General features: G+C 59.3%; 46 protein-coding genes and 2 pseudogenes (2 of these 48 running past the window's edge). 28 read left to right on the top strand and 20 right to left on the bottom strand.

Annotation, left to right across the window (positions count from 1 at the left end):
- The 13 genes from GH657_RS17605 to GH657_RS17545 form a co-directional block, all read right to left on the bottom strand.
- Positions 1 to 452 carry the 5' portion of a lytic transglycosylase domain-containing protein gene (locus GH657_RS17605; protein WP_246174214.1) on the bottom strand. It extends 358 nt beyond the left edge of the window, so only the first 452 of its 810 coding nucleotides appear in the window; it begins with the start codon at positions 450 to 452; its stop codon lies beyond the left edge, outside the window.
- Positions 449 to 1255, bottom strand: a complete 807-nt coding sequence (locus tag GH657_RS17600) for a TadE/TadG family type IV pilus assembly protein (protein WP_343031293.1) — start codon at positions 1253 to 1255, stop codon at positions 449 to 451. Before GH657_RS17600 ends, GH657_RS17605 begins: the two co-directional genes overlap by 4 nt.
- Positions 1252 to 1554 carry a DUF192 domain-containing protein gene (locus GH657_RS17595; RefSeq protein WP_281349421.1) on the bottom strand — a complete coding sequence of 101 codons (303 nt, stop codon included), beginning with the start codon at positions 1552 to 1554 and terminating at the stop codon, positions 1252 to 1254. Before GH657_RS17595 ends, GH657_RS17600 begins: the two co-directional genes overlap by 4 nt.
- A 44-nt stretch (positions 1555 to 1598) precedes the next feature.
- Positions 1599 to 2480 carry a type II secretion system F family protein gene (locus GH657_RS17590; RefSeq protein WP_153102299.1) on the bottom strand — a complete coding sequence of 294 codons (882 nt, stop codon included), beginning with the start codon at positions 2478 to 2480 and terminating at the stop codon, positions 1599 to 1601.
- A gap of 2 nt (positions 2481 to 2482) precedes the next feature.
- Complete coding sequence (locus GH657_RS17585; RefSeq protein WP_153102298.1) at positions 2483 to 3331, bottom strand: type II secretion system F family protein; 849 nt, start codon at positions 3329 to 3331, stop codon at positions 2483 to 2485.
- A 10-nt stretch (positions 3332 to 3341) separates the two neighbouring features.
- Positions 3342 to 5234: a TadA family conjugal transfer-associated ATPase gene (locus GH657_RS17580; protein ID WP_153102297.1), complete on the bottom strand. Its 1893-nt coding sequence runs from the start codon at positions 5232 to 5234 to the stop codon at positions 3342 to 3344.
- A gap of 22 nt (positions 5235 to 5256) precedes the next feature.
- Entirely contained in the window at positions 5257 to 7002 is a 1746-nt protein-coding gene (locus GH657_RS17575; protein WP_153102296.1) for a type II and III secretion system protein family protein, read from the bottom strand.
- Positions 7003 to 7025: 23 nt separating this feature from the next.
- Positions 7026 to 8108 carry a Flp pilus assembly protein CpaB gene (gene cpaB, locus GH657_RS17570; protein WP_153102295.1) on the bottom strand — a complete coding sequence of 361 codons (1083 nt, stop codon included), beginning with the start codon at positions 8106 to 8108 and terminating at the stop codon, positions 7026 to 7028.
- Between the two features lie 20 nt (positions 8109 to 8128).
- On the bottom strand, positions 8129 to 8326 hold the full coding sequence (locus GH657_RS17565; RefSeq protein WP_153102294.1) for a hypothetical protein: 198 nt from the start codon (positions 8324 to 8326) through the stop codon (positions 8129 to 8131).
- Between the two features lie 3 nt (positions 8327 to 8329).
- On the bottom strand, positions 8330 to 9052 hold the full coding sequence (locus GH657_RS17560) for a hypothetical protein (RefSeq protein ID WP_153102293.1): 723 nt from the start codon (positions 9050 to 9052) through the stop codon (positions 8330 to 8332).
- Positions 9049 to 9858: a hypothetical protein gene (locus GH657_RS17555; protein ID WP_153102292.1), complete on the bottom strand. Its 810-nt coding sequence runs from the start codon at positions 9856 to 9858 to the stop codon at positions 9049 to 9051. The genes GH657_RS17560 and GH657_RS17555 overlap by 4 nt, the downstream gene beginning before the upstream one ends.
- Before the next feature lie 95 nt (positions 9859 to 9953).
- Positions 9954 to 11504: a pilus assembly protein TadG-related protein gene (locus GH657_RS17550; RefSeq protein WP_153102291.1), complete on the bottom strand. Its 1551-nt coding sequence runs from the start codon at positions 11502 to 11504 to the stop codon at positions 9954 to 9956.
- Between the two features lie 24 nt (positions 11505 to 11528).
- On the bottom strand, positions 11529 to 11822 hold the full coding sequence (locus tag GH657_RS17545; protein WP_153102290.1) for a Flp family type IVb pilin: 294 nt from the start codon (positions 11820 to 11822) through the stop codon (positions 11529 to 11531).
- Positions 11823 to 12458: 636 nt separating this feature from the next.
- Between GH657_RS17545 and GH657_RS17540 the strand changes: the two genes are divergently transcribed.
- The 4 genes from GH657_RS17540 (at position 12459) to GH657_RS17525 (ending at position 22899) form a co-directional block, all read left to right on the top strand.
- On the top strand, positions 12459 to 19808 hold the full coding sequence (locus GH657_RS17540; protein WP_153102289.1) for an ESPR-type extended signal peptide-containing protein: 7350 nt from the start codon (positions 12459 to 12461) through the stop codon (positions 19806 to 19808).
- A 96-nt stretch (positions 19809 to 19904) separates the two neighbouring features.
- Entirely contained in the window at positions 19905 to 21041 is a 1137-nt protein-coding gene (locus GH657_RS17535; RefSeq protein WP_153102288.1) for an OmpA family protein, read from the top strand.
- A gap of 390 nt (positions 21042 to 21431) precedes the next feature.
- Entirely contained in the window at positions 21432 to 22058 is a 627-nt protein-coding gene (locus GH657_RS17530) for a response regulator transcription factor (protein WP_153102287.1), read from the top strand.
- Between the two features lie 25 nt (positions 22059 to 22083).
- Positions 22084 to 22899, top strand: coding sequence for a response regulator (locus tag GH657_RS17525; protein WP_174770018.1), 816 nt, complete (start codon positions 22084 to 22086; stop codon positions 22897 to 22899).
- A 930-nt stretch (positions 22900 to 23829) separates the two neighbouring features.
- Here the strand turns inward: GH657_RS17525 and acnA are convergent.
- From acnA to GH657_RS17490, 7 genes are all read right to left on the bottom strand, one after another.
- Entirely contained in the window at positions 23830 to 26547 is a 2718-nt protein-coding gene (acnA, locus tag GH657_RS17520; protein ID WP_153102285.1) for an aconitate hydratase AcnA, read from the bottom strand.
- Positions 26548 to 26607: 60 nt separating this feature from the next.
- Complete coding sequence (locus GH657_RS17515; RefSeq protein WP_153102284.1) at positions 26608 to 28059, bottom strand: bifunctional 2-methylcitrate dehydratase/aconitate hydratase; 1452 nt, start codon at positions 28057 to 28059, stop codon at positions 26608 to 26610.
- Positions 28060 to 28090: 31 nt separating this feature from the next.
- The gene (locus GH657_RS17510) at positions 28091 to 28609 is read right to left on the bottom strand and encodes a hypothetical protein (RefSeq protein WP_153102283.1); all 519 of its coding nucleotides are present in this window, start codon (positions 28607 to 28609) and stop codon (positions 28091 to 28093) included.
- 103 nt (positions 28610 to 28712) lie between these two features.
- Positions 28713 to 29927 (bottom strand): bifunctional 2-methylcitrate synthase/citrate synthase, encoded by a 1215-nt coding sequence (gene prpC, locus GH657_RS17505; protein ID WP_153102282.1) that lies wholly within the window; start codon positions 29925 to 29927, stop codon positions 28713 to 28715.
- Positions 29924 to 30838, bottom strand: coding sequence for a methylisocitrate lyase (gene prpB, locus GH657_RS17500; RefSeq protein ID WP_153102449.1), 915 nt, complete (start codon positions 30836 to 30838; stop codon positions 29924 to 29926). Before prpB ends, prpC begins: the two co-directional genes overlap by 4 nt.
- Positions 30839 to 30843: 5 nt before the next feature.
- Positions 30844 to 31899: an HpcH/HpaI aldolase/citrate lyase family protein gene (locus GH657_RS17495; protein WP_153102281.1), complete on the bottom strand. Its 1056-nt coding sequence runs from the start codon at positions 31897 to 31899 to the stop codon at positions 30844 to 30846.
- Positions 31900 to 32164: 265 nt separating this feature from the next.
- Positions 32165 to 33148: a malate dehydrogenase gene (locus tag GH657_RS17490; protein WP_153102280.1), complete on the bottom strand. Its 984-nt coding sequence runs from the start codon at positions 33146 to 33148 to the stop codon at positions 32165 to 32167.
- Positions 33149 to 33641: 493 nt separating this feature from the next.
- Between GH657_RS17490 and GH657_RS17485 the strand changes: the two genes are divergently transcribed.
- The 24 genes and pseudogenes from GH657_RS17485 to purF form a co-directional block, all read left to right on the top strand.
- Complete coding sequence (locus GH657_RS17485; RefSeq protein WP_153102279.1) at positions 33642 to 34442, top strand: GntR family transcriptional regulator; 801 nt, start codon at positions 33642 to 33644, stop codon at positions 34440 to 34442.
- 191 nt (positions 34443 to 34633) lie between these two features.
- Positions 34634 to 35047 (top strand): succinate dehydrogenase, cytochrome b556 subunit, encoded by a 414-nt coding sequence (gene sdhC / locus GH657_RS17480; protein WP_153102278.1) that lies wholly within the window; start codon positions 34634 to 34636, stop codon positions 35045 to 35047.
- A gap of 3 nt (positions 35048 to 35050) precedes the next feature.
- Positions 35051 to 35419, top strand: a complete 369-nt coding sequence (gene sdhD, locus GH657_RS17475; RefSeq protein WP_153102277.1) for a succinate dehydrogenase, hydrophobic membrane anchor protein — start codon at positions 35051 to 35053, stop codon at positions 35417 to 35419.
- 4 nt (positions 35420 to 35423) lie between these two features.
- Positions 35424 to 37199, top strand: a complete 1776-nt coding sequence (sdhA, locus tag GH657_RS17470) for a succinate dehydrogenase flavoprotein subunit (RefSeq protein ID WP_153102276.1) — start codon at positions 35424 to 35426, stop codon at positions 37197 to 37199.
- A gap of 23 nt (positions 37200 to 37222) precedes the next feature.
- Positions 37223 to 37927, top strand: coding sequence for a succinate dehydrogenase iron-sulfur subunit (locus tag GH657_RS17465; RefSeq protein WP_153102275.1), 705 nt, complete (start codon positions 37223 to 37225; stop codon positions 37925 to 37927).
- Between the two features lies 1 nt (position 37928).
- Positions 37929 to 38204 carry an FAD assembly factor SdhE gene (locus GH657_RS17460; protein ID WP_153102274.1) on the top strand — a complete coding sequence of 92 codons (276 nt, stop codon included), beginning with the start codon at positions 37929 to 37931 and terminating at the stop codon, positions 38202 to 38204.
- Positions 38205 to 38294: 90 nt separating this feature from the next.
- Positions 38295 to 39596, top strand: a complete 1302-nt coding sequence (gene gltA, locus GH657_RS17455) for a citrate synthase (RefSeq protein WP_153102273.1) — start codon at positions 38295 to 38297, stop codon at positions 39594 to 39596.
- A gap of 349 nt (positions 39597 to 39945) precedes the next feature.
- Positions 39946 to 40220 (top strand): annotated as a pseudogene (locus GH657_RS18585) (Imm8 family immunity protein).
- 237 nt (positions 40221 to 40457) lie between these two features.
- Positions 40458 to 41867, top strand: a complete 1410-nt coding sequence (gene leuC, locus GH657_RS17440) for a 3-isopropylmalate dehydratase large subunit (protein ID WP_153102270.1) — start codon at positions 40458 to 40460, stop codon at positions 41865 to 41867.
- Between the two features lie 6 nt (positions 41868 to 41873).
- Complete coding sequence (locus tag GH657_RS17435; RefSeq protein ID WP_425495765.1) at positions 41874 to 42041, top strand: entericidin A/B family lipoprotein; 168 nt, start codon at positions 41874 to 41876, stop codon at positions 42039 to 42041.
- Between the two features lie 82 nt (positions 42042 to 42123).
- Entirely contained in the window at positions 42124 to 42777 is a 654-nt protein-coding gene (gene leuD / locus GH657_RS17430) for a 3-isopropylmalate dehydratase small subunit (protein ID WP_153102269.1), read from the top strand.
- Positions 42778 to 42833: 56 nt separating this feature from the next.
- Positions 42834 to 43901 (top strand): 3-isopropylmalate dehydrogenase, encoded by a 1068-nt coding sequence (gene leuB / locus GH657_RS17425; RefSeq protein WP_153102268.1) that lies wholly within the window; start codon positions 42834 to 42836, stop codon positions 43899 to 43901.
- A 336-nt stretch (positions 43902 to 44237) separates the two neighbouring features.
- Entirely contained in the window at positions 44238 to 45359 is a 1122-nt protein-coding gene (asd, locus tag GH657_RS17420; RefSeq protein WP_153102267.1) for an aspartate-semialdehyde dehydrogenase, read from the top strand.
- Positions 45360 to 45591: 232 nt separating this feature from the next.
- Positions 45592 to 47649 (top strand): FimV/HubP family polar landmark protein, encoded by a 2058-nt coding sequence (locus GH657_RS17415; protein ID WP_174770017.1) that lies wholly within the window; start codon positions 45592 to 45594, stop codon positions 47647 to 47649.
- Positions 47649 to 48461: a tRNA pseudouridine(38-40) synthase TruA gene (truA, locus tag GH657_RS17410; protein WP_153102265.1), complete on the top strand. Its 813-nt coding sequence runs from the start codon at positions 47649 to 47651 to the stop codon at positions 48459 to 48461. Before GH657_RS17415 ends, truA begins: the two co-directional genes overlap by 1 nt.
- Positions 48461 to 49149: pseudogene (locus GH657_RS17405) on the top strand (phosphoribosylanthranilate isomerase). The gene truA and the pseudogene GH657_RS17405 overlap by 1 nt, the downstream one beginning before the upstream one ends.
- Before the next feature lie 45 nt (positions 49150 to 49194).
- Complete coding sequence (trpB, locus tag GH657_RS17400; RefSeq protein WP_153102264.1) at positions 49195 to 50388, top strand: tryptophan synthase subunit beta; 1194 nt, start codon at positions 49195 to 49197, stop codon at positions 50386 to 50388.
- An 11-nt stretch (positions 50389 to 50399) separates the two neighbouring features.
- Positions 50400 to 51266 carry a DNA-methyltransferase gene (locus GH657_RS17395; protein ID WP_153102263.1) on the top strand — a complete coding sequence of 289 codons (867 nt, stop codon included), beginning with the start codon at positions 50400 to 50402 and terminating at the stop codon, positions 51264 to 51266.
- A 70-nt stretch (positions 51267 to 51336) separates the two neighbouring features.
- Positions 51337 to 52152, top strand: coding sequence for a tryptophan synthase subunit alpha (trpA, locus tag GH657_RS17390; RefSeq protein WP_153102262.1), 816 nt, complete (start codon positions 51337 to 51339; stop codon positions 52150 to 52152).
- Between the two features lie 73 nt (positions 52153 to 52225).
- On the top strand, positions 52226 to 53098 hold the full coding sequence (gene accD, locus GH657_RS17385; protein ID WP_153102261.1) for an acetyl-CoA carboxylase, carboxyltransferase subunit beta: 873 nt from the start codon (positions 52226 to 52228) through the stop codon (positions 53096 to 53098).
- Entirely contained in the window at positions 53098 to 54447 is a 1350-nt protein-coding gene (gene folC, locus GH657_RS17380) for a bifunctional tetrahydrofolate synthase/dihydrofolate synthase (protein WP_153102260.1), read from the top strand. The genes accD and folC overlap by 1 nt, the downstream gene beginning before the upstream one ends.
- Before the next feature lie 106 nt (positions 54448 to 54553).
- Positions 54554 to 55492 (top strand): SPOR domain-containing protein, encoded by a 939-nt coding sequence (locus GH657_RS17375; protein WP_153102259.1) that lies wholly within the window; start codon positions 54554 to 54556, stop codon positions 55490 to 55492.
- 7 nt (positions 55493 to 55499) lie between these two features.
- Positions 55500 to 55994, top strand: coding sequence for a CvpA family protein (locus tag GH657_RS17370; RefSeq protein WP_153102258.1), 495 nt, complete (start codon positions 55500 to 55502; stop codon positions 55992 to 55994).
- A gap of 137 nt (positions 55995 to 56131) precedes the next feature.
- On the top strand, positions 56132 to 57671 hold the 5' portion of the coding sequence (gene purF, locus GH657_RS17365; protein ID WP_153102257.1) for an amidophosphoribosyltransferase. It continues 8 nt past the right edge of the window; only the first 1540 of its 1548 coding nucleotides appear in the window; it begins with the start codon at positions 56132 to 56134; its stop codon lies off the right edge, out of view.

Below are 57671 nucleotides of genomic sequence, written 5' to 3'. Positions count from 1 at the left end.
CCTTTGGGCGAAATTGCCTGCGGATTACCGCCGGATTCGACATCGATCACGGCCATGAGCAGTGCGCTGTCAATCTGCGCGGCATGTGCGACGTCGGCGATCAGCGGGGTGAGCGCTGTCACGCGCGATGACACCGAACCGGACGGCGCACTGGCGAACAGCGCGCCTGGCGAGAAGGTGGACAAGCTCGGGCCCGATGCGCTGTATGACGTGACCACCGACATTTTGCGTTCAGGTTGCGCGATCTCCACGGTGCTGGCCGGGACGCTTTTCTGGGCTATAGCACTCGCATGCTTTGCGTTTTTTACGCCACCGATCATCATCACGACCGACGAGGCATGCGCATGGGCCGCCACACACAGCAGTCCGGCCAGCACGGCCTTTGACCCGCGCCGTGCCTGATTGACACGGATAGCACGAATAGAGGGGAGGCCCGGAATGAACTGCATCATGGCTTTTCGTCCGGCTTCAAGCCATCCGCCGCGGCGGATGGCCGGAAAGACGACTGCATGCGCACGATCATTTCTGATTCAAGCCCAATGGGCCAGCGGCCCGACGTCACGCCATCCTGCAGATAGATATTGCACTGGTTATCCGGATTGCCCGGATTGCCCTGACTGCCGGTGCCGACAGAGTTGTCGGACAGAATCCCGCTCGGGCCGGGGTTGCCAATCATGTTGGTCGCGTAGTAAATCACCTTGTTCACTAACGGCACATACATCGGATAGCAGTAGTGAACGCGGATTTTCAACAGGTTGGCATCCTGGATGCTGACAGTGCCTGGCGCTGGCGTTGAGTTGCGATAGGCCAGTGAATCATTCGGAATCTGGGTATAGGTGATACCCGTTGCCATATCGCGCTGGGGCACGGCATATGCCTGAATGGCTTCGGGCGTGGGGTTGACGATGGTAATGACAGCCGCATGGATCGACGCGAGTGAGGCGAGTCTTGCCGCACCTGCAACGCCTTCCGCGCTCGCGGTTCGCGCATAAAGCGGCATCAGCCCGCGTGCCAGACCCCTTTGCATCGCCCGCATCGAGCCGTGATTGACCGCACCTTCGCGGGCGGCTTCCAGCACAGCGACGTCGAGTGTCGCTTTCGCCTGATACATCAGCGCGAACTGCACGATGGCGAGGCAGAAAAACAGCAACAGCGGCGCAATGATGATGAATTCGGTCATCGACTGGCCCGCCTGGCCTGACCTGCGACGGATGCGGCTCATCGATGATGCGGGCTTGCAACGTAGGGGGTTCACGACAGCGCCTCGAAAACCAGTAGGTCGCCCACACGGATACCGTGCGCATAGGCGGCACCGGCTCGCATTTCGAGCGTTTGAGTCGCGCACAGGTTCAGGCGCATCCGGTTGCGTGGCACTTCAGGATGAATCGCCACCACACGTTGATGGCGGTCGAGAAACAGCACGTCAATGGCAAAGCGCATGCCGAAGGTATGGATCGAACGGCAGGGCTTGAGCAGCAGCGCTTCGTTATCGGCCAGTTGATCGCGGCCGAGCAGGCCACGCATACGTTCCTTTGCCGTTTGCGTGGTAGCCACCCGAACCCCAATGTCACGTTGATGAAGGGTGAGACGGGTAAAGATCACAGCAGGCCGTCCTGAACGAATTTCATGACGATAGGAAAGCCCAGCACGATGAAGGTGACCGGGAAGATAAACAGGAGCAGTGGAAACACCAGCTTGACGGGGGCTTCCATGGCCTGTTTTTCAGCACGCTGGAAGCGCTCCGAGCGGCGCTGTTCAGACTGGAAGCGCAGTGTTTTCGCCAGGCCTGATCCCATCCGTTCAGCCTGAATGGCCGCGCCGACCAGGTTCGAAATTTCCTTGATGTTTTGCCGTCCATCGAAGCGGCGCAGCGCTTCGGTGCGGCTCAAGCCGGATTTCAAATCGCGCAGCACGTGTTCGAATTCGCGCCGCAGCGGGCCGTCCGGGCCTTTTTCGACGGCTTTCTGAATCGCGCCGTTGATGTTGAGCCCCGCTTCGACCGCGAGCGTCAGGAAGTCCAGATAGATTGGCAATTGGCGCTGGATGGCCGCGACGTGGCGGCGTCTTACGTCACGGGTCCAGAGGATGGGGTAGTAGTAGGCGAGCAGTGTGACGCCCAGCAGGATCGGCAGAGAGAATATGTGCAGCAGGTACATCAGTCCCAGCGTGACGAACATGGTGAGTATCGAAACGATCAGCGACATCGACAGAAACTGCCGCGCGCTCATCAGAAAGAGCAGCGAGGTAAGACGCAGGCGCTCTTCGATTTTGGCAATTTGTCTGGCGCTGTATAGCGAACCGAAGTGGTGATCGACAAAGTTCACCAGCGGCCAGATCAGGCGCAATCCTTTTGGGAGTGGATCGAGATAGGTACGGTTTTCAAGCGGCACATCGCCTGTTAGCTGACCCACTGACTTGAAGGCGATGAAGGCGAACAGCATGACGCCTGCCGTGGTGAGAAGCGAGAGAAAGAGCAGCATGGTTACACGTTGATGTTGGTGATCTTGGTGATCGATTTGTAGCCAAGGAACTCCATGACCGCGATCACGCCAAGCGTGGCCCAGCCAACCGGTTCGCTAAAAAGCGGTGCCATTGCCGTGGGTTCCATCCAGCGCAATATCAGCATCAGGAAGATCGGCAGGCCTGTCATGACGATGCCTTGCATCCGGCCTTGCGAGGTGAGCGCCTTGATTTTTCCTTCCATTTGCAGTTTTGCGCGCAGCGTGCTGGCGACGGATTCAAGCGCTTCGGCCAGGTTGCCGCCGACCTCGCGCGCGATGGTCACGGCTGCGGTCACCATCATGAAGTCGGGTACCGGGATGCGTTTTTCGACATTGCGCATGGCCATGTCGAGATCCACGCCGAGGCGGATTTCACGCATCAGCAAATCGAACTCTTGCGAGATGGGCGGCGCGGATTCCTGCACCACGCTTTCGAGCGCGATCGGGAAACTGGCGCCGGCACGCAATGCGCCAGCCATCATCAGCAGCGCGTCGGGCAACTGCTTTTCAAGGGCCGCGACGCGTTTTTGCCGCATGGACGCGAGCACGCGCTTGGGCAGCATCAATGCGAGCGGCGTCGTGGCGAGGGCGAGCAGGATGTTCTTGCTGAGCAGGAACGCGATGAGCGGCAACGCGAACATGGCGATCATGGTCCATGTAGCGACCTTTTGCCGGTTCACGAACACAAAGGCTTCCGCTAGCGAAGCTTCCACTTCGTTCGCCATATGGCGCGAACGGGTGGATAGCGCCGTTTTGCCCAGCCGCATAAAAAACCAGATGGCAACAAGGACGCAGCAGAAAAACGGTACGAGCATAAAAAGAGGATTCATGACGGTAGCCTTATTCTGCTGATTCGCGCGTGAAAATCTCGGTATTCACAGGAATGTGGCGGCGGATCAGGTCCTGGTAAAAATCAGGAATGTAGGCGGTTGGCACGAATGTGCCCGAGATCTTGCCGTCGCTGTTGTAACCCTCCTGGCGGAATACAAACACGTCTTGCAACTGGATGATGCCGGACTCCATGCCGCCGACTTCGGTGATGTGCGTGACCCGGCGTGAGCCGCATGAAAAGCGGGTCTGTTGCACGATGATGTCCACCGCCGAGCAGATCTGTTCGCGGATTGCCTGCACGGGCAGATCAAGACCCGCCATCAGTGTCATCACTTCAAGACGTGCGATACAGTCGCGCGGCGCGTTGGCGTGGGCCGTGGTGAGTGAGCCGTCATGGCCGGTGTTCATGGCCTGCAGCATGTCGAGCGCTTCACCGCCACGACACTCTCCGATCACGATGCGGTCAGGGCGCATCCGCAGACAGTTCTTCACGAGGTCCCGGATATGCACGGCACCCTTGCCCTCCATATTGGCTGGCCGGGCTTCCAGCGAGACGAGGTTGGGTTGCGACAGTTGCAGTTCGGCCGCGTCTTCGACGGTGACGATCCGCTCGTTGTCCGGGATGTAGCTCGATAGCACGTTGAGCAAGGTTGTTTTGCCCGAGCCCGTCCCGCCCGAGATGATGATGTTGGCGCGCTGTTCGACGGCGGTATTCAGGAACTCGAGCATCTCAGGCGACATCGAGCCGAAATTCACCAGATCCTCACCCGCCAGTTTGGTTTTGGAGAATTTCCGGATGGTGATGCTTGGGCCCTTGAGCGCGAGTGGCGGAATCACCGCGTTGACACGTGAGCCGTCTGCCAGCCGCGCATCAACCATCGGCGAGCTTTCATCGATACGGCGGCCGATGGGTGCGACGATGCGTTCGATGGCGCCTGATACGGCGCGGTCGTCGGTGAAGATCACCGACGAGCGCTTGAGCTGTCCTGCTTGCTCGATGAAAATTTCATCGTGGCAGTTGACCATGATTTCGGTAATCGACGGATCGGCCAGCAATTCTTCGAGTGGGCCGAGCCCAATGATTTCGTCGAACACGGCCTTTTTCAGCGCATCGAGCGGCACTTTCGTGTTGCGGAAGCTGGGATCGTTTTTCAGAATCTCGTCCAGCGTGCTGTTGACGGTATGACGCAGTTCGTCGTCTTCCATGCGCGCGACGTTCAGGCGGCGCAAATCGAGTGCGGCGATCACACGCATGTGGGCCATCTTGCGCAACTCGATGCCCGACGGGCTATTGATTGGCGCTAACGCTGCGACTTCAGCCGCTGTTTTCCTGACGCGTGCCGGCATCAGGCGCAGTGGCGCCTGGGCTTTTTGTTCCCTGGGTGCGGCAGGCATGGCAGCAGCGGGTTTGGCCTGGGGGGGCAGTGCGAATAACGCCGCGTTGGGCGACGTGTTCGGCGCCTGGGCGGGCGATGCGTGAGCCATGCCATGCCCCTGGTTTTCCTGGCTGGAGAGGCCATGATTGCCGTTGGCCTGAGGCGCCATCTGTTGCATGGCGGGCGCGGAGATTGGCGCATGGGGTGACAAGGCGGCCATGGCGTGATCTTGCACTGACGTGCTATCGAGCACCTTGAGCGTGGTGGTCCCGATTTCAATCGTATCCGCGCTTGTGAGCGGGCCGTAGCGCGTGACAGGCTCACCGTTGACCAGAGTCGCGGTAATGCCGCCCTGATCTTCGATGTAATACGCGTTTTGCTGATTGATGATGCGCGCGTGAAGCTTGCCGACCAGCATGCCCTTGATCACGATGTCGCAGCTTTCAGCTTTGCCGATGGTGCAATCGTGATCCACCGTGAACGTCTGGGGCGCCGTATTGCGCGCCTGTATCTGTAAGTTAAGCATGGTGCGTCTCCATCAATGCTGGTTAGTTGCCTGAGCCCAGCGTGCCGACTTGCTGTGCGGGAGTTTTACCGCCAGGCGCGCCCGCTGGGGTTGCACTGCGTGGCGCGGCTCCGGTTGATGCGTTCAGCGTGCGGATTGCTTGCGCAAGATCCATGGGAATACCCGTGTTGGGGGCCTCGCCTGCAGGCGCCGTGGGCCTTCTTGCGGACGCTACCGGTGCCGCAGCCGGTGCCGCAGCCGGTGCTGGTGCCGCAGTAACCAGCGCCATACGCAGGGGTTGCTCCGTGGCTGGCTGGGCCCACTGCGTTGCCTGCGGCGACAACTGCTGCGGCGTAACGCGCACAGGCATGGGTGCCAGCGCGGGTGTTGGCGTGATCGGGCGGCGGGTTTCCGGTGTGGATTCTTCGTCTTTAGGCGCCAGCGGGCTAGGGTTGCCGTACTGGCTGCGGAAGCGCTCATCTACCTTGTCGGCACGCGCCAGCAGGCCGGTGTTAGGCGCGAGCGAAGGATCGGAGATCAACGGCGTGACGAAGATCACGAGATCGCTTTTCTTGGAACGGAAGCTTTCCGAACCAAACAGCTTGCCGATGATGGGCACCTTGCTGAGATACGGCAGGCCGGTCGTGCTTTCCAGCGCATCGGCGCTGATGAGCCCGGAGATCGCCAGCGTTTCGCCTGCGCGCAACGAGATGTCGGAGCTGGTGCGGCGCGTCAGGAAGCCGGGATAGCCGCCGTATGACACCGACGGATCGAGCTGGCTGATTTCGGTTTCAAGATTGGCGGAAATGATGTTGTTGGCGTCGACCACCGGACGGATATTCAGCTTGATACCGTAATCCTTGAATTCGACGTCGGTCGTACCGAGTGCGCCTGCCCGGGGAATCGGCACCTGGCCGCCTGCGAGGAACGAGGCGATGCCGCCGCTCTTGGTGTTGAGTTCCGGCGCCGCGAGAATAAACGCGTCGCCATCGTTGACCGCGAGATTGATTTTCGAGGCGATTTTCGAGGCGATGCCCGCGACGAAGAAGTTGCTGCCGACCGCGCCGGTTGCTGCGTCGACGGCGTCCGAGGTACTGCCTGAGCTGGCTCTTTTTCCCGCTCTAAAGAACGCCGAGCCACCCACTTCTGGACCGTTGAATGAACTGTCCCATGCGATACCCAGGTTTTTCTGGGCGTTACGCGTCAGCTCCATGATCTGCACTTTGAAATGGATGGTTTTTTTCAGTGCATCGCCTTCATCAACGGTGGTGGTGTCGATCACGTTGCTCAGGTCTGCCGTCGCAGCCTTGACGAGCGGCAGCATGTTGCGGTGAACCACGCCGGAAAGGACGATATTCGGTCCCACCGGATCGATGTGCAGCCCCGACACCGAGTGCAGCACGGAACGTAACTGGTCCACCGAGAAATTGACGTCACCCTTGGCCACGCGCACGGTAGTTTGCAAGGCGATGCCCCGTTCATTCCAGACCACCAGTGAGGTGATGCCTGGCGCTTCGCCGATCAGCATGAGCCGGCCATCGACTACGTTTGCGGTAAGCAGTGAGCCGTTACCGACCGCGATCCGCTTGATATTGCCCGGCACATGGATGACGCGGACTTCGCCGCGATACAGATCCAGCATGCTGCCGCGTGCCAGGGAGGTGACGCCAGACTGCATGCTTGCAGTCTGGGCCAATGCCACGGGTGCGGCATTGCATAGCATGATCGCTGCCAGAAGGGACGAAATAGCCCGGCGCGAAACTACCGGTGCGTGAAATTTAACTGTCATTTTTGAAGCCTGTGCTGGGTACTTTAGTTTCGACCGGACGTGGAGCGCGTATCGAGTTTCTGCAGTTGTTGGGCGATGGCGTTGGCCTGTTCGTAGACGGAAGACTTGGCTTGCGTGGCTTCAGCGTCTGAGGCGGGTGGCATGGCGTTGGCGGGCGTCGCGGCAACTGGGGCCGCGGCGCGAGGCGGTACATTGGGCGTATGGGGCCCATCAACCGGCAGCATCGTTGTTTTGCCCGAGGCACTGCCTCCTGCGATCATTTCGACCATGTTTTGCGCCGGGGCCTTGCTGTTAGGCTGGTTGGAAAACAGTTGCCCTTCGCTTACGTACCGCGGAACGTTGAGGCTCTTGTCTTCGGAGTTACGCAAGACGAGGCGCAGTGAACCGACACGCTGGGCCAGTGCGAGGCGGGCTGCCTCGGCGACGGGCACCTGCACGGTGACACTGGCAAACGCGCTTTTTTCAGCCGGGTTGTTGCTGTTGCTCATTGATTCGCCCACGTTGCGTGGCCGCACGTCCTGGCCTGTCGCCAGAATCAGGATATTGGGCAGCAGCAACTGGATCGAGGTGTCGTTACCATCCGGGCCGGACTTGTAATCCATCGCGGATTTAGCTGTTCCCACCCAGTAGATATCGACGTGATTACCCGGCCGGATCATCTCGTTGTTCGAGTTGATCATGTCGATCTCGAGTGTCACGGCACGCTCGCCAATGGGCACCACATCGGAGAAATCACGTCCGCTGAGTGCGTCGATATCCGACGTGCGCAATGGCAGGCCACGCCGCACGGGATGGATGAGTTTGGAGGCGCGGAACTGCTCGAAACTGTCGGCGCGCACCATGTCGTCGTAGACCAGATCAGGGGCGATTTCACGCGCCACGAAGACGTCGCTGGCAAGCGGCGTGCCGCTTGGCACGTCCTGGGCCGGCACGACGACGGCAATGCCGTGGCTTGCCTTGCCCGCCATTTCGGCTTTCAGGGTGGCCTCCCGCGCGTTCAGGTATTGGTACATGAAGTAGGTCAGACCACCCGCCACCAGCAAGGCCGCGAGCAGGAGGATCCACGAGTTTCCCAGCAGGGAGCGAAATTTGATTTTCTTAAGCATGACGATTTGCCCAGCAATGCTCAGGGCAGTGAAAGAGTGAAGCTGTAAGCGCTAAAAAAAGACTTGAATGCATTAACCAGCTGGTCGATGACCGAAGGCGCTGCCCCATTGGCGATAATGAGCGCGGCGGCGATCGCCATCGTGATGACCAGGTATTCAGTGCCTGCCTGACCGCGTTGCTGACGGAAGGCGGACGTAGAAAAATCAGGATGCTTCATAGTTCAACGTGTCCTTGTTGCATTGATGACGGCCTGTGTCTGCCCTCCCTGATCGGAAAAAATGGCATCCACCTGGTCGCTGCCGTTCTGCATCACGGCGATACTGCCGACGATTTTTTGCGAGCCATCCAGTTTGTAGGACGGTCCTTGTGCGACTGTGGCCCAGCCTTGTTCGGCGAGCCGCGCCCGATACCGCTCAGCGTTGCCGCTGGCGCTGCCGGGTAGTGCCATGACCCAGGTCCTTCCAGCCTGGCCGGGGTCATGGCTTTCGATATCCGTGATGACCTTGGCATTGCTGGGCAAGGGCACCGTGCCATCGGGAATCTGGCGGCGGGTGACCTTGCCGCCCAGGCGCGTCACGCTCAGCACGCCCCGGGTACGCCCACCCGTGGCCTTGAGCGGAATGGTGAGGGCGTAGTGGCAGTCGTCGTCGAGCGCGCTTAACAACATGCTGCCGCGCCCACGCTTGCCCATCGCGGGCACTTCCTGCTTGCGCCAGAACGCGCGGAATTCGGCGATGACGTCGTCTGGCGAGCCCGCGAAAGTGAGCCCCAGCACCGTAGTGGGAATGCCATTGACCAGCAGGTCACGGCCCAGAACCTCGGTGCGTGCTGCCTTGACAGGCTGCTTGCCGCACGTGGGGGCCGCTTGTGCGGTGACCGTGACGAGGGGCAGCAGCACGCAGCCGAGCCGCGCTCCGCGGAGAATCAGTTGAGTGAGCTTCATGGGGCGAGACGGTCTTTCGGAACGATGTCTTTAGCGGTGCGATGGACATCCAGCGTGGCGATATCAGGCGAATACTTTTTCAAGGGCTGATAGATCGACGGGTCGATGACTTTGCGCTCATCGGCGGAAACGATCGCTCCGGCAGTTAAGTACCAGGTACTGTTGCGGCCGTTCGCAACCCATGGGTTAGTCAGCAAAACGTTCGTGTCACGAAAGGTCAGGCCGTTATAGGTGCTGCCGAACAGGCTTGTGAGCGCTGCGTTATCGTGGGCCACGGAAACACTGAGCGTTGCCGCTACCAGGTTGCGCGTGGCGAGCCATATTTTTGCCTCGAACATGCCCTTGCCCACCGTGTCGATCTTGCCGAACGACTGGCCGCTGTATCGATCCAGTTGCGGCGTCGGGCTGGCTCTCATATCGGTTGTTGCGATGATGTTGCTGCCCATATCGCTGATGAAAGCTTCTCCGCTATGGTCGTGCCACATCGTAGGTATTGCCGGACTCTCTGCTTTGGTCTTGTCGTCGCTTTTGACCATTGAGTTAACGGCAAGCACGCGCTGAAGATATTCATGTTGAAGTTCCTGGTCGTTCTTGCTGCCCGCACCCGCCAATCCGTAGTACCAGTCGTAATCGTTTCTGTCCGACTTGGAGGGTGAGTCGGAGTCAAGCCAGACCGTCCGTTCCCATGCGATATAGCGTGCGCCGGCCAGTGTCTTGTTCCGGACGTCATTGAACTTGCCCATCATGGCGAGCGCGAAAAACATCACACCCATGACGAACATCGCCGCCACGAGAAATTCAACCATTGCCTGGCCGCGTTGACGCTGCTGTCGCCGCGTTCGCTGCGCCTGATGCGCGAATAAAAGTAAATCAGTTGATCGCATGATGTGAGGGGCCAGCCTTAATAGTCCGATGCCGGAATCTGGTCTACCCAGGCGGCCTGGCGCTCGGCTTCGCGGACGGGTGCCAGATGCGCTTGCCAATAGGGGTTGAAGGTGCTCGGGTACTCGGTTTTACCGTCGGTTCGTTGCCAGAGGGCGCTGTGATAAAGCAGGCCGTATTTCAGGGCGCTGCCAGGACCTTCATTCGGTCGGACGAAATAAGCATTGGCGCTCGATAACGCTCGCAGCACTTCGCCTGCAGCGGTCGGGACAGCGCGCATGCGGCCGGCGCCCTGAAGGCCCACCGTTTTGGTCAGCGTGCCGCTTTTGCGCTCAAGCTCGATGGTGATGCGAGGGGCTTCAGGGGAAGTAGGCGTGCCCACGATGTCCTGGTAGGGCAGCAGGCCGCCGTTTTGCGGATCCATGAGGAGACCCGGGCCTTGACCCATCTGGGAAGCCACTGCATTGGGCACCCGGCCTGGCTTGCCGCTCTGGTCGGCGCCGAAGTTGATGTAGCCGCCATAGCCGGTCCAGTCCAGGGTGTCGGAGACGTAGGGGGCGTAGCTCAGAAAGCTCGGCTTGCCACGATAAGACGGCAGATTGCCGTTGGCCGCACCGGCTCGCCCGACGGTCATCGGTTCGCCAGAGAGACCGCCAATGCACGAGACGGATACGGTCATGAGGCTGGCATCGATAGCCTGCCAGCCTTTTTTGTCACGCCGGAGCTGGGTGCCGCCTTCATGCTCCACGCGCGCCACGATGGTGCCGGGTTGAGAGCGGCATATCTTGTTTGCGCTGTCATCGAGCTGCATGTAGTCAGGCGCCATGCTGGCTGTCGAGCGACGGTTTTTCGTAAACGCGTCGAGGGTGTCCCTGTTAGTCAGGACCTCGGCAAAACGGTCGTCTTCAACCTGGCCGGTGAGCGATTTGATTTGCGTGTAGTTTTTCCAGGCAGCCAGCTGGAAGGTGTTGCGCGGACTGGTAAAAAATCCCGCCGTGACAAACGTGTCGGCCTGATTGGCCTGCGCGACTGTATTGGCCGCCTGGGGTACAGCGGTGAAGATTCCCGCATGGAAATTTGTCTGGGCCGTGTCCAAGCCGCGAATGATCGTACCGATATCTCTGGCGGCGATGGGCAAGAGCGCATCGAGCGTGATACGGACGGGCTCGATCTCGTCTTTGCCGCGGCGTTTGGGGCCGCTCCATTTCTCAGGATGGTCGGCGAATGCCTGGATGAGGCCGTCGACATCCGGGGTCGCTCCATACCGGTTGTCGAGTTCGTCAATCCATGATTTGAGGCCGACGATCTGGGCCGCTGTGACCTGATTGGCGATCATCGCCCGGTTGGTATAGGCGGAGAAGTTGTAATCACGGGCCTGGAGCAGCGCGGCGCTATAAGCGGCCGCATCGGCCGTGTTTTGCAACTTGATCTTGGCGCTTGTCATTTGAAACGAGTTGAACGCCACGTAGATGCTAAGGCCACCAACCAGTAAAAAGATAAGGGCAGGGACCAGCGCCTGCCCGCTAGCGCCGGCAACCCTGGCCCTGCCCTTGCGGGCAGAGCGTTTCATGATGCTTGATCCAGACGTGGAGGGTTACTTGTTGTTCGAATCGTTGTAAGTACCCATGTTCTTGGTCTTGTTGGCGTTGTTGGTCGCGTCGGTCGCGTTAGTTTGAGCGCTCGAGATGTTCGCCGCGGCATTCTGGCCGGCCATTTCCCTGGTCAGGCCGGCGGTCTGGTTACGGATGGTCTGGCCGAACAGCGAGTACACCCCAATGGCCGACACGGCGATCAGCGCGACGATGATGATGTACTCGGTCATGCCTTGGCCGAATTGCTTGCGCGGGCTACTGGCATGACGGTAATGGCGAGTTTGTGAGAGTTTCATGGTGTATCTCTAAGGCGAAAGTGAAAAGTTGAGTAAAAAACGGGTGTAAGTGCAGGTTTATTGCTGTGAAAGTGAGGTACCGAATGAATTAAAAAAACAGACAGACGGTTTGCTCGCCACGGCGGAGCTTTTTACGTCTGGGCGAAGTATAGAAATACCCATGTTCCTACAGCCTAGGAAATTTCCTGATGTTAAGACGCACATTTCCTAAACATGAAGCCAGAAGTGTCGTTTAAATGTTAATGAGAAGGTATCAAAGCCTTTACTGTATTGGCTTTCACGTTACCAAAATTCAATCTTAAAATACCCGTGTCGCATGAATTTTTATTGTTGTCGCAGCACAACATATTATTTCAAGATATTGCCTGATTATTAAGTAATTGAATTGATTGAATAAAACCTATCTCGATTTTTTTAAATGAGGGGATTTTTGTTTAATCAGAAATTTCCTACAAACAAATCTCTTTGTCTGATTTTTGAGTGCCGGCCGGCCGCGTAGATTGGCGACACGTGAAAAACTTGAATTGGGCTATCTGCGCGATTGCTAGGTTTTCCGGCTGCAGCTGTCTGGCACGGCTGTGTTTCAGAAATCGGGAGCAAACTGGGTTTGCCCGTTTTTTATAGGGTTATAGAAGGATGAACAAGGTATATAAATCAGTCTGGAATGCGGCGGCGGGCACTTATATCGCCACTGCAGAGACGACCAAGAGTAGAGGCAAAAAATCCAGTACAGGTAGCCGCAGTGTGTTGTCGGCAGCGCTCGCATCGGCTGTGTTGCTGAGTGCCTCACACGCAGCGTATGCCGCGACGGCGCCTGGCGGCGGAGCGGCATCGGGCGGCCCGGCTCCCTCTGGAGCCCCGGCGGCAGCGCCGAACGCCTCTGGCGGGCCGAACGCGCAAAACAACTTCTTTTTATGCTGGTTTTTCTTTTTCTGCGGCGGTGGTGGCGGTGGTGGTTCGTCAACGACCACCAACAACTATTACGAGAGTCCTTATGTCGTTGTGAAGGGGAAGGGCGACAAGTCCGATCTTCCGACGGTAAACGGCATAACCGGGATCGCCATTGGTCCCAATGCCACTGTGACGACAGAAGGCGGGGTTGCAGGGATCGCTATTGGTGACCATGCCCAGGCAGGTGATGTGGGCCACACGGGTGCAGTTGCGCTTGGCGGATTCGCCAAGGCGGCCAGTAATCGTACGGTTGCTATTGGCCTTTCCTCAACGGCATCCACAGCTTATGCGGCAGCGTTGGGTTTTGATTCTCTGGCGACCGGTGATAGCGCAGTTGCCATGGGCGCGCTGGCAACAGCATCAGGTGGCAGTAGCGTGGCTTTGGGTTATACGGCCGGGGCGACTGGAAAAAATTCGGTGGCGCTGGGTATGGGGTCCATCGCTACAGCAAGCGATTCGGTTGCGTTGGGAACGGGTTCGATTGCTACGAGATCCGATTCCATTTCGGTAGGCAAGGCCGGTTCGGAGCGTCAGATTACCAACCTCAAGGAGGGTACGGCGGGTACCGACGCGGTTAACCTGAGTCAATTGCAGGCGGCAATTAAAGCGGCAACGGGCAAGGATGTTCCGCCGCCACCTCCTCCTCCCACTCCGTCTCCTAGCCCACTCAAGTACTTCCAGGCGCTCTCGGATTTGCCCGATGCCTCTGCCGCAGCTACGAATTCGGTTGCGATTGGCGGTAATGCAGTTGCCGGCGCGGCTGACAGCGTAGCCTTGGGCTCGAATTCGAACGCCAACCGCAAAAACACCATCTCGGTAGGTAGTGTGGGCGCTGAACGCCAGATTACCAACGTTCTTGCCGGTACAGCCGATACCGACGCGGCCAACGTTGGACAGGTGAACAAATCTATCCAGTTGGCGATCAACGGTGGACAAACGAACGTCGTGCTGTACGACTCGACGAATTTTGACCGGATCACGCTGGGTGGTGCGACAACGGCTAAAGGCCCCGTTGCCCTGACCAACGTCAAGGATGGCTCGCTTGCGGCCACCAGTTCCGATGCTGTGAATGGTGCCCAGGTAGGCAAGCTGGATCTCGATACCCGGGCCCGTGAGCAAAAAATAGCCGACGCTATGATGACTTCGACTAATGGCGTGGTCACAGCATTAGGCGGCGGTGCCGCTATGGATATGGTTAAGAAAGACGGCACAATCATCGCACCGTCATATGTTATCGGTGACAAGACCTACTCCAACGTTGGCGACGCGCTCGTCGCAGCGGCCAACGGCAGCGGTAGCGCGGCCGTTGCGAACGTCGTGAAATACGATACGACAAGCCATGACAAGGTGACGCTGGGTAGCACCACGGGCACAGGCGGCACGCGTCTCACCAACTTGCAAGACGGTATGGTGTCGGTTACGAGTTCGGATGCCATCACCGGTGGGCAGCTGTATGGCACGGCTAGAAGCGTAGCCGATGCATTGGGCGGTGGCTCGTCCGTGGGTATCGATGGCATGGTTTCCAAGCCGGCGTACACGATTGATGGCACGACCTATGGCGATATTGGCAAGGCACTCGACGCGGTCAATACTAAAGCAACGAGTGGTTCGTCCAATGGCGTGATCTATGACACGTCGAAACATGACAAGCTGACGCTGGGCGGTGCAGGTTCGACGACTCCGGTCGCGCTGTCAAACGTGGCTGACGGCACGGCGCTGAATGACGCGGTGAACCTGGGCCAGTTGAAAGCGGCTGGTTTGTCGATCGATACGTCGGGAAAGATCACGAATTCATTTGTTTCGTATGACGACACATCAAAGAACCTCATCACCCTGGGTGGTGGAGTTCTCCGCACGCGTCTCACCAACGTGCAAGACGGCAGGGTGTCGGCTACGAGTTCAGATGCCATCACCGGTGGGCAGCTGTATGGCACGGCTAAAAGTGTAGCCGATGCGCTGGGCGGTGGCTCGAGCGTGAACGCAGATGGCACGCTTGCCACGCCGTCTTACACGATTAGCGGCAAGACCTACGGCGATATTGGCAAGGCACTCGACGCGATTGGCTCGACTGTGACCAAGATTGACAATGTCAATACCAACGCGATGAAGTACATCAAGGTGGTATCGAGCGCAAGCGAGGCGACAGCCACTGGTAGTGATTCAGTCGCGGTGGGTGGTCTGGCGAGCGCGAAGGGCGATAACTCGGTGGCAATTGGTTCTGGCGCGCGTGCGATGGTGGACAGTTCGGTTGCGATCGGCAAGAACGCTCTGGCTGAAGAGGCGAATGTGTTCTCTGTGGGTGCCCGGGGCGATGAACGCCGGATTGTCAACATTGCAGACGGTACAAACGCTCATGACGCGGCGACCGTCGGTCAACTGACAGCGCTGCGCAATGATCTGACCAAGTCCAGCGGCCCAGTCAGTCGTTCGCTGGCAGCCACTGACACTGCGCCTGTCACTGATTACATCAAGGTGAGTGGCACGGTAACGGGTGGTGCAACCTACGTCAGCCCGGAAAGTTCAGATTCGATGGCTATCGGTCCGAAAGCACAGGTAAGCGCTTCTTCGGGAATCGCCGTGGGTTCCAATACCTCGGTTGGAATGAGCGGTGGCACGGCTGTTGGTACAGGCGCCAATACATCTTCTGTCAACAGTACCGCGGTTGGTAACGGTGCATCGACGGGTGCGGGCTCTGATGGCGCGGTTGCCCTTGGTTACCTCGCCAATGCCGTGGGTTCGTCTTCGCTCGCTGTCGGTAGCAATGCGACGGCAAATACCAAAGATTCAATCGCTATTGGTAATGGCTCGGTTATTGCTGTCACCGCGGGTGCGGGTGGCCTCGCGCTGGGTGGCGGGGCACGTGTCAATGTTGCCAATGCCGTTGCGATTGGTCAGGGTTCCCTTGCAGACCGTGCGAATACGGTTTCGGTGGGTAACGCAGCTTCGCAGCGTCAGATCGTTAATCTTGCCGCGGGTACCAAGGATGCCGATGCAGTGAACCTGTCGCAGTTGAACGGCCTGGTCTCGGCATTGGGCGGTGGCGCAACGATTAGCGGCACGGACGGCAAGGTCACCGCACCGAAGTACACGGTGGGCGATAAGACCTATACGGACGTCGCTTCAGCGATCGGTGCAGCCGCTAAATCCGGTAGTTTCGAGAATGGCGTGGCGTATGACAGCTCGAAGAAAGACCAGCTGACATTGGGCGGTGCAGGCTCGACGACTCCGGTCACGCTGTCAAACGTGGCTGACGGCAAGGCGACGAATGACGCGGTGAACCTGGGTCAGTTGAAAGCGGCTGGTTTGTCGGTCGATACATCGGGCAAGATCACGAATTCATTTGTTTCGTATGACGACACGTCCAAGGGAAAGATTACTCTGGGTGGTGGAGACGGCGGCACGCGTCTCACCAACGTGCAAGACGGTGTGGTGTCGGTTACGAGCTCAGATGCCATCACCGGTGGGCAGTTGTATGGCACGGCTAAAAGCGTAGCCGATGCATTGGGCGGCGGCTCGTCCGTGGGTATCGATGGCGGGGTTTCCAAGCCGGCTTACACGATTGACGGCAAGACCTACGCCGATATTGGCAAGGCCATTGATGCGGTCAGTGCTAAAGCAAGTGGTGGTTCGGTCGATGGCGTGATCTATGACACGTCGAAACATGACAAGCTGACGTTGGGCGGTGCAAGCTCGACGACCCCGGTCACGCTGTCAAACGTGGCTGACGGTAAGGCGACGAATGACGCGGTGAACCTGGGCCAGTTGAAAGCGGCTGGTTTGTCGGTCGATACATCGGGCAAGATCACGAATTCATTTGTTTCGTATGACGACACGTCCAAGGGCAAGATTACCCTGGGTGGTGGAATCGGCGGCACGCGTATCACCAACGTGCAAGACGGTGTGGTGTCGGCTACGAGTATGGATGCAATCAACGGTGAGCAGTTGTATGGCACGGCTAAAAGCGTAGCCGATGCATTGGGCGGCGGCTCGTCCGTGAGTGTGGATGGCACGGTTTCCAAACCGGCTTACACGATTGACGGCAAGACCTACGCCGATATTGGCAAGGCACTTGACGCGATTGGCTCGACCGTGACCAAGATTGATGGCGTCAATACCAACGCGATGAAGTACATCAAGGTGGTATCGAGCGCAAACGAGGCGACAGCCACCGGTAGTGATTCGGTCGCGGTGGGTGGTCTGGCGAACGCGAAGGGCGATAGCTCGGTGGCAATTGGTGCCGGTGCGCGTGCGCTGATGGATAGTTCGGTTGCGATCGGCAAGAACGCTCTGGCTGAAGAGGCGAATGTGTTCTCTGTGGGTGCCCGGGGCGATGAACGCCGGATTGTCAACATTGCAGACGGTACAAACGCTCATGACGCGGCGACCGTCGGTCAACTGACAGCGCTGCGCAATGATCTGACCAAGTCCAGCGGCCCAGTCAGTCGTTCGCTGGCAGCCACTCCGGTTGTCACTGACTACATTGCCGTGAGCACGCTGGTTGATGGTGGTGCGACGAGTGTTGCTGCCGCTGCCAAGAATTCGATGGCAATTGGACCACGCGCTTCGGCGAAAGGCTCGTCATCGATGGCTGTCGGTACTGGCGCTGTGACAAATCTGGACAACAGCACGGCTGTGGGTTCCGGCGCTACGACATCGTCTCTCAACAACACGGCGGTGGGTTACAACGCGTCAACCAGTGCCTCGGCAGAGAATGCGGTGGCTATTGGTTCTTTCGCTAATGCCAGCGCGGTTGATTCGCTGGCCTTGGGTGGCCAGGCGACAACCAATGCTGGTACCTCTATCGCAATCGGCAAGATGGCCACCACGGCGAAAACTGGGACGAATTCGGTAGCACTGGGCGCAAACGCAGTCGCAGACCGGGCGAACACGGTTTCGGTTGGCGATCTAGTGACACGTCGCCAGATTGTCAACGTGGCTGCAGGTACCGCAACAAACGACGCAGTCAACGTTGGCCAGCTCAGCAGCGCACTGGCTACGACACTCGGTGGCGGTGCCAAGATTGATGACAAGGGCGTCGTGGTTGCACCGAACTACACGGTCGGTGGCAAAACCTACACGGACGTCGGATCTGCATTGACTGCAGTGGCATCGCAGGCTTCTACGGGTTCGTCTGATGGCGTGGTGTATGACACGACAAAACATGACAAGCTGACGCTGGGCGGTGCAGGCTCGACGACTCCGGTCACGCTGTCAAACGTGGCTGACGGCAAGGCGACGAATGACGCGGTGAACCTGGGCCAGTTGAAAGCGGCTGGTTTGGCGGTCGATACGACGGGCAAGATCACGAATTCATTTGTTTCGTATGACGATACGTCCAAGGGCAAGATTACCCTGGGTGGTGGAATCGGCGGCACGCGTATCACCAACGTGCAAGACGGTGTGGTGTCGGCTACGAGTATGGATGCAATCAACGGTGAGCAGTTGTATGGCACGGCTAAAAGCGTAGCCGATGCATTGGGCGGCGGCTCAGGCGTGGGTGTCGATGGCACGGTTTCCAAGCCGGCTTACGCGGTTGACGGCAAGACCTACGCGGATATTGGCTCGGCGATCACGGCTGCGTCCAAGACGGGTGGATCTGCCAATGGCGTCAACTATGACACGAGCACGCATGACAAGCTGACGTTGGGCGGTGTGGGTTCGACGGTACCGGTTGCCTTGACGAATCTCGCTGCTGGCAGTATTGCGACCGGAAGCAAGGATGCCATTACCGGCGGGCAGTTGTTCGATACGGCTACCAGCGTGGCAGCCGCAATGGGCGGTGGCGCGAAGGTGGGTGCGGATGGCAAGCTGTCGGCACCGGGCTACGTCCTTGATGGCAAGTCATATACCGACGTCGGTACAGCGCTGAGTGCGATGAATTCCAAGGTCGGCACGGGTTCGACGGAAGGGGTGGTGTACGACACGTCGTTGCACGACAAGCTGACACTTGGCGGCACGAATGGCGCTAAACCCGTGACGTTGTCCAACGTTGCAGATGGCGTGGCGGACAAGGACGCTGTGAACTTGAGCCAACTGAAGGCCGCGGGTCTCACGGTCGACACGGCCGGCAAGGTCACCAATGCGTTCGTGAGCTATGACAATGCGTCGAAGACTACGGCAACCTTCAATGCCGGTGGCGCGCCCACCCAGTTGAAGAATGTAGCCGCGGGTGTTGATGGCACGGATGCTGTCAACTTCGCCCAGATGCAGTCGTATGTCAGCGCGAACGGTGGCGGTGCCAATTCTGTCGTGTATGACGACTCGACCAAGGGTTCGTTGACACTCGGCGGTGTGGGTGCGGCCGGTCCGGTCAGGTTGTCGAATGTCGCTGATGGTAAGGACAAGAACGATGCCGTGACCTACGGCCAGTTCTCCGACCTTCAAAGCCGGGTGAATAACCTGGCGACGACGGGTGGCACGGGCGGTACCAATAACTACATCACCATCAATGGCGGTGCGGGTCTTGTTACACCGACAGCCGATGGTACGGATGCGATCGCAATCGGTAACGGCGCGAGCGCAGCGGGTCTGTCGTCGATCGCATTGGGTGCGCGGAGCAATGCTTCTGCTGACAAGTCGATGTCACTGGGTGCTGACTCTTCGGCAACCGGAGCGAACTCAGTTGCGCTGGGCTCGGGTTCGGTCGCTGACCGGGATAACTCGGTATCGGTAGGCGCGAAGGGTGCCGAGCGTCAGATCACCAACGTGGCGGCAGGTTCTGCGCCGACCGATGCGGTCAACGTGGGTCAGATGAGCCGGGCAGTGAGCGGTGTGTACCAGTCCATGCATGACATTGACCGCAACGCGGCCAAGGGTATTGCGGCTGCATCGGCACTCAATGTCGTTACACCGTACTTGCCAGGACGCACTACGCTGAATGCAGGTGTTTCGAACTATCGTGGCCAGCAGGCGGTGGGTCTTGGCGTGTCACGCTGGAACGACAAGGGTACGATCAACTACAACCTTGGCGTTTCCAGTTCGGGCGGTAACAGCACTATCGTCCGTGCCGGTATCGGCATTGTTCTCGGCATCTAAACAAACAGCCGTCAGGCTTTGTTGAAAGGTTGAGACGATAGCTGACTGGGTCGCACGGGAAGCTTCCGTGCGACCCTCTTTCATGGAAAACATGACATGAAGTATTCATTAATTTTCATTGCGCTAGCCGCGATGATTAGCGGGTGTAGTACTACCGCCCGTGATGCACTGCAGATCCAGGATCCGACAATTTTGCATACAGGTTTGGGTGCGCCGCAAGATAGTCATGCAGGCGCACCTTCGGCCGAATGGCTGGATATGTACCGTAATGTCAGAAGCTCGCCGGTTGAAGAAGACGTGCAAAAACGTCTGGCGGCATTGGGCCCGCGTAAGGACAACTATTTCGGTTACAAGGCGCAGTGCTGGCTCAAGGCGGCTCAGGATGAACGTTCGCATCGAGATCAGTGGGGTTTTATCGAAGAAGCGGTGTACGAAGCGAACAAGCTGACGACAGCGCTCGAAACAGGCAAGGGGTTAACGGCTGATAACCCTGAACTCAGAACTTCATCGGCTGTGCGTCCTGATCTCTGGAAGCAACTGCTAGAGACGAAATCCTCGCCTGATTTTCCTGCATGTAACGATGCACAACGCTTAACCGCCTGCGCGGAAGTTGAGATGATTCGTGCCGGGCATGAAGCGTGGACGAAGGATTTCAAGTCCAGTCTGCAGATTACGAATTCGGTCGAACAAGGTATGCCGGGCATTGGTGCTTCGCTTTCGGCATGTACGCCACCACCGCCGCCGCCGGTTCTTCCCGAGAAGGTCACGTTGCGTGCCGATGCAACCTTCAGGTTTGACCGGGGCGATTTGGCGGGCATCTTGCCAGATGGCCGGGCGCAGCTTGATCAGGTTGTACAGGGCCTCAAGCAAGCGAATGACGTGACGGGTATTCGTATCGAAGGCTATACGGACCGGTTGGGTAGCGACAGCTATAACCACCGGTTGTCGTCGAAACGTGCGGAGACGGTCAAACGGTATCTGCATGCGGGTGGTGTGACTGTACCGATGACCGCGCGCGGTATGGGTAAGGCGAATCCTGTTGTGCAGTGTAACAACAAGAACCAGCATGCATTGATTGAATGTCTGGAGCCGAACCGGCGTGTGGAGTTGAACTTCTCACGTCACGATAGTCCGGTTGTGCCGGCAGAGTCGACAGGGTCGGTAATACCTGCGGCTCCACTTGTGCCAGCACAACTTGATGATCAAGATCTCACGACAATGCCGCAGCAGTAAGTTCAGAAATCAGGTGCCGGTTGGGGTTCGTATCCCTGGGTCGCGTCTTTAGGGGCGCGTCTTTAACCGGGCATCTGCTTTCTGGCACAACGTGACTAACCTGTCTGGGTTGTTCGCGTAATGCAGTAGGTGCTGTCAGGCTGGGTCTGACAGCACCTGTTCTGATGCCGTGATTTAACGTTCTGATAATGGCGGACTGGATTAATGCAATCTTGTTTTTATAAGAATTAATATCTATTCCATATGATTAAAACAGAATCAAGAAAAATATTCTGATAAATATATTTTATGGATAGAAGGGAATGAAATGCAGTTGATTACTAAAGTTTTATGGCCCTTGCGTGAGTTGTCATGTTTTGGCTTTGACTTGTCTCGTGTGAGTGCGCCGCGATGACGGAGCAAAACACGAAAAAAATCATCATTGTCGATGATCATCCGCTGATTCGCGGCGCGGTCGCTGCCGTGGTGAGAGAAGACCCCGAACTGGAATTAATTGGCGAATACAGTGATGGCGAAGAGGCGCTAAAAATGGTCCTCGCAGACAATCCGGATCTCATCATTCTGGATCTCGAATTACCCAGTCTTGATGGGCTTTCAATGATTCGCCGGATTCGCCTGGTCAATCACAAGATTCGCATTCTGATTTTGTCTGCCAAGTCGGAGCAGATTATGGCTAGCCATACGCATCTTGCGGGGGCCAATGGTTATGTAGGAAAAGGCCGGGAGATCGGCGAACTCGTGACGGCGATCAAGACCGTGCTGTTTGGTTACGACTGTTTTCCGGCCGCTCCAGTTAATCAGCCTGGTAAGGTCGCACGCCTGGAGGCTTTATCGCCACGCGAAGTGGAAGTTTTACAGTATCTCGCGCGTGGTGTGAATAACCGTGATATCGCGGTACGACTTTTTCTGAGTGAAAAGACGGTCAGTACCTATAAAACCCGGATCCAGGAAAAACTTGGCCTGGAATCGCTGGCCGGGATGATCGAATACGCGGTGCTGCACAAACTCATCGATTAAATTCACCACGAAAATGAACAAGAACATGGCGAGCCAGACTCATGTAGCGTCATCGAATGATGGGATGCGGCGCATTCTTGTGGTTGACGACAATGCGGTCAATCGTAAAGTGCTGGCGCGCCAGCTCAGCGCGCTTGGGTTTACCGCGATGCTGGCCGAGTCCGCCAGCAAGGCTCTGGAAGCATTGCAGCAAAACCACTTCGATCTTTTAATCACTGATTTACGCATGCCCGGCATTAGCGGTATTGAGCTGGCCGAGCGTGTCCGTGCGTTTTCGCACGAATCCCAGATCCGGGTGCCGATCGTCTTGCTGACGGCTGACGTAGGAATTGAGCGAGGTTATCCCGCAAGCGGCTCACCCGTCGATATGGTGCTGGTGAAGCCGGTCGATCTGGGAACACTCGGCGCGTGCCTGAAAAACCTCTTGCCCGGTGAGTTGCCCGTGGCTTCGCTTCAGACAACCCGTACCGCTGTGCTGGCATCGCAGCCAGCCCCGGCTCATGATTTATTCGACATTGGATATCTTCAGGCGCTAGTGCAACGCGGTGTGGACATGGCATTGCTGTTGCGAGACTGGCAGCGCGATGTCAGCGAGGATCTGGTGCGACTGAACGAATCGCGTCAGCGTCTGGATTTGTCGGGCGTGCATTCATCGCTCCATCGGCTAAGTGGCTCGGTGGGGCTGGTAGGGGGGCGTCTTCTGATGGCTGACCTGCAACGCGCTAGCGTCATGCCGCGTATGCCGGAAGCCCTTGAACTGGATCGCCTGGCCGGACTGGTACAAACGTTGATCGTGCAATTGACCATGGTGAGCGCCTCGTATGGAACACGATGGCAATGAACGGGCAACGTTTATCTCCCCCACGGGCTGGTACAGTACCTCGCGCTCGCATCCGGTATCAGGCACCTCCGCGAAAGCCGGAAGATACGAGCCGCCTCGATATCGCCATGGAAGAAGCCGAGGCATATCTTCGTAGGCCCATCGCACGTCAGCAGGCGTCCCGCGCCAACCATGTGGTGGCTGGGCTCATCGGAGTGGCCGGCCTGTTGATACTCGCCTGGCTGATCAAGCTGGACGTGGCGGATCACGCGAAAAAAAGCGCGCCAGGCCCGGCACCTGTGCTGGTGGCATCGCAGGCGGCGATACCGCCTGTGTCGCCGCCTATGTCACCTGCGCCACCTGCGTCACTTACGCCGCTGCTAGCGCCATCCACGGTACACAAGACGCCCTCTTTGACTGCGATAACGCCTGCTGGACAGAGGCAGACGCAGACGCAGCAGCAGACATTGAAGAAGCCGGCCGCAAACTCACGAAACGCGCCGCAGGTGACACGCCAAACGCAAACGGTGGGCAACGTAACACGCCATGAAGTGATTCCCCCGGCGATAACGCCGGATGCGTCGACGCGTGAACGTCTGAACCGCGAAGCAGAATGGCGTGAATGGATGGCTCAGGAGCAGAAACAGCGGCAAAGACAGACAGCCAGGCGGACGATACCCCTCCCGCCTCCCGCTGCAAACGACGGCCTTTGGGGCACGTATAGGCAACAGCGCAGGGTGACAGAGAGCCCGGATACCTTTGGACGTCCCTGAAGCGGTGTAAGGACATACTGCACATACTGGCCAGGCCAAAAAACGGGCAAAAAAAATCCAGCTACGGGCGCCGTGCCGTCCAGCCGTTTAGCTGAACGTGAACGGCATGGCGCCCGTAGCTGGGTTTAAACACGCAGCCAGCTCATTCAGACTAGCTGCGTGGAGGCAACCATCACGCTTAAGCGGCGAGCAGCGAGCGCAACACAAACGGCAAGATGCCGCCGTGCTTGTAGTAATCGACTTCGATTGGCGTGTCGATACGCAGCAAGACCTGGACGCGCTGGGTCTTGCCATCCTTGCGATGAATCACCAGCGTCACTTCCTGCTGTGGCTTGAAATCATTGCCGAGGCCTTCGATATCGTAGGTTTCCTCGCCGGTGATGTTCAGCGACTGCACGCTATCCGATCCCTTGAACTGCAACGGCAACACACCCATGCCCACCAGGTTGGAGCGGTGAATCCGCTCGAAGCTGCGTGCCACCACCGCCTTCACACCCAGCAACTGCGTGCCTTTGGCCGCCCAGTCACGCGACGAGCCCGTGCCGTATTCTTCGCCCGCGAAGACGATGGTCGGCGTGCCGGCTGCGACGTATTTCATCGCGGCGTCGTAAATGGACAGTTGTTCGCCGTCTGGCTGGTGTAGCGTCAGCCCGCCTTCCACCCGTGAGCCGTCTGCCTTGAGCGGGATCATCAGATTCTTGATCCGCACGTTGGCGAAGGTTCCGCGCATCATGACGTCGTGGTTGCCGCGCCGCGAGCCGTAGCTGTTGAAATCGGCTTTTTGCACGCCATTGGCCTTGAGCCATTTGCCGGCCGGCGAGTCTTCCTTGATCGAGCCAGCCGGGCTGATGTGATCGGTGGTCACGGAATCGCCAAAGATGCCCAGCGCCCGCGCGCCGGTCACCGCGGCGATGCTGTCAGCCGGTTGCATCGAAAAGTTTTTGCCAAAGAAGGGGGGCTCGGCGATGTAGGTCGATTTGGGCCAGTCGTAGACCTGACCTTCCTCGCCTTCGATCTTGCTCCACAGGTCGCCTTTTTTCGTCAGGTGCGCGTAGTTCTTGCGGAACGCGTCGGCATCCAGGGCGAACTTGAGCAGCGCGTTGACTTCGTCGCTGGTCGGCCAGATATCGCCAAGGAAAATGTCCCGGCCGCCCTTGCCCTTGCCGACGGGCTCGGTCATCAGGTCGCGCGTGATATTGCCCGCGATGGCATAAGCCACCACCAGCGGCGGCGAAGCGAGGAAGTTGGCGCGGATGTTCGGGTGAATCCGCGCTTCGAAATTGCGGTTACCCGACAGCACGGCCGCCGCGACGATATCGTTCTTGACGATGGCCTCGTTCAGCTCGGGGGTGAGGTCGCCCGCGTTACCGATACAGGTGGTGCAGCCATACGCCGCGAGCGTGAAGCCCAGCTTGTCCAGATACGGCAACAAGCCCGTCTTGGTCAGATATTCGGTGACGATGCGCGAGCCCGGTGCGAGCGAGGTTTTGATGTGTGGCGCGACGCTCAGGCCCGCTTCGACAGCCTTCTTTGCCAGCAGCCCCGCCGCGAGCAGCACGCTCGGGTTCGAGGTGTTGGTGCAGGAAGTGATGGCGGCGATCAGCACGTCGCCATTTTTTACGTTAACGCCATCGGACGTGGTGTATTGCGCATCGAGATCGGCGGCTTTTTTAGCAAAGCCGTTTTCGCCCACGGGCTTCGAAAACAGTTCGCTGAAAGTGGCTTTGACGTGGCCGATTTCGATCCGGTCCTGAGGCCGCTTCGGACCCGCCAGCGATGGCGTGACCGAACCGAGGTCGAGCGTGACGATGTTCGTGTAATCGATGTCGCCTGCCTTGGGAATGCCAAACAGTTTTTGTGCCTTGAAATAGCGCTCGAAGGCGGCGATCTCCGCGTCGGTACGGCCTGTGCCTTTGAAGTAATCGATGGTTTTTTCGTCGACCGGGAAAAAGCCCATCGTCGCACCGTATTCCGGCGCCATGTTGCCGATGGTCGCGCGGTCCGGCAGCGACAGCGATTTCGTCCCCTCGCCGAAGAACTCGACGAACTTGCCCACCACCTTTTCCTTGCGCAGCAGCTCGGTCACGGTCAGCACCAGATCGGTGGCGGTCACGCCTTCGCGCAAGCGGCCCTTCAGTTCAACCCCCACCACGTCCGGCGTGAGGAAATACACCGGCTGGCCCAGCATGCCTGCTTCGGCTTCGATCCCGCCCACACCCCAGCCCACCACGCCAATGCCGTTGATCATCGTCGTATGGCTATCGGTACCGACCAGCGTATCCGGGTAGTACACGGTATCGTTGCCGTCGGTTTTCCGATGCACGCCGCGCGCCAGATATTCGAGGTTCACCTGGTGCACGATGCCCACGCCCGGCGGCACGACCTTGAAGGTGTCGAACGCCTGCATGCCCCACTTCATGAACTGATAGCGCTCGTTATTGCGCTGGAATTCCAGCTTCATGTTCAGATCGAGCGCGTCCTTGCGGCGGAAATAGTCGATTTGCACCGAGTGATCAACCACCAGATCGACCGGCACGAGCGGCTCGATCGATTTCGGGTTTTTGCCCGCGCGCTGAGCCACGCCACGCATCGCGGCGATATCGGCGAGGAGCGGTACACCGGTGAAATCTTGCAGCACGACACGCGACACGACAAATGGGATTTCATCCACGCGTGCGGCGTTCGGTTTCCAGTTGGCCAACTGTGTGATGTGCTCTTCAGTGATCTTTTTGCCATCGTAATTGCGCAGCACCGATTCGAGCACGATGCGAATCGACACCGGCAGACGCTCGATCTGGATGTTCAGCGCCCGGCCAAGCTGTGGCAGCGAATAGAACTTGCCGGCGCCAGAGCCGCTATCGAATTCCTTGAGTGTTTTGTGGAGATTGTGGGCCATGAGGTTTTCCCTTTTCTTGAACGCTGAGTCGTGGAGATGACGTTGCTTTAAGTTTTTACGCTAGATCACGTATAGATCGACATATTCGTGAACCGGCATGGCTTCGAGCCGGGCCTGATCCAGCGAGACGGCGAGGATTGCCTGTTGCTGCTTCGACGGAAAACGGCGCGCGAGATTGGTGCGGAACTTCTCGACCAGTAACGGGATACCGTCGCTGCGGCGGCGCTTGTGGCCGATGGGGTATTCGACCACGACTTCGTCGAACGTGGTGCCATCATTGAATTCGACCGTCAGCGCATTGGCGATCGAACGTTTTTCGGGGTCGTGATAGTCGCGTGTGAACTGCGGGTCTTCGACGCATTCGATCTTCTCGCGCAGCGCGTCGATACGCGGGTCTTGCGCGATGGCCTCTTCGTAATCGGCAGCGGTTAAACGGCCGTGAATCAGCGGCACGGCAACCATGTACTGGATGCAATGATCGCGGTCCGCCGGGTTATTCAGCGGGCCTTTTTTATCGATGATACGAATGGCGGCTTCGTGCGTGCGGATCGTGATCTTGCGGATGTCCGCCACCGATTTGCCTGCCGCCTGCAGTGCCTGATGCAGCGTCATGGCCGCTTCGACGGCGGTTTGCGAATGGAATTCAGCAGGAAACGAAATCTTGAACAGCACGTTTTCCATCACATAAGTGCCATACGGGCGTTGAAACGCGAACGGCTTGCCCTTGAACAGCACATCGTAGAAGCCCCAGGTTTTGGCGCTCAGCACCGATGGATAACCCATCTCGCCGGTTTTGGCGATGAGCGCGAGACGCACCGCGCGCGAGGTCGCGTCGCCCGCGGCCCAGGATTTGCGCGAACCGGTGTTGGGCGCGTGGCGGTAGGTGCGCAGCGCATGACCGTCGACAAAGGCCAGCGACACCGCATTGATCAGCTCGTCGCGCGTGAGGCCCAGCATCTGGCCGACCACGGCCGTGGAGGCCAGCTTGACCAGCAGCACGTGATCCAGCCCAACCTTGTTGAAGGAGTTTTCAAGCGCGATGCAGCCTTGAATTTCGTGCGCCTTGACCATGCCGACCAGCACGTCCTTCATGGTCAGCGGCGCTTTGCCTGCCGCGACGGCCGTGCGCGACAGCCAGTCGGCGGTGGCGAGAATGCCGCCGAGATTGTCCGACGGGTGGCCCCATTCAGCGGCCAGCCAGGTATCGTTGAAATCCAGCCAGCGGATCATCGCGCCAATGTTGAAGGCCGCCTGCACAGGGTCAAGCTGAAACGACGTGCCGGGCACCTTCGCGCCGTGCGGCACGATCGTGCCCGGCACGATCGGCCCAAGCAGCTTGGTGCAGGCCGGATAGGTGAGGGCCTCGAGTCCGCAGCCAAGCGTATCGATCAGACAGTTGCGCGCGGTTTCGAGTGCGAGCGTGCTGTCTACTGAATAATGCAGGACGTAATCGACGATATCGGCCAGGACGGAGTCAGGTTCAGGCCGGACATTGGAGATAGGTGCGGACATCGAGGCTTCCTGAAAAAGAAAAACGATGAAATCAGTTGCTGTTTTTATCGATCGCGTTCGATTGCGTCGGTGCCGGTGCGCCTTGCCGCATGGCGAGTGTCTGGCATTCGTCGGCGAGACGGGCGCTGTCTTTATCCGAGAACAGCATCGCCTTGGTTGGGATCACGACGAGGTCCATGCCGCTCGCCAGATCGTGGAACCGGTCGGCGCCGGTGGTCGTGCTCTGGCGTGGCAGATGATAGTTCTTGTTGCCCCAGTGGACCGTGACGATCTGGTCGCGTTTCATGTCGCCTTTGAGCTCGAAGGCCAGCCCTTCCTTGCAGGACCATTTTTCCGAGCCTTCCAGCACCGGATCGACTATCGCGGCCTTGGCGGGATCGACCTTGCGCTTGATGAGCCGTTTTCTGGGCGCTGGTGCCTTGGGCGTGGCTTTTTTCGCCGTGGCTTTAGCCGGCGCATGGGTTGTGCCCTGGGCGAAGGCGCCGGGCATGGCGATGAGCATCGTGGCGGACAGCGTCCCCGCCAAGGCGGCAACTAGCAGTTTTTTCATGAAAAGACCTTTCGTTAATCGTTCAATCGTTGAGAGACGGAAGTGGCGTGCCAGACAGCCATGAAAAATAAGCGGGCCGCTTGCTCGAGGCAGGCGGCGGGCGCTATTTTCGCTTATTTAATGGCACGAACTTTAAATTTTCCGGGCCCGTGTAATGCGCGGCTGGACGAATGATCTTGTTATCGATGCGCTGTTCGATGACATGGGCGCTCCAGCCTGCTGTCCGCGCGATCACGAAGAGCGGCGTGAACATGGCGGTCGGCACGCCCATCTGGTGATAGGACACCGCGCTGAACCAGTCGAGATTGGGAAACATTTTTTTGGCGTCCCACATCACCTGTTCGAGGCGTTCGGCGATGTCGAAGAGTTTCGGGTTACCGGCTTCTTGTGAGAGCGTGCGGGCCACTTCCTTGATGACCTTGTTGCGCGGATCGGCAATCGTATACACCGGATGGCCGAAACCGATCACGACTTCCTTGTTCTGCACACGCTGGCGGATATCGGCTTCGGCCTCATCGGGCGTGGTGTAGCGCGACTGGATCTCGAAGGCGACTTCGTTGGCACCGCCATGCTTGGGGCCACGCAGTGCGCCGATGGCGCCGGTGATGGCCGAATACATGTCGGCGCCCGTGCCGGCGATGACACGGCCCGTAAAAGTGGACGCGTTGAATTCGTGTTCGGCGTACAGGTTGAGCGAGGTATGCATCGCCTTGACCCAGGACGCGCTGGGCGCTGTGCCATGCAGCAGATGCAGGAAGTGGCCGCCGGTTGAATCGTCGTCGGTTTCGACCTCGATGCGCCGGCCATTGTGCGAATAGTGATACCAGTACAGCAGCATCGAGCCGAGCGAGGCGATCAGCCGGTCTGCGATATCACGCGCGCCGGACAGGTTGTGATCGTCTTTTTCGGGCAGCACGGTGCCGAGCACGGAGACACCCGTGCGCATCACGTCCATGGGGTGAGCGGAGGCGGGAAGCCATTCGAGCGCGGCTTTCAGATTGGCGGGCAAGCCGCGCCAGGCTTTGAGCCGCGCTTTATAGGCATGCAGCTCCGCTGCCGTGGGCAGTTTTTCGTGAATCAGCAAATAAGCGATTTCTTCGAATTCGCAGGCGCCGGCGATATCGAGAATGTCATAGCCGCGATAGTGCAGATCGTTGCCGGTTCTGCCGACAGTGCAAAGCGCGGTATTGCCTGCCGTCACGCCCGAGAGCGCGACCGATTTCTTCGGCTTGAAGCCGCCGCTATCGCTGGTGCCGCTCGTGTTCTCCGAGCCTGCTACGGTTTGTGCTGAACCCTTCGAACCCTTTGAATCACTCATTTGCGTTCATCTCCTGTCGTTGCCACGGACGTTTTTGGGTTGTACAGCGCATCGAGCTTTTGCTCGTAGGCGTGATAGCCAATGCTGTCATATAGTTCGGCGCGCGTTTGCATCGTCGCCACGACCGCCTGCTGCGTGCCATCGCGGCGGATCGCGTGATAGACGTTTTCGGCGGCGCGGTTCATCGCGCGAAACGCCGAGAGCGGATAGAGCACCAGCGAGACCTCCGCGCTGCGCAATTCATCGACGGTAAAGAGCGGCGTCGAGCCGAATTCGGTGATATTGGCCAGCACCGGCGCACGGACCGCCTGGGCGAACTGGCGGTACATCCCGAGCTCGGTCATGGCTTCAGGAAACACCATGTCCGCACCCGCTTCGACACAGGCTACGGCGCGCTCGATCGCGGCTTGCAGGCCTTCGACCGCGAGCGCATCGGTGCGCGCCATGATGACGAAATCAGGGTCGGTGCGTGCATCGACGGCGGCCTTGATACGGTCGACCATTTCCCCTGGCGAGACGATCGCTTTGCCTGGCCGGTGGCCGCAACGTTTGGCGCCGATCTGGTCTTCGATATGCATCGCGCCCGCGCCGGCTTTGATCAGTGCCTTGACGGTGCGCGCGATATTGAACGCCGAAGGCCCAAAGCCTGTATCGACATCGACGAGCAGCGGCAGATCGCAGACATCGGTGATACGGCGCACATCGGTGAGCACATCGTCCAGCGTCGAAATGCCGAGGTCCGGCAAGCCGAGCGAGCCCGCGGCGACGCCGCCGCCCGATACATAGAGGGCCTTGAAGCCGGCGCGCTGCGCCAGCAGGGCGTGGTTGGCGTTGATGGTGCCGACGACCTGCAACGGGGTCTCGGCAGCGACGGCGGCGCGAAACGCTGCGCCGGCGGAAGACGGCTTCATCGTGCTCATGATGTCGATGGCTCGCTCAGGTTGACCGTGGTGAAGAACGGCGTGGTTGCGTCTGGCAGGGGGCGGCCTGCGGCTTGTGCGCGGCGCAGCACCGACCAGTAATAGCGATAGCTGGCGCGGTCGTGCAGGATGTCGCCGTGGCGTATCGGGCCCCACTGGGCAGCTTGCGCGGCCAGCAGGATGTCGGCGGCGAGGGTGATTTCCGTGTCGCGCGGCGCGAAGGCGGCAACGATGATGGGCACTTGCGCAGGATGGATGCTCCACATCCGCGTATAGCCGAAGGCGTCACGGGCGTGCTCGGCATCGCGGGCCACGACGTCCATGTCGCGCACTTCGGTGGTGACGTTGTGCGACGGGGTTTTGCCATGGGCGTGACAGGCGGCGGCGAGGTTGAGCTTGGCACGCGCTACCAGCGGATGCTCGAACTGGCCCGGCGAGCGCATCGCGCTAGCGGGAATCGCGCCGTGATGCGCCGAGACGAAATCCATCAGGCCGAAGCTCAGGGCTTCGACACCAGGCAGCGCCGCAAGCTCGAATACCTGCGCCAGCGCGCCATGCGTTTCGATCAGCAACTGCACGGGGATGGGGCGCGCGATACCCAGTTCGCGCCGCGTGCCTTCGATGAAGGCGCACATTTCAGCCGCATCGGGCACGCTGGCGATCTTGGGCAGCGTGATGTATGCCGGAGGGCGCCTGGCCGCGCGCAAGATGAGGCGCACATCGTCGCGCCAGTGCGGGTGGGCGAAATCGTGAATGCGCACGCCGATGCGGCCCCTGGCGCGGGCGTTGGCGCTTGCGTGGTTGCCGTGATCTTCTGCGCCGGACCCGCCGTCTAGCAATGACGCGACCAGTTCGGCATGCCGGGCTTCATGGCCCGCCTGCGCGCCATCTTCGCAATCGAGCGTGACGTCGAAGGCCGCGCCGAGCTGCTGCTGCAACGCGAGCGATTTCAGCATCAGCTTCTCGCTGCCGGCGTAGTGATCGCAGGCAGGCAGGAGAGCGGGCGGCGCTTCGCCGTCAAACAGCACTTCGGCGGGTGTGAGAGCGCGCATCTTCGGCGTCAGGGATGGGGAGTGGAGAAATCTGATTCGAATGGGTTTGGCGTCGCTTGAGCCCGATGGCATGGAGCGGCTGGATCAGCGCGGAAACCCGCATAAAACCGGTCGTGGGGCAAAACGCATTCGGATCAGTGGCAACAAGGTGTGCGAGGGCTATATGGGGCACGGCTTATTTGCTGCCGTGCCCGACCGCCTGGCCGTCTGGTAAACACCATGGCGGGAAAGCCGGAGAACCGCTTGCCCGCCAGGCGTCAAGCCGTTAGCCCAGCAGATGCTGGACGCCGTCGCGCTCTTCAAGCAATTCGTTCAGCGTGTGGTCCATCTTCTCGCGCGAGAAAGCGTCGATTTCCAGCCCTTCGACGCGCTTGTATTCGCCGTTTTCGCAGGTGACCGGCACGCCGTACACGATATCAGCCGGAATGCCATACGAGCCATCTGACGGAATGCCCATCGTGACCCATTTGCCATTCGAGCCTAGCACCCAGTCATGAACGTGATCGATGGCCGCATTGGCGGCGGAGGCCGCTGAGGACAGGCCGCGCGCTTCAATAATGGCGGCGCCGCGTTTGCCGACGGTCGGGATGAACGTGTTGCGGTTCCATTCGTCGTCGTTGATGAGCTGCGTGAGCGATTGGCCTTCGACGGTGGCGACGCGGAAGTCGGGATACATGGTCGGCGAGTGGTTGCCCCAGACCGCGAGTTTTTCGATGGACGCGACCGGCTTGCCGGATTTGGCGGCCAGTTGCGACAGCGCGCGGTTGTGATCGAGGCGCAGCATCGCGGTGAAGTTTTTCTTGGGTAGATCGGGCGCGGACTTCATGGCGATGTAGGCATTGGTGTTGGCCGGGTTGCCGACAACCAGCACCTTGACGTCACGGCTGGCGACGGCGTTAAGCGCCTTGCCCTGAACCGTGAAAATTTCGGCGTTGGCCGACAGCAGATCTTTGCGCTCCATGCCTTTCGAGCGGGGACGGGCGCCCACCAGCAGGGCCACGTCGGCATCCTTGAAGGCAACCTTGGGATCGTCGGTGACAACAACGCCGGCGAGCAGCGGAAATGCGCAGTCTTCAAGCTCCATCACGACGCCTTTGACAGCGGCCTGCGCTTGCGGCAAGTCGAGCAACTGCAAGATGACCGGCTGGTCTTTGCCGAGCATGTCGCCGTTGGCGATACGAAACAGGAGCGAGTAACCGATTTGACCTGCGGCGCCAGTGACGGCAACGCGCTTTGCGGGCTTAGCCATTGAGAAATCTCCGAAACGATACGTGGGACGCTAGGAAAAACGCCATTCTATATGCGCGTTACGCGTAGCGTTGATGAAACACGACAGAACCTGCCGCATGCGGCGCCCGGACAAACCAGCTGGGGCGGGCAAGACTGCCATGAAGTAAGCGGGACAAATAAGCGGGGCGAGCGGGGCGAATGTGGGCGTGCTGCTTGTGCACCCATGCATGGCATGGGCTGCAATGTGGGGCTGGAGCAAAACAGGAGAGGGTCTGGCGCGTGCTTGACAAAACCGTAGGGGAACATGACGGGCGCAATGCCATAAAACATACGGTGAACATGCGAAAAATAGGGCCGAAAAAAACAGGCGATCCAACTGCTGACCCTTGCTCGTCAAGGAGTGTAGGAGTCGTTGATGACAAAGTCAACATTATCTTATGTCTTATATAAGACATAAGTCTTGGCGGGGAAAACTCTGGACGCCAGATGGTGCTTCATGATGAAATGCGCGGATGACTTCGAACCCACCGGGTATCACGCCTACCCCAGACGCCACGGGCGAGCCCATGCCCGCGGCGTCACACGCCTCGCTTGCCTCACCCACGTTTAGTCCGCTGTACCAGCAGATCAAAGGCTTGATCACCCAGAGCCTGGAGTCAGGCGAGTGGAAGCCTGGTGAAATCATTCCCAGTGAGGTGGAACTGGCCGTGCGTTACAAGGTGAGCCAGGGCACGGTGCGCAAGGCGATCGACGAGCTTGCGGCCGACAACCTGCTGGTGCGGCGTCAGGGCAAGGGCACGTTCGTTGCTACACACAACGAAGATCGTGCGCAATTCCGTTTCCTGCGCTTGCTGCCTGATGATGGCGCGGAGCATCCGCACATCAGCCATCTGCTGGAATGCCGCCGCCTGCGCGCGCCCGCCGAAATCGCCCGGCAACTGGACCTGAAGCCTGCCGATCCAGTCGTGCTGATCAAGCGCTTGTTGCAGTTCGATGGCGAAACCACGGTGCTCGATGAAATCTGGCTGCCCGGTAGCGTGTTTCGCGGCCTGACGCTAGAGCGGCTAGCCGAATATAAAGGCCCGCTCTATGCGATGTTCGAAACCGAATTCGGTACGCGCATGATTCGCGCCTCGGAAAAAATCCGCGCCGTCGCCGCTGATCCGGCGGTGGCCGTGCATCTGCGGGTGGCGCCGGGGTTTCCGCTGCTGTCCGTTGAGCGTGTTTCGTATACTTATGGCGACCGGCCTGTCGAGGTGAGGCGTGGCTGGTATGTCACCACCGGTTACCACTACCAGAATGACCTGAGTTGATGGCATCCGGGCGGGAGGCGGTTGAATCAAGGTTGGTCAAGATTGGATAAAACAGTCCGCATGAACGTAAAACGGCATAAAAACAGCATTGTTGCGTGTTTTGTAAAGGGTCAGGGCCGCGTTTCGCTGCAACGCGATATAAAAAAGCGCTAAAATCGCGGATTAGTGTTACTACATTGTAGGGGTCTAGTATGGCTGAAGCCGTAAAAAAACCGAGGCCGGAGTACCGGAACATCGGTCTCGGTCAAATCTTGACGGCATACCGCCTGCCTCTCGCGGTACGCGTGTCGATCCTGCACCGGATCAGTGGTGCGTTGCTGTTCGTGTTTCTGCCGTTCCTGCTGTATCTCTTCGATCAAAGCCTGACATCCGAAATCAGTTTCGAAATGTTCCGGGCGCTTCTCTCCAATACGCTGGTCAAGCTCATCACGCTCGTTCTGGCGTGGGCTTTCCTGTTTCACTTCTGCGCGGGAATCCGTCACCTGGTGATGGACATGCACTTCGGCGTGAGCAAAAAAGGTGGCAAACAAAGCTCCATCGTCGTTCTGAGCGTCTCGTCGCTTCTCACGATCGCGTTCGCCGCAAAACTGTTCGGAGCATTCTAAAAAATGGCAGCCAATAACCGAATCGGTCCGAAGCGTCTCGTCGTCGGCGCCCATTACGGCCTGCGCGACTGGCTCGCGCAGCGTGTCACCGCCTGCATCATGGCGATCTACACCGTGATCCTGCTGGCGTGGTTCTTTTGTGCCAAGGCGTTTTCATACGATGGCTGGGCGTCGATCTTCGCGCTGGAGTGGATGAAGCTGGCGACGTTCGTCACCCTGCTCGCGCTGTTCTATCACGCGTGGGTGGGTGTGCGCGATATCTGGATGGATTACGTGAAGCCCGTGAGCTTGCGCCTGATCCTTCAGGCGCTGACGATCGTCTGGCTGCTCGCTTGTGCGGGCTACGCCGCGCAGATTCTCTGGAGAGTTTAAAAGCATGGCTGCAATCAAACATACTCTGCCGCGTCGCCGTTTCGACGTGGTGATCGTTGGCGCGGGCGGCTCAGGCATGCGCGCTTCGCTGCAACTGGCTCGCGCAGGCCTGTCGGTGTGCGTGCTGTCCAAGGTGTTCCCCACCCGCTCGCATACCGTCGCCGCGCAAGGTGGCATTGGCGCCTCGCTCGGCAACATGAGCGAAGACAACTGGCACTACCACTTCTACGACACGATCAAGGGTTCCGACTGGCTGGGCGATCAGGACGCGATCGAATTCATGTGCCGTGAAGCGCCGCATGCGGTGTATGAGCTTGAGCATTTCGGCATGCCGTTCGACCGCAATGCCGATGGCACGATTTACCAGCGCCCGTTTGGCGGCCATACCGCCAACTACGGCGAAAAAGCCGTGCAGCGCGCCTGTGCCGCGGCTGACCGCACGGGCCATGCGTTGTTGCACACGCTGTACCAGCAAAATGTGGCGGCAAAAACCCAGTTTTTCGTTGAGTGGATGGCGCTTGACCTGATCCGCGATGCGGACGGCGATGTGCTCGGTGTGACCGCGCTTGAAATGGAAACGGGCGACGTCTACATCCTCGAAGGCAAAACCACGCTGTTCGCCACGGGCGGCGCCGGGCGGATTTTCGCGGCGTCGACCAATGCGTTCATCAATACCGGCGACGGTTTGGGCATGGCGGCGCGCGCGGGCGTGGCGCTGCAGGACATGGAGTTCTGGCAGTTCCACCCAACCGGCGTGGCCGGCGCGGGCGTGCTGATTACCGAAGGCGTGCGCGGCGAAGGCGGCATTTTGCGCAATGCCAATGGCGACCGTTTTATGGAGCGCTATGCGCCCACGCTGAAGGATCTGGCGCCGCGCGATTTCGTTTCGCGCTCGATGGACCAGGAAATCAAGGAAGGCCGTGGCGTAGGTCCGAAAAAGGATCACGTGCTGCTCGATCTGTCGCATATCGGCGCGGACATCATCATGAAGCGTCTGCCGTCCATCCGCGAAATCGCGCTGAAGTTCGCCAACGTCGATTGCATTAAAGAGCCGATCCCGGTCGTGCCTACCATCCACTATCAGATGGGCGGTATTCCGACCAATATGCATGGCCAGGTGGTGGGTACGCCGAAGGGTCATGACGATCCGATTAACGGCTTTTATGCCGTGGGCGAATGCTCGTGCGTATCGGTTCACGGGGCTAACCGCCTTGGAACGAATTCGCTGCTCGATCTCGTCGTGTTTGGCCGCGCCGCGGGCAATCACATCGTCAAGCATGTGCAGGACATCAAGGAACACAAGCCTTTGCCGGCTGACGCGGCCGATTTCGCGCTGGCGCGTCTCGACAGGCTGAAACAGTCGACCTCGGGCGAGTACTCGCAAAACATAGCGAACGATATCCGTGCGTCGATGCAGGCGCACGCAGGCGTGTTCCGTACTTCGAAGCTGCTGTCCGAGGGCGTGGAGAAGATCCGTGAGATCACCGCGCGAGTGGACAACATTCATCTGAAAGACAAATCGCAGGTCTTCAATACGGCCCTTGTTGAAGCGCTCGAAGTGGCGAACCTGTGCGAAGTGGCCAACGCCACAATGGTTTCCGCCGAAGCACGCAAGGAAAGCCGCGGCGCGCACGCGCAAAGCGATTATGACCACCGCGATGACGAAAACTGGCTGCGCCATACATTGTGGTTCCGTGAAGGCAATCGCCTCGATTACAAGCCGGTTCGCATGCAACCGCTTACCGTCGAATCGGTGCCGCCGAAAGAGCGGACCTTCTAAGGCACACGTCAAAGGACTGAAAAATGGCCAAGCGAATTTTTGAAATTTACCGCTACGATCCGGACAAGGACGCAGCGCCGCGCATGCAAACGTATGAGATCGACCTCGATTCGCACGAACGCATGCTGCTTGATGCGATTGTCAAACTGAAAGCGATCGACGAAACCCTGTCGTTCCGCCGTTCATGCCGCGAAGGCGTATGCGGCTCGGACGCGATGAACATTAACGGCAAGAATGGTCTGGCCTGTCTGACCAACCTCAACGACCTGCCGCACAAGATCGTGCTGCGTCCGTTGCCGGGCTTGCCGGTGGTGCGCGATCTGATCTGCGATTTCACGCAGTTCTTCAACCAGTACCACTCGATCAAGCCGTATCTGATCAACGACACGCCGCCCCCTGAAAAAGAGCGTTTGCAGTCCCCTGAAGAGCGCGACGAGCTTGATGGCCTGTACGAATGTATTTTGTGCGCGAGCTGCTCGACCTCTTGCCCGAGCTTCTGGTGGAACCCGGACAAGTTTGTCGGCCCGGCAGGCTTGCTGCAGGCATACCGCTTTATCGCGGATAGCCGCGATGAGGCAACGGGCGAGCGCCTTGATAACCTCGAAGACCCTTACCGCCTGTTCCGTTGCCACACCATCATGAACTGTGTCGAAGTGTGCCCGAAGGGTCTCAATCCGACCAAGGCCATCGGCAAAATCAAGGAATTGATGGTTCGACGCGCGGTCTGATATGGGCTCTGCTACGCATCAGTCCGACCCTCTTCGCCGCGCGCGCCTTCGCTGGCGTGCGCGACGTGGCTTGCTGGAAAACGATCTGATTTTCGAGCGTTTTTTCAGCCGATATGAACATGACCTCAGCGATGCCGATGTTGGTGCACTCACGCACTTGCTCGACCTGAGTGATAACGACCTGATGGATTTGCTGCTTGCGCGCACTGAGCCGCAAGACGCGCTAGCGGGCAACGCGGATGTTTCGCGGGTACTGGCGCTGCTGCGGGCCGTTTGACACCCATGCTGGCATGGCCAGTCCAGGTTCGTCGCTTGAGGCGTGTGGATTATCGAAACCCTGTGTTCCTACTTCGATTGAGGATGTGCTATGACCCCGTCAGATGTTAAAGCCACACTATCGTTCAGCGACAATTCGCCGAGCGTTGAAATGCCGATCTACAAGGGCACGCTGGGTCCGGATGTCATCGACATCCGCAAGTTGTACGGCCAGACTGGCAAGTTCACTTACGATCCGGGCTTCATGTCGACGGCGGCGTGTAATTCCGCGATTACCTATATTGATGGCGATAAGGGCGAGTTGCTGTATCGCGGTTACCCGATCGATGACCTCGCACAAAACGCCGATTTTCTTGAGACCTGTTATTTGCTGCTGAAGGGCGAGCTGCCCACTCAGGCGCAGAAAAAAGAATTCGTCGACACCGTCACGAAGCACACGATGGTGCATGAGCAGATGCATTTCTTCTTCCGGGGTTTCCGCCGCGACGCGCATCCGATGGCGATTCTGGTGGCGGCTGTGGGCGCGCTGTCGGCGTTTTATCACGATTCGCTCGATATCAATAACCCGCGTCACCGCGATGTCTCGGCCATCCGCATGATCGCCAAGCTGCCGACGCTGGTGGCGATGGCCTACAAGTACAGCACCGGCCAGCCGTTTGCTTATCCGAAGAACAACCTGTCGTACAGCGCGAACTTCATGCACATGATGTTCTCGAATCCGTGCGAAGAGTACAAGATCAACGACGTGCTGGTGCGCGCGCTGGATCGCATCCTGATCCTGCATGCCGATCATGAGCAAAATGCGTCGACGTCGACGGTTCGCCTGGCCGGTTCATCGGGGGCTAATCCGTTTGCCTGTATCGCAGCAGGGATTGCGTGTTTGTGGGGTCCGGCCCATGGCGGCGCGAACGAAGCGGCGTTGAACATGCTGGAAGAAATCGGCACGGTCGATCACATTCCTGAGTTCATCAAGCAGGTGAAGGACAAGAACTCCGGTGTGAAGCTGATGGGCTTTGGCCATCGCGTGTACAAGAACTACGATCCGCGCGCCAAGCTGATGCGTGAAACTTGCCACGAAGTGCTGGAGGAGCTGGGTCTGCATGACGATCCGCTGTTCAAGCTGGCGATGGCACTCGAAAAAATCGCGCTGGAAGACGAATATTTTGTCTCGCGCAAGCTGTATCCGAACGTTGATTTTTACTCGGGCATCGTGCAGCGCGCATTGGGTATTCCGACTTCAATGTTCACCTGCATTTTTGCAATGGCCCGCACGGTGGGCTGGATTGCGCAGTGGAACGAGATGATCGCGGACCCCGAGCAAAAAATTGGCCGTCCACGTCAGTTGTTTATTGGCGAGACACCACGCAAAGCCAAGCCACTGGCGCAACGCTAGGATCGTTAGTCAGGCTCAGGTGCCAGGCCCAGTGGGGCCCATAACTTTCAGGTTTCAAATTTCAAAGCGCCCCAGCCGGGTTTAATGGCTGGGGCGCTTTGCCGTCTGGCGTATTGGGTTGATGGAGATTGATTAAATCACAGCGGATTGTTAATGGGCCATCTGGGTAGTCAGGAATGGACAGTATGGGAATCGAGCTATGAGCCTAAAGGAATATATTTAAACAATGGCCATTTAAATATATTGCCATAGGAGTTTTGCGATGAAGGCGGTAATTAAAGGGAAAGTAAATTCAACTGATATAGATGTTGATCTCTAAGATTATGTTCCGGAAGATGAAAAATGCTTCATGTTTGCCGTAACGCTATTTATAGGAATGGAAGATAGTCTTGGCTCGGATATGTTCCAGTTAACTATTTGCACGCCAGAGTGGCTGCGGCAAAACGAATACTGGAAACTCGCTGTTTTTGGTTCTGGAATGTTGATTGTTTTTGAATATAACTGGGAAAAATCATGCTGATAATCAAGGAGAAGGTTGGATCATGCACAGGCGATGACTGGGCCACCATTGCCGAAAAAATCAACCGTTTTGCATTTTGGGAGTTCTCTGATTATAAAGAATGAGGCGATAAAAATATTTAAAATAATTTTTCCTCATGATCTCAAGCGGAAAATACGGCGAATATCACAGCATGTCCCTTCCCGGGTAATCCCGGTACAGGTATTGAAACTACCACCCAACTCCCTGTTTTTTATCGGTTTTTCCTGTTTTTGATGCGCAAGGAAAGCACTCGCATGGCATAATCGCCTGCATACAAATTGCCCGTAGTGGTAACTACTTTTCTTGCTCCCCTGCATACCATGGCCCAAACGCTCTACGACAAATTGTGGGATTCCCACGTGGTCCACACAGAAGAAGATGGCACCACGCTGCTGTATATCGACCGTCATTTGCTGCATGAAGTCACCAGCCCGCAGGCGTTCGAAGGCCTGCGGCTGGCAGGGCGCCCGGTCTGGCGCATCAGCGCGAATCTCGCGGTGTCCGATCACAATGTCCCCACCACCGACCGCAGCCACGGTATTGCTGACGCCGTCTCCAAACTGCAGGTCGATACGCTCGATGCCAATTGCGACGCGTTCGGTATCACGCAGTTCAAGATGAACGACAGGCGCCAGGGCATCGTCCACATCATCGGGCCGGAGCAGGGCGCGACGCTGCCTGGCATGACGATTGTCTGTGGCGATTCCCATACTTCCACGCACGGCGCATTTGGCGCATTGGCGCATGGCATCGGGACCTCGGAAGTCGAGCATGTGCTGGCCACGCAAACGCTGCTGCAAAAAAAGAGCAAAAACATGCTGGTGCAGGTCGAAGGGCTGTTGCCTCGTGGCTGCACCGCAAAAGACATCGTGCTGGCCATTATCGGCAAGATCGGCACCGCGGGCGGCACGGGCTATGCCATCGAGTTCGGCGGCTCGACCATTCGCGCGCTGAGCATGGAAGGCCGGATGACGGTGTGCAACATGGCGATCGAAGCCGGCGCCCGCGCCGGGATGGTCGCGGTTGACGAAACCACCCTCAACTATCTGAAAGACCGGCCCTTCTCGCCCGAAGGGGTTGAATGGCAGCATGCCGTCGAATACTGGAAGCAGTTCAAGTCAGATGCGGGTGCCACGTTCGATCGCGTGGTCGAACTCGATGCCGCGGATATCGTGCCGCAGGTCACATGGGGTACATCGCCCGAAATGGTGGCTTCAATTGATGGCCGCGTGCCTGATCCAGAGCGCGAGAAAGACGCGGTCAAGCGCAATGCGATGGAGCGCGCCTTGCAGTACATGGCGCTCTCGCCGAACGTGCCGATCGAATCCATTCAGCTCGACAAGATTTTTATTGGCTCATGCACGAATGCGCGCATCGAAGATTTGCGCGCGGCGGCCTATGTCGTGAAAAAGTTGGGCCGCAAGCTCGCGCCGAATATCCAGCTGGCGCTGGTGGTGCCAGGCTCGGGCCTCGTCAAGGCGCAGGCCGAGCGCGAAGGGCTCGATAAAATTTTTACCGATGCCGGGTTCGAATGGCGTGAGCCGGGATGTTCGATGTGTCTGGCGATGAATGCGGACCGGCTCGAGCCCGGCGAGCGTTGCGCTTCCACGTCAAACCGCAATTTCGAAGGGCGTCAGGGCGCCGGTGGCCGGACCCATCTCGTGAGCCCTGCCATGGCCGCCGCCGCCGCGATTGAAGGGCATTTCGTCGATATTCGCAAACTTGGGTAAGCCGCCATGATGAACTTCGATGGTTTGACATTGCTGCGCCGTACCGGGCCGCGCGCTTTGGCCGTGGTGACACTGGCATTGGCGCTGGCGGGCCTGGCCGGTTGCCACACGGTGCATGGCATCGGCCAGGACCTGCAGCATCTCGGTAACTCGATCAGTAATACGGCAGATTAATCCGCTCATTTGCAGCTTATCTTTTTGCGGGTTCGCGCTTTCGCAACAGGCTGCAACTCGCTTTGAACAGGCACTCCACGTCATGGATAAATTCATCGTACACACGGGCATCGTCGCTCCGCTCGATCGTGAAAACGTCGATACGGATGCGATCATTCCGAAGCAGTTTCTGAAGTCGATCAAACGCACGGGTTTCGGCCCTAACGCCTTCGACGAATGGCGTTATCTCGATCACGGCGAACCCGGCCAGGACAACTCGAAGCGGCCACTCAATCCCGATTTCGTTCTGAACCAGCCCCGTTATCAGGGTGCCTCCGTACTGCTGGCGCGCAAAAACTTCGGTTGCGGCAGCTCGCGCGAGCATGCGCCATGGGCGTTGCAGCAATATGGGTTTCGCGCGTTGATCGCGCCCAGTTTCGCCGATATTTTCTACAACAACTGTTTCAAGAACGGCCTGTTGCCCATCGTGTTGAGCGAGCAGCAAGTCGATCATCTGTTCAACGAAACCAGCGCGTTCAATGGTTATCAACTGACCATCGATCTCGAAGCCCAAGTGGTGCGTACCACCAGCGGCAGTGCTGAATACCCGTTTGAAGTCGCGGCATTCAGAAAATACTGCCTGTTGAACGGGTTCGATGATATTGGTTTGACATTGCGTCACGCTGACAAGATTCGCCAGTTCGAGGCCGAGCGGCTGATCAAGCAGCCTTGGCTTGACCGTCGCCTCGTCGGCTAAAGCATCAATTAAGCCTGGCGCTCAGGCATTCAGACAATTTTTCCAGGGAATCTCGCATGAAGATCGCAGTGTTGCCGGGTGACGGCATCGGTCCAGAAATCATCAACGAAGCCGTCAAGGTGCTGAACGCCCTCGACGAAAAGTTTGAACTCGAACAGGCGCCGGTCGGTGGCGCGGGATATGAGGCCAGCGGGCATCCGTTGCCTGACGCCACGCTGGCGCTGGCCCAAAGCGCTGATGCGATCCTTTTTGGCGCAGTGGGCGACTGGAAATACGATTCTCTGGAACGGGCGTTGCGCCCGGAGCAGGCCATTCTGGGCTTGCGTCGCCATTTGCAGCTGTTCGCCAACCTGCGTCCGGCCATCTGCTATCCCCAACTCACGGGCGCTTCGTCGCTCAAAGCCGAGATCGTCTCGGGGCTCGACATCCTGATCGTGCGCGAGCTGAACGGCGATATCTATTTCGGCGCGCCGCGCGGCGTGCGCGAAGCGCCGGATGGCCTGTTTCAGGGCGAGAAGGAAGGCTTTGACACGATGCGTTATGCGGAGCCCGAAGTGCGCCGCATTGCACATGTCGCGTTTCAGGCGGCGCAAAAGCGGGACAAAAAACTGACCTCGGTCGACAAGGCGAACGTGCTCGAAACTTCGCAATTCTGGCGGGACGTGATGATCGACGTCGCCAAAGCGTATCCGGATGTCGAGCTGTCGCACATGTATGTCGATAACGCCGCGATGCAACTGGTCAAGGCGCCAAAATCATTCGATGTGATCGTCACGGGCAATATGTTCGGCGATATCTTGTCGGACGAAGCCGCGATGTTGACGGGCTCGATTGGCATGCTGCCGTCGGCCTCGCTGGACCGCAACAACAAGGGCCTGTACGAGCCTTCGCATGGTTCCGCACCCGATATCGCGGGCAAGGGTGTGGCCAATCCGCTTGCCACCATCCTGTCGGCTGCGATGATGCTGCGTTATTCGCTGAATCGTCCGGAACAGGCGCAGCGCATCGAGCAAGCAGTGCAAAAGGTGCTGGAGCAGGGTTACCGCACGGGCGACATCCTGACGCCGGGTTGCCAGCAAGTCGGCACAGTGGCGATGGGTGACGCCGTCGTCGCGGCGCTGTAACGGGCCGCTCTGGTTTGATCTGGGGAATTGCACCTAAAAGCAGACAATTCACCCAGATTTAACGGGATAAATCGTTTAAATCGGGTTTTCGTGTAAACTGCCGCAACGGCGAAAAGCAATGGCGAAAATGGTTTTTATTTCTCTGGTTTCCGGTGTTCACGGCCAAGTTGCCCGTGCCACTGAGCTCGCCCAATCCGTTATTTTCGTAATCTCCAGCAAAACGATTACCCCGAAAACGATCACGCGCTGATCGTCCATCGTGCCCGCCTGTCTTCCCCGCGCGGCCACGCCGGACAAAGTAGCGGGGAAGAGTTTCCACTCGAAGGGTATGAAGTCATGAACGTAGGTCTCGTGGGTTGGCGCGGTATGGTCGGCAGCGTCCTGATGCAGCGCATGCAGCAGGAAGGTGATTTCGATCTGATCGAACCGGTGTTTTTCAGCACCAGCAATACAGGTGGCGAGGCCCCCGCATTCGCCAAAAACGAGACCAGGCTCAAGGATGCGATGAGCATCGACGCGCTGAAAAAGTGCGATGCCATTATTTCGTGCCAGGGCGGTGATTACACTAGCGCGGTGTTTCCGCAATTGCGCGCGGCGGGCTGGAACGGCTACTGGATCGACGCGGCGTCAGCGCTGCGTATGCAGGACGATGCCATCATCATTCTTGACCCGGTTAATCACGACGTCATCAAAAACGCGCTGCTTAAAGGGCAGAAAAATTTCATCGGTGGCAACTGCACCGTCAGCCTGATGCTGATGGCGCTGGGCGGTCTGTTCCGCGAGAACCTCGTGGACTGGATTACCGCGATGACTTATCAGGCCGCCTCGGGCGCGGGCGCGCAGAACATGCGTGAGTTGCTGCAGCAAATGAGCACGCTGTATGGCGCGGCGAAAGAAGATCTGGCCGATCCTTCCTCGGCCATTCTCGATATCGATCGCCGCGTGCTGGCCGCCATGAACAGCGAGCGCATGCCCGTCGATCACTTTGGCGTGCCGCTGGCGGGCTCGCTGATTCCCTGGATCGACAAGGATCTGGGTAACGGCACCTCGAAAGAAGAATGGAAAGGCGGGGCGGAAACCAACAAGATTCTGGGCAAGCCCGCCATGGGCGAGCCGGGCTCGATCCCCGTCGATGGCCTATGCGTGCGCATTGGCGCGATGCGTTGCCATTCGCAGGCATTGACCATCAAGCTCAAAAAAGACGTGCCGCTTGACGAAGTCAACAGCATCCTTGCGTCCGCTAACGATTGGGTCAAAGTCGTGCCGAACGAACGCGAGGCTACCTTGCGCGAGCTGTCGCCCGCGGTGGTGACCGGTACGCTCACGGTGCCGGTTGGGCGGGTGCGCAAGCTGGCGATGGGCGGCGAGTATCTGTCGGCCTTCACGGTGGGCGACCAGCTCTTATGGGGCGCGGCCGAGCCGCTGCGTCGGATGCTGCGCATTTTATTGGATAAGTAAAGTAAACTGCGCGGTTACGGTACGGCGCATAGAGTAGAGAACCAAAAGCGTCGCTTATTGAGCGGCGCTTTTTTTATGTGTTCGATAATCCTGTCTCCCCAAATTCCATTGCAAACGAGAGCTGCGCGCTGACGCGCCAAGGATTTCGATGATTGTTCGACCCATTTTTATTCCATTCACTTCCGGGCGTCGTGTCTGCCGGTTATCCGCTGCATTTTTGACAGCCTGTTTAATGGCTGGAACGGGTGCCGCATGGGCTCAGCCTGATGTGGCGCAGGCGGCAAGCGCTTCTGCTCCTGACGTTCGTGAGCGCGTGACGCATTACACGATTGGCGAAGGCGAATCGCTCAATGATGTGGCCGCGCTCGTGACCCAGTCGAGTGATCCAGCAGTGTTGTTGCGAGCGTCCCGAGCGTTATTCGAGGCTAATCCGAAAGCCTTCATGAAGGGCGATCTGAATCGCGTGAAGATTGGCGCGGTGCTGAACGTGCCCGCGCTCGATGCAGCGGGCAGGACGATTGCCGCGGCGAGCGGGAAAAAAGCAGAGGCTGCTGCTGCAACGAAGCCTCATCTGACGGTTGGCGCACCGGTGGTAGCTCAGACGGCGATGCGCCCTCCTGGTGCTGCGTCAGCGGTAAGGGCCGCAAGCACGGCACGTACTGCAAACACCGTGCTAGCGAGCCCGACGAGCGCCGCAAGCAGCGGCATGGCAACACCGGAGCTGGTGTGGCCTCCAGCGGCTTCGACACCTGTGGCGGCTTTTGCCGCAGCGGCGAAGGCCGCCGCCTCGCAACCAGCGGCTGCCTCTGCCTCTATAGCGCGTTCTCCCCAGCCCGCCTTGTCAACCCCAAACGTCCAGCCTGGTGCTAGTGCCCATGTCTGGAGCGGCGCTGTCCGCCCACTAAAGGACGAGCTAGCCGCAAGCGCAGCGGCTGCTCCCGCACCGGTGGCGGCACCCGTTGTCGCGGCTCCAGCCGCTTCCTCAGCTCCAGCTCCAGCTTCAGCTCCAGCCGTTTCCGGCGTTCCTGCGGACAAGCCCGTGCAGCCGAAGGTTTCGAGCCTGCAGCAGTTGCTGGAGATAAAAAATCGCGTGTTGATGGAGTTGCACAAGCACGGCATCGGCGCGAAGCCGCCTGCCGCCCCCGCGCTTGCCCAGGCCGCTCCGGCACGGGCGGTGACGAGTGCGACGAGTGCGACGAGTGCGACCGCGGCTACGGTGGCCCACCGGATGCTGGACCGGGCTGGCATCCCGAGAAGGCATCACCACACCGCATTGATCGGCGGCGTGGTGGGCCTGCTGGTCGTTTTACTGCTGCTGATCCTGCTGCTGCGCCGGCGGCGTAAACGGGCAGCAGCCGGGCAGCCAGTCATGGACGACGCTCAGCACGATGCGCCGAAATGGAATGAGGCGGCTTCGGGCACGTCTGCTGTGCTGGCCGGTGCAGCGGTGGCAAGGCAGACCGTACCGTCCGATGAGGCAAGCGGGACGGAGGCAGCGGAGGGTCCGTCAGGCGCCGGGCCTCATGCCGCGGGAGCCACTACGGCCACTACGTCGACAGAGATGGACTTCACCCCCGATCCACGGGCAAATATGGAAACGCATGCCAGCCTGTCGCTGGAAGGCATATCGGCGGACTTCGAGCCGAATGCGGAATCCGCTGCCCCCGAAGCCTTTAACGCCCCCGCCACCCAGGGATTCGAGGCGGCTCAAGAGGCTATCGAACAACCCGGGCCCGTCGTCGCTGAAGCCGTCCATACGCCATCTGTGCCCCTGGTACCCTTGGCACAAGCGCAAGAGGTTGATGCAAACGCAGAACAAAGCGCGGCCTCCGAAGCCGGCCCAACCGATGCCACTGCTGCCACCGAGCCCGCCGGTCCCGTAACGCAAACCGCACCGGCTGCAACGCCCCCGATGGGTTTCCCGCTGGCGGCGCTTGAAGCGCTGGACAGCCTCGACATGCCGTTGCCACCCCGTGCCCAGCCCGCCGAATCGGCCTCTGAAGCGCCAGCTTCCGGCGCCATCACGGGCCTCGGTGCCGCGCGTTTTGGCGTGCTGAATCTCGATTTCGATCTCGAATTGCCTTCCGATCCAGTCGATGCCTTGCCTGCCTTCACCGCAGAAGATTTAGGAAAAATCGCCCGCAACAAGCTTGATCTGGCAGTTGAATACATCGAACTGGGCGACTTGGCGGGCGCGCGGGCGCTGGTGTACGAAGTGATCGAAGCGAACGACGCGCCCACGCGCGAAGACGCCTATGCGTTGCTGGCGACGCTCGAGCCCCACGCGTGATGCGGCTTGCGCTCGGGGTTCAGTACGATGGCCGGCCGTTTCGCGGCTGGCAATCGCAGCGCGAGGGCGGCACGGTGCAAGACGAGCTGGAACGCGCGTTGTCCACGTTTGCGCAAATGCCCTTGAAAACAGTCGTGGCGGGCCGCACCGACACCGGCGTGCATGGTCTTGGGCAAGTGGTTCACCTCGACACTGAGCTGGAGCGCACGGAATTCTCCTGGGTGCGTGGCACGAATGCGTTCTTGCCGCAAGCCATTGCCGTGCAATGGGCGAGGCCCATGCCTGAGCCCTTTCACGCGCGTTTTTCCGCCTTTGAGCGCACGTATTTCTATGTGCTGCATGTCAGCCCGGTGCGCTCCGCGATGCTTGCGGGGCAGGCTGGCTGGGTGCATACGCCGCTCGAACTCGATGCGATGCGGCAAGCCGCCGCCTGCCTGATTGGAACGCATGATTTTTCGGCGTTTCGCTCGTCCCAATGTCAGGCGAAAACCCCGCTCAAGCATGTGCACCAGATCGATATCCGGCAACACGGCAATTTCATTCATTTTCGTTTTCGCGCGAATGCGTTCCTGCATCACATGGTGCGCAACCTGATGGGTTGCCTCATCGCGGTGGGGCGCGGACGCTATCCCGTTGAATGGCTGGCCGAGGTGCTGGAGAGCCGCGAGCGGCGTCTGGCGGCGCCCACGTTCATGCCCGATGGCCTATATCTCGCGCAGGTCCGCTATCCTGAAATATTCCCGGTTCCGGCGGCCACCTTGACGAGCGTGCCGTGGAGCGCGGTCTGGAGCGACCCTGCCTCATCCTCATGATGAATTCACCTGAAACCCCCTCATCCGACCCGTTGCCACGGCGCACGCGCATCAAGCTGTGCGGCCTGTCACAGCCCGCTGACGTGGCCTGCGCCGTCGAACTGGGCGCTGACGCTATTGGTCTTGTGTTCTATCCCCCAGCCCGCGTGCGCTGGATCTTGCCCGGGCGCGCGAACTGGTGCGCGACGTGCCGCCGTTTGTTGCCGTGGTAGGGCTTTTTGTGAATGCCACGCCTGCATGGCTCAAGGAAGTGACGTCGAGCGTTCCGCTGACTCTTTTGCAGTTCCACGGCGACGAGACGCCGGCGCAATGCGCGTCGCTGGCGGGCCTCGCCGGTTTGCCCTGGCTGCGTGCGTTACGCGTTGCAGCCGATACCCGGCAAACCGATTTGTTAGAATCCGCGCTTAACTATTCCGCTGCCAGCGGTCTTTTGTTCGACACCCATGTCGAAGGCTATGGCGGCGGCGGGAAGGTCTTCGATTGGTCACTTATTCCAGCAGAACTCGCGCCTCGGGCCGTTTTGAGTGGTGGGTTGAACGCACAGAACGTCAGTGAAGCGATTCATCGCGTGCGTCCGTATGCGGTCGATGTCTCAAGCGGCATCGAGGTACCGGGCGCCAAAGGCGTGAAGGATCACGCCCGGATGGCGGCATTTGTGCGCGCGGTGCGCGCGGCGGATGCGGATTAAATTCAGGTGAAGCCGCGAGGCTTGACCCACTGAGATGAGCTTCTTATGTACAACCTCCCCGATCAGCACGGCCATTTTGGCCAGTATGGTGGCGTTTTCGTGGCTGAAACGCTGGTTCACGCGCTCGACGAGTTACGTGCCAGTTACGAAAAATATCAGCACGATCCTGACTTTATCGCCGAATATCACTACGAGTTAAAGCATTTTGTGGGCCGTCCATCGCCCATCTACCATGCCCGGCGCTGGAGCGACATGCTGGGCGGCGCGCAAGTGTTTTTAAAACGCGAAGACCTGAATCACACCGGCGCGCACAAGGTGAACAACGTGATCGGCCAGGCATTGCTGGCGCGGCGCATGGGCAAGCCACGCGTGATCGCGGAAACCGGCGCGGGCCAGCACGGCGTGGCAACGGCCACCATTGCCGCGCGTTTTGGCATGGAATGCGTGGTGTACATGGGCGCCGAGGATGTGCAGCGGCAGGCGGCCAACGTCTACCGGATGAAGCTGCTGGGCGCGACCGTCGTGCCGGTCGAATCCGGCTCGCGCACGCTCAAGGACGCGCTCAACGAAGCCATGCGCGATTGGGTCACGCACGTCGAAAACACCTTCTACATTATTGGCACCGTCGCCGGCCCTCATCCGTACCCGATGATGGTGCGCGATTTTCAGCGCGTGATCGGTGACGAATGCAAGGTGCAAATGCCCGAAATGGTGGGACGTCAGCCTGATGCGGTGATTGCCTGTGTCGGCGGTGGCTCGAACGCGATGGGCATCTTTTACCCGTATCTCGACGATCGGGCCGTGCAGCTGATTGGCGTGGAAGCCGCAGGCGACGGCCTCGATACCGGGCGCCACGCGGCCTCCCTGACCCAAGGCAGCCCTGGCGTGCTGCATGGCAACCGCACGTATCTGCTGCAAGATGCTGACGGCCAGATCATCGAAACCCACTCGGTGTCCGCCGGTCTCGATTATCCGGGCGTCGGGCCCGAGCATGCGTGGCTCAAGGATTCTGGCCGCGCGCAATACGTCTGCATCACCGATGCGGAAGCGCTCAAGGCGTTCCATGACTGCTGCCGCATCGAAGGCATCATTCCGGCGCTCGAATCCAGCCATGCCCTGGCGTATGCCGCCAAACTCGCGCCGACGCTGCCACGTGACCAGTACCTGCTGGTCAACCTGTCGGGCCGAGGCGACAAGGACATGCACACGGTGGCCGAGCGATCGGGCCTGACGCTCTGAACGACGCTCCGATGCGCGACGACGCGTTTAATCCCAATCCCTTGCAGCCAGCGGCTCCTGGCGCAGATGCGCCAGGTTGCCCGACGTTGTCCGATGTTCCAGGCCTTTCAGGCATGACGCTCTTGAACCGCGATTTTTTGTCTGATGTGGCGAATCTGCCGGATGCCTCGATTGACCTGATCCTGGCCGACCCGCCTTATGGGCTGGGCAAGGATTACGGCAACGATTCCGACATGCGTTCGGGCGAGGATTTTCTCGCGTGGACGCGGTTGTGGCTGGGGTTGGCGATTCCGAAGCTCAAGCCCAGCGGCTCGCTCTATGTGTTTTGCACCTGGCAGTACGCGCCGGAAATTTTCAGTTTTCTGAAAACCCAACTCACGATGATCAACGAAATCATCTGGGACCGGCGCGTGCCGAGCATGGGGGGCACGACGCGGCGCTATACCTCGGTGCACGACAACATCGGTTTTTTTGCGGTATCGAAAGCGTATTACTTCGATCTCGATCCGATCCGTATTCCCTACGATGCCGTCACGAAGAAGGCGCGTTCGCGCAAGTTGTTTGAAGGCAGCAAGTGGCTGGAGATGGGCTACAACCCCAAGGATGTCTGGTCGGTGTCGCGTTTGCACCGCCAGCATGCCGAACGGGTAGACCACCCCACGCAAAAGCCGCTGGAGATCGTCGAGCGCATGGTGCTGGCCAGTTGTCCGCCTGGTGGCCGGGTGCTCGATCCCTTCATGGGCAGCGGCACCACGGCGGTGGCCTGTGCCCGTCAGCAGCGCGAATTCGTCGGCTATGAAATTAATGAAAGTTACTGCGCGATAGCGCGTGAACGCGTCAATGCGGTGGCGATGGCCATGGCGGCGGGTGGCCGCTAGCGGCGGCCTGCTGCTTGATCCCGTGAGGGCTGACGGCTCCCGTGACGTAAAACTATGTTGAGAAAATTCTATGTCCCGTATCGAGAACACATTTGCGGCCCTGGCCGCGCAGGGAAAAAAAGGGTTGATTCCGTTCATGACGGCAGGCGACCCCGATCCCGCCCGGACCGTTGAATTCATGCATGCGCTCGCCGCGGGCGGCGCGGACGTCATTGAACTGGGCGTGCCGTTTTCCGATCCGATGGCCGATGGACCGGTGATCCAGCAAGCATCAGAGCGGGCGCTGGCGCGTGGCATCACGTTGCGCCATGTGCTGGCGGACGTGAAGCGTTTTCGCCAGCGCGATGACCGCACGCCTGTGGTGCTGATGGGCTATGCCAACCCGATCGAGCGCATGGGCGCGGAGGCTTTCGCCGTGGCCGCGCGCGAGGCGGGCGTCGACGGCGTGCTGGTGGTCGATTACCCGCCGGAAGAAGCCGCCGGATTCGCGCAGCACATGCGTGCCGCAGGCATCGATCCGATTTTCCTGCTGGCGCCTACGTCGACCCCTGAACGTATTGCCGCCGTCGGCAAAATGGCGAGCGGCTATGTCTATTACGTTTCGCTCACAGGGGTGACGGGCGCGGCAAATCTTGATGTAGAGAGCATCGCGGGTAAAATCCCGCTGATCAAGGCACACGTGCGGCTGCCCGTGGGTGTCGGTTTTGGCATCCGCGACGCCCAGACCGCGCAGGCTGTCGCGGAAATCTCCGATGCCGTGGTGATTGGCAGCCGGATCGTGCAACTGCTTGAAGCCGCGGCGCCAGAAGCCGCGGCAGACACACTGACGCAGTTCATTGCCGAGGTGCGCCAGGCGATGGATCGCGTGACTCCATCACAATCTTAATTTTGCTGTTCCCGTCCGGACAGGCAGGGCATCTGCCCTGCCTGTCCGGACGGCGACTTTTGAGGGAAGCCCTATGAGCTGGCTCGATAAACTGCTGCCGCCGAAAATCAAGCAAACCGATCCGAAAAGTCGCAAGAGTATTCCGGAAGGCTTGTGGATCAAATGCCCGGCATGCGAGGCGGTGCTGTACCGCAGCGACGTTGAGGCCAATCTGCATGTATGTCCCAAATGCGAACATCACATGCGCATCGGCGCTCGTGAGCGGCTCGATGGCCTGCTGGATGCAGAAGGCCGCTATGAAATTGGCCAGGAAGTGCTACCGGTGGATGCCCTGAAGTTCAAGGACAGCCGCAAATATCCAGACCGTCTGAAAGACGCGATCGAAGACACCGGCGAAACCGATGCGATGGTGGTGATGGGTGGCGCGATTCACACGCTGCCGGTGGTGGTGGCCTGTTTCGAATTCTCGTTTATGGGCGGCTCGATGGGCTCGGTGGTGGGCGAGCGTTTTGTCCGTGGCGCGCAAAACGCGCTTGAGCAGCAAGTGCCGTTTATCTGCTTTACCGCATCGGGTGGCGCGCGCATGCAGGAAAGCCTGCTGTCGCTGCTGCAAATGGCCAAGACCACGGCGATGCTCACCAAATTGTCGGACGCGAAACTCCCGTTCATTTCGGTGCTGACGGATCCGACGATGGGCGGCGTGTCGGCGAGTTTTGCTTTTCTTGGCGACGTGGTGATCGCCGAGCCGAAAGCGCTGATTGGTTTTGCCGGCCCGCGCGTGATCGAGCAGACCGTGCGCGAGAAATTGCCTGAAGGCTTCCAGCGTTCGGAGTTCCTGCTGACCAAAGGCGCGATCGACATGATCGTGGATCGCCGTCAGTTACGGGCCGAACTTGCGCAACTGATGGCGCTGCTGACGCGCCAGCCCGCCGACGCCATCGCCTGATGCCTGTGTTTTCCACCCTTGACGCGTGGCTCACGCATCTCGAATCAGCGCATCCGGTTGGCATCGACATGGGTCTGGCGCGCATCGGGCGCGTGCGCGATGCGCTGTCACTGAACTTCGCCTGTCCGGTGATCACCGTGGGCGGCACGAACGGCAAAGGCTCGACCTGCGCGGTGCTCGAAGCCATCTTGCTGGCGGCAGGCTATACCGTAGGCTGTCATACCTCGCCGCATCTGCTGTCATTCAATGAGCGTGCCCGCGTGAATGGCCAGATGGTGAGCGATGACGAATTGCTGCCACATTTCGCGGCGGTCGAGGCGGCTCGCCTGAGCTTGTCCGAGCCGGGTTCCGAGCCTGTGACGCTGACGTATTTTGAATTCACGACGCTGGCGATCATGCATCTTTTTGCTTCGCGTGGGCTGGATGCTGTGATCTTCGAAGTAGGGCTGGGTGGCCGGCTCGATGCCGTGAATCTGCTCGATACCGATTGCGCGATCATCACCAGCATCGACCTCGACCATACCGAGTACCTGGGCGATACCCGTGAGCTGATCGCTGTCGAGAAAGCCGGTATTTTCCGTGCGGGCAAACCGGCGATCTGCGCGGACCCGCTGCCGCCGCAAACGCTGATCGATTATGCGCAAGGCATCGGCGCGCAGCTTTGGCTGTTTGGCCGTGATTTCCGCTACGAGGGCCAGGCGGGCAGCGAGCGCCAGCAATGGAGTTATCTCGGCCCGACCATGCGGCGCTCGGCGCTGGCTTATCCCGCGTTGCGCGGCGCCAATCAGTTGCTCAACGCTACGGCAGCACTGGCGGGGCTTGAGGCTTTGCGCGAGCGCTTGCCGGTGTCGGCTCAGGATATTCGTCTGGGGCTGGCGCGGGTTGAGTTGCCCGGACGTTTTCAGGTGTTGCCTGGCAGACCGTCAGTGGTGCTGGACGTCGGGCACAACCCGCATGCGGCTGCCGTGCTGGCGCAAAATCTCGGCAACATGGGGTTTTTTCCGTACACCTACGCTGTTTTTGGCGCGATGCGCGACAAGGATCTGGCGGGCGTGATCGCGCATCTGAAGGACGAGATCGACCACTGGTGCGTGACCGGGCTGGATACGCCGCGCGCGGCGAGCGCGGCTGAGCTCGAAGCGGCCTTGCATGCGGCCGGCGTGATTCCCGAACGGGGCGACCCCGACAGCAGCATTACGACTTTTAGCGCTCCGGCCGAGGCCTTTCAGAATGCCTTAAGACGAGCGTCTGAAAATGATAGAATCGTCGTTTTTGGCAGTTTCCACACGGTAGCCGGTGTCATGGCCTACCGTCATTCGCAGTCACGCAGTCACATTAAGTCAGATTAGCCCACGCTTAATTAACGTTACTCACGCTTAACTGCGAACGCTTAAATGCGCTGAACGGCAGTGTATTAGGGCGGTTTCAGCGCGGCGGCCTCGAATCAAGCCATTCATGGGACTTTTCTCCTCGGGCAAGAAAGAAGATGTGCCTGTTCGGCGCGGTAACCGCTCCGGTACAGGGGCCGACGCATCTGGCGAGCGTCTGGAACGGCGTAGCCGCCGCACCGGCGCTGGCGCGGCCAGCGAAGCCGATGCGCTGTTGCTCGACCCCACCTTGCCCGAGAAGCAACGGGCGCGGCGGCGTCTGGTTGGGGCAATCGCCCTGGTGCTGGCCGCGGTGGTGATCCTGCCGATGGTGCTCGATTCCCACCCCAAGCCCCTCACCGAAGATATTTCGATTGATATTCCCGGCCGTCCGGCGGCAGCCCAGGCCGCTTTGGCAGAGCAAGCGGCCGAAGCCGCCAGCGAGGATCGCATCGGGGCTTCTGACCAGGCCGAGACGTCAACCCAGGCCACGGTGGCCGGTTCAAAGGCGCCCACGCCCGGCTCCCGAACTTCCTCACCTTCTACCTCGAAGGCGGGCGCAAAAGCTTCCGGCGCGCCGGATACGGCTCACGCCACAACTTCCACCAGTAGCAGTAGCAGTAGCAACGCCAGCACAGGCAACGCCAATACAGCGAGCGCCCATGCCGCTGCGCCGGTGAAGCCCGCGCCGCTCAAACCCCAGGCTCCAGCCGCATCGAACAGCGCCAAAGCGGCCCCGCAAAATGATCCGGGCACACCGGCATCGCCCCCCGGCAGCCGTTTCGCGGTGCAGCTCGGCATATTTTCCGATGAAGTCCGCGCCCGTGAGTGGGCGGCGAAGCTCAAGGCCGCCGGAGTGCCCGCCTATATCGAGCGGCGCAAGCAGGCGGATGGCACGATGCGCACGCTGCTGCGGGCGGGGCCCTTTGCCGATCGCGCGGCGGCGTCGGCGGTGATTGCCAAAGTTCGCTCGGCCGGTCTGACGCCTGGCGGCAACGACGAAACCGCTAACGAAACCTCACCGTAAGCCGGCGATGCTGACGCTCTTCGACTACGCTGTGATAGCGGTCATTGTTTTATCGGCGTTACGTGGCACGTGGCGAGGGTTTCTCTCAGAGGTTTTCGGCCTGATTGGCTGGATCGCGGCGTTTTTGCTGGCTTGCCGCTTTGTCACTGACGTCGCGCCCCTGATTCCCGCGACCTGGCCTGGCGGCCAGACGACCCAATGGCTGGTTGCGTTCGCCCTGATTGTGATCGGCGTTGTGCTGCTGGCGGGCGTGGCGAACGCGCTGCTGGGCCGGCTGGTGCAGGTCACGGGCTTGAGCGGCGTGGACCGTTCGCTGGGTTTGATGTTTGGTTGTGTGAAAGGGGGGGTGCTGGTGCTGCTTCTGGTTGCCTTTGCGGGCCTGACCGAGCTGCCGCAGCAAAACTTCTGGCGCGATGCGCTATTACGGCCCTATGTCGAACAGGGCGTGCATAAACTGAAACCGCTGCTACCTGAAACCCTCGGCGCGTATATCCGCCTCTAGCGGAGGCGGGCGCCAGGCCAGACGGAGGGCTTTTTGAAAAATTCGGCCCGGCAGCGTAGTGCAGGACATCCACGGGCCCGGGCGTTGTTTTCTCGCCCGGTGTGCGTGACGAATTTCGTACCTTTGAAGGACATGCCATGTGCGGCATCGTAGGTGTAGTTTCTCATTCCCCCGTCAACCAGCTGATCTATGACAGCTTGCTGCTGCTGCAGCATCGCGGCCAGGACGCAGCGGGCATTGCCACGGCCAATGGCAGTAATTTTCATATGCACAAGGCCAATGGCATGGTGCGCGACGTGTTCCGCACGCGCAACATGCGCAGCCTGCCCGGCACGACGGGCATAGGCCAGGTGCGTTATCCCACTGCCGGGTCGGCCTCCAGCGAAGACGAAGCCCAGCCGTTCTACGTGAACGCGCCCTTCGGCATCATCCTCGCGCACAACGGCAACCTGACCAACTGGCGGCAGCTCAAGGAAGAGATGTTCCGGGTCGACCGGCGCCACATCAACACCAGCTCCGATAGCGAAGTGCTGCTGAATGTGCTGGCGCACGAGCTGCAACTGTCCAGCTCAGGCCTGCAACTCGATCCGGCTGCGGTGTTCAAGGCGGTGTCGGGGGTTCATCGGCGGGTGCATGGTTCGTATGCGATTGTGTCGCTGATCGCCGGTTATGGGCTGCTCGCGTTCCGCGACCCGTTCGGCATTCGCCCGCTGTGCCTCGGCAAGCACGAAACCGAACACGGCATCGAATGGATGGTGGCTTCCGAATCCGTCGCAATCGAAGGCATTGGTTTCGAGTTTGTGCGCGACGTGATGCCAGGCGAAGCGATCTTTATCGACATCGAAGGCCATCTCCATGCGCAGCAATGCGCGCTGAACCCGAGCCTGAACCCCTGCATTTTCGAACTGGTTTATCTCGCGCGGCCTGATTCGGTGCTGGACGGCGTGCCGGTATATAACGCGCGGCTGCGCATGGGCGATTATCTGGCCGAGAAAATCCTGCGCGAACTGCCCGATGTCGACATTGACGTAGTGATGCCGATCCCCGATTCATCCCGGCCCGCGGCGATGCAAGTCGCGGCGAAACTGGGCGTCGAGTACCGCGAAGGGTTTTTCAAAAACCGCTATGTGGGCCGCACGTTCATCATGCCGGGGCAGGCCGTGCGCAAGAAATCCGTGCGCCAGAAGCTCAACGCCATGGGCATCGAGTTCAAGGGCAAGAACGTGCTGATTGTCGACGATTCGATCGTGCGCGGCACCACCTCGCACGAAATCGTGCAGATGGCCCGCGATGCCGGCGCGAACAAGGTGATTTTCGCGTCCGCCGCGCCGCCCGTGAAGTTTCCGAATGTCTACGGCATCGACATGCCAACCCGTGGCGAACTGGTTGCCCATGGCCGCAGCGCGGACGAAGTCGCCCAAATGATCGGCGCCGATTATCTGGTGTATCAGGACGTCGAGGCGCTGAAGCAGGCGGTGCGCGATATCAACCCGATGCTCAAGGCGTTCGAGGCGTCGTGCTTCGATGGCCACTACGTGACAGGCGACATCACGCCCGAGTATCTGGACGGGATCGAAAGCGCCCGGATGACCTCTTCGGCGCAATCCGACCGCGATGCCGCGAGCGAGGCGCAAGAGGGCGGCACAACGCGCTCGCAACTGCATTTGCAACTGCCGG

The organism is Paraburkholderia hayleyella (assembly GCF_009455685.1).
GTDB lineage: Bacteria > Pseudomonadota > Gammaproteobacteria > Burkholderiales > Burkholderiaceae > Paraburkholderia > Paraburkholderia hayleyella.
The sequence above is the reverse complement of the archived record's forward strand: the minus strand, read 5'-3'. Positions and strand labels throughout refer to the sequence as shown.

Bases quoted from the DNA above. Each gene is read 5' to 3' on its own strand.
- GH657_RS17525 (WP_174770018.1), top strand. From the start codon at position 22,084: ATGGCGAGCCAGACTCATGTAGCGTCATCGAATGATGGGATGCGGCGC.
- GH657_RS17510 (WP_153102283.1), bottom strand. From the start codon at position 28,609: ATGAAAAAACTGCTAGTTGCCGCCTTGGCGGGGACGCTGTCCGCCACG.
- GH657_RS17580 (WP_153102297.1), bottom strand. From the start codon at position 5,234: ATGCTTAACTTACAGATACAGGCGCGCAATACGGCGCCCCAGACGTTC.
- truA (WP_153102265.1), top strand. From the start codon at position 47,649: ATGCGGCTTGCGCTCGGGGTTCAGTACGATGGCCGGCCGTTTCGCGGC.
- leuD (WP_153102269.1), top strand. From the start codon at position 42,124: ATGGATAAATTCATCGTACACACGGGCATCGTCGCTCCGCTCGATCGT.
- sdhA (WP_153102276.1), top strand. From the start codon at position 35,424: ATGGCTGCAATCAAACATACTCTGCCGCGTCGCCGTTTCGACGTGGTG.
- GH657_RS17575 (WP_153102296.1), bottom strand. From the start codon at position 7,002: ATGACAGTTAAATTTCACGCACCGGTAGTTTCGCGCCGGGCTATTTCG.
- trpA (WP_153102262.1), top strand. From the start codon at position 51,337: ATGTCCCGTATCGAGAACACATTTGCGGCCCTGGCCGCGCAGGGAAAA.
- GH657_RS17370 (WP_153102258.1), top strand. From the start codon at position 55,500: ATGCTGACGCTCTTCGACTACGCTGTGATAGCGGTCATTGTTTTATCG.
- accD (WP_153102261.1), top strand. From the start codon at position 52,226: ATGAGCTGGCTCGATAAACTGCTGCCGCCGAAAATCAAGCAAACCGAT.
- trpB (WP_153102264.1), top strand. From the start codon at position 49,195: ATGTACAACCTCCCCGATCAGCACGGCCATTTTGGCCAGTATGGTGGC.
- GH657_RS17560 (WP_153102293.1), bottom strand. From the start codon at position 9,052: ATGAAGCTCACTCAACTGATTCTCCGCGGAGCGCGGCTCGGCTGCGTG.
- GH657_RS17515 (WP_153102284.1), bottom strand. From the start codon at position 28,059: ATGTCCGCACCTATCTCCAATGTCCGGCCTGAACCTGACTCCGTCCTG.
- GH657_RS17375 (WP_153102259.1), top strand. From the start codon at position 54,554: ATGGGACTTTTCTCCTCGGGCAAGAAAGAAGATGTGCCTGTTCGGCGC.
- GH657_RS17530 (WP_153102287.1), top strand. From the start codon at position 21,432: ATGACGGAGCAAAACACGAAAAAAATCATCATTGTCGATGATCATCCG.
- sdhD (WP_153102277.1), top strand. From the start codon at position 35,051: ATGGCAGCCAATAACCGAATCGGTCCGAAGCGTCTCGTCGTCGGCGCC.
- GH657_RS17460 (WP_153102274.1), top strand. From the start codon at position 37,929: ATGGGCTCTGCTACGCATCAGTCCGACCCTCTTCGCCGCGCGCGCCTT.
- sdhC (WP_153102278.1), top strand. From the start codon at position 34,634: ATGGCTGAAGCCGTAAAAAAACCGAGGCCGGAGTACCGGAACATCGGT.
- GH657_RS17465 (WP_153102275.1), top strand. From the start codon at position 37,223: ATGGCCAAGCGAATTTTTGAAATTTACCGCTACGATCCGGACAAGGAC.
- GH657_RS17415 (WP_174770017.1), top strand. From the start codon at position 45,592: ATGGCTGGAACGGGTGCCGCATGGGCTCAGCCTGATGTGGCGCAGGCG.
- GH657_RS17590 (WP_153102299.1), bottom strand. From the start codon at position 2,480: ATGCTGCTCTTTCTCTCGCTTCTCACCACGGCAGGCGTCATGCTGTTC.
- GH657_RS17550 (WP_153102291.1), bottom strand. From the start codon at position 11,504: ATGAAACGCTCTGCCCGCAAGGGCAGGGCCAGGGTTGCCGGCGCTAGC.
- leuB (WP_153102268.1), top strand. From the start codon at position 42,834: ATGAAGATCGCAGTGTTGCCGGGTGACGGCATCGGTCCAGAAATCATC.
- GH657_RS17535 (WP_153102288.1), top strand. From the start codon at position 19,905: ATGAAGTATTCATTAATTTTCATTGCGCTAGCCGCGATGATTAGCGGG.
- GH657_RS17495 (WP_153102281.1), bottom strand. From the start codon at position 31,899: ATGCGCGCTCTCACACCCGCCGAAGTGCTGTTTGACGGCGAAGCGCCG.
- GH657_RS17435 (WP_425495765.1), top strand. From the start codon at position 41,874: ATGATGAACTTCGATGGTTTGACATTGCTGCGCCGTACCGGGCCGCGC.
- leuC (WP_153102270.1), top strand. From the start codon at position 40,458: ATGGCCCAAACGCTCTACGACAAATTGTGGGATTCCCACGTGGTCCAC.
- acnA (WP_153102285.1), bottom strand. From the start codon at position 26,547: ATGGCCCACAATCTCCACAAAACACTCAAGGAATTCGATAGCGGCTCT.
- GH657_RS17490 (WP_153102280.1), bottom strand. From the start codon at position 33,148: ATGGCTAAGCCCGCAAAGCGCGTTGCCGTCACTGGCGCCGCAGGTCAA.
- GH657_RS17585 (WP_153102298.1), bottom strand. From the start codon at position 3,331: ATGAATCCTCTTTTTATGCTCGTACCGTTTTTCTGCTGCGTCCTTGTT.
- prpC (WP_153102282.1), bottom strand. From the start codon at position 29,927: ATGAGTGATTCAAAGGGTTCGAAGGGTTCAGCACAAACCGTAGCAGGC.
- GH657_RS17395 (WP_153102263.1), top strand. From the start codon at position 50,400: ATGCGCGACGACGCGTTTAATCCCAATCCCTTGCAGCCAGCGGCTCCT.
- gltA (WP_153102273.1), top strand. From the start codon at position 38,295: ATGACCCCGTCAGATGTTAAAGCCACACTATCGTTCAGCGACAATTCG.
- GH657_RS17540 (WP_153102289.1), top strand. From the start codon at position 12,459: ATGAACAAGGTATATAAATCAGTCTGGAATGCGGCGGCGGGCACTTAT.
- folC (WP_153102260.1), top strand. From the start codon at position 53,098: ATGCCTGTGTTTTCCACCCTTGACGCGTGGCTCACGCATCTCGAATCA.
- GH657_RS17545 (WP_153102290.1), bottom strand. From the start codon at position 11,822: ATGAAACTCTCACAAACTCGCCATTACCGTCATGCCAGTAGCCCGCGC.
- GH657_RS17555 (WP_153102292.1), bottom strand. From the start codon at position 9,858: ATGGTTGAATTTCTCGTGGCGGCGATGTTCGTCATGGGTGTGATGTTT.
- GH657_RS17485 (WP_153102279.1), top strand. From the start codon at position 33,642: ATGACTTCGAACCCACCGGGTATCACGCCTACCCCAGACGCCACGGGC.
- cpaB (WP_153102295.1), bottom strand. From the start codon at position 8,108: ATGCTTAAGAAAATCAAATTTCGCTCCCTGCTGGGAAACTCGTGGATC.
- GH657_RS17565 (WP_153102294.1), bottom strand. From the start codon at position 8,326: ATGAAGCATCCTGATTTTTCTACGTCCGCCTTCCGTCAGCAACGCGGT.
- prpB (WP_153102449.1), bottom strand. From the start codon at position 30,838: ATGAAGCCGTCTTCCGCCGGCGCAGCGTTTCGCGCCGCCGTCGCTGCC.
- asd (WP_153102267.1), top strand. From the start codon at position 44,238: ATGAACGTAGGTCTCGTGGGTTGGCGCGGTATGGTCGGCAGCGTCCTG.